Source organism: Janibacter sp. HTCC2649 (assembly GCF_000152705.1).
GTDB lineage: Bacteria > Actinomycetota > Actinomycetes > Actinomycetales > Dermatophilaceae > Knoellia.
The window spans coordinates 4,128,804-4,184,921 of the sequence record NZ_CH672413.1; the positions used below are offsets into that span (position 1 = coordinate 4,128,804).

Consider the following 56,118-nt stretch of genomic DNA (forward strand, 5'->3'; position numbering starts at 1 on the left):
GGTGGGTCGTGTCCGTGCGGGGCACGAAGACGGGGTGGGTGGTGTCCGTGTGGGGCACGAAGACGGGGGTAGTCAGTTGACCCAGCGCGGGGTCCACACCCGTCCGGTCGACGTGACCCTGGTGCTGGATGCACCGATGACGACGAGGCAGCTCATGTCGACCGACTCCGGGTCGAGCTCGCCGAGAGTCGTCACCGTGAGTGCCTCACCGTCGCGACCGACGTTGCGGGCGACGACGACCACGCGCTCGGGCGGCGCCACCTGACGCACCGCGTCGAGGGCCTCGCCGAGCTGGTGCGGGCGGCTGCGTGACCGCGGGTTGTAGAGCGCGACCGCAAGGTCCGACCGCACGGCCGAGGTGAGTCGGTCGAGCAGGACGTCCCACGGCTTGAGGCGGTCCGACAGGGAGATGAGGGCGTGGTCGGCGCCGAGCAGGGCGCCGGCGAGGGCACTGGCAGCGTGGGCGGCCGTGATGCCGGGCACGACGTGGATCGCGACTGATGCATAGCGCTCGTCATCAGCGACAGCAGTCTCACTCGCCTCGAACACAGCGGCAGCCATGCCGAAGACTCCAGCGTCGCCGCCCGACACGACGGCGACGTCGTCGCCCTTGAGCGCGAGATCGAGGGCATGGCGACCACGATCCACCTCGACGGTGTTGCCGGTGGCATGTCGGGTGAGGCCGGGCCGCTGGGGCACCCGGGCGACGTAGGGCGCGTAGCCGATGACGTGCTGAACCTGGGCAAGGACTTCGCTCGCCTCGGGGCTGAGCCACGCGTCGGGACCGGGTCCAAGGCCCACGACGTGGACGGTGCCCACGTGGAGTTCCGCTGTGGCAGACGCCTTTTCGAGTATGCCGTGTGCTTCAGCCCGTCCGGCCGCGTCGGCTCGCAGGTCCTCACCTGGGACGATGACGATCGACATGTAGGGCACGGTCTGGGGGTCGACGTCGCGCACTGGGACGACCCGCTGGCCCGAGCGACTCGCGTGCTCGACGTAGACGGCGCGGTCGAGCAGCCCGGCCTGGTGCAGGGCTTCGCGGACACCTTCGAAGGTGCGGCCGAGCTTCATGATCACGGCCGAGTCGGTGTCGGCGAGGCGACGGGCGAGTTCCGGCACGGGCAGGGTGCCGGGCAGGACGGTGACCGTGTCCTCGTGGCGGGAGAGGCCCGAGCCGACGGCTGCGGTGGCGGCGGCCATCGCGGTGATGCCGGGGACGACCTCGGTCGGGTAGTCGTCACGCAGGAGGTCGTGGACATACATGAACGACCCGTAGAAGAGGGGGTCGCCCTCGGCCAGGCAGACGATGCTGCGACCTGCCGCGAGGTGCGCGCGGAAGCGCTCGGCGCACTCGTCGTAGAAGTCGGCGAGGGCGCCGTAGTAGCCGCCCGGGTGGTCGGTGGTCCCCGTGGTCACGGGGTAGACGAGGGGTTCCTCGATGACGCCGTCGCGGAGGTGCTCGGCCGCGATCGAGCGCGCGGTCGACTCACGGTGGGCGGCCCGGTGATAGGCAATGACGTCAGCCGAGGCAATGAGCGAGGCGGCACGCAGGGTGATGAGGCCGGGGTCTCCGGGGCCGACACCGACCCCATAGAGGTGGCCCGGTTGTGCGCTGGCGATGTGGGCAGTCATGCGAGCTCGTCCTCGGTGGCGAGGGCGTTGAGGGCAGCGGCGGCCATGGCGGAGCCGCCGCGTCGACCGTGGACGACGAGCCACGGCACCTGACTGCCGTCCTCAAGCACGTGCTCGGCCAGAGCGGCCTTGGACTCGGCAGACCCGACGAAACCAACGGGCAGGCCAACGATCGCCGCGGGGCGAGGTCCGCCATCGAGGATGACCTCGAGCAGGTGGAAGAGCGCGGTGGGTGCGTTGCCGATGGCCACGACGGCGCCTTCGAGGCGATCGCCCCAGAGGGAGACGGCCGCTGCAGCCCGGGTCGTGTCCCAGGTGGCAGCGAGGTCGGGCACGCGCTCATCGCGCAGGGTGCAGATGACCTCGTTGTCGGCGGGAAGGCGTCGACGGGTCACTCCCGACGCGAGCATCTGCGAGTCGGTGATGATCGGCGCGCCACTCGTCAGGGCCGATCTCGCTGCACGGACGATGTCGTCGTGGGCGGCGATCTGGCTCGTGATGTCGACGTCGCCCGAAGCATGGATGATCCGGGTCGCCACGGTGTGGAGGTCGCTCGGCAGTGACGACAGGTCGCTCTCGGCGCGGATCATCGCGAACGACCGGCGATAGATCTCCTGGCCGTCGGTGACGTAGTCGTAGCGACGGGTGGGCGCTGCGTGCTCGCTCACTGCTCTCCTCGAGTGGCTGCGGGGGCTGGCGTGGTCAGAGCCGAGACCACGTCGTCGACGGTTGGCGGTGCAACAAGAACCCGGTCGGATACCCCTGTGCCACACCGCCGTTCGCACCCGACGACGTGGACGTCCTGTGTGGCCGTCAGTCGTCGGGACGCCACCGTCTCGGCTGCGGATCGCGCGAGGTCGAGGGTGGGGACCGTCGTGCGTCGGCACGACGGGGCGCCGACACAGGCAGAGAGTCTGGCCCACGGCCCTTCGGACTCCGTCACCAGCCCCGCCCGACGCAGCACCTCCACCTGTGCTGCACCACCTCGGACCACGACCGAACGCCACGGCGTGACGACCACGGTCTCGGCCACTTCGGCCAGTGCCTCGACATGCTCAGGCGTCAGCATCCCCAGTGGAACGCCAGCGACCACATCGTCCCCCACCGTGCCCGGCACCAAGGGTGGCGCAACCACAGGCCGACTTGTTGCGCCATCCGTCGTCACTCGCTCCGCTCGCTCCGACGGATGGCGCAACAAGTCGGAGGGGGTGGGGAGGTCGCGAACGTTCCACGCCCCGGCCGGCGCCGTCTCGACGAAGCGCAGGGCGACGTCGATCATGGCAGCCACAGCGTCAGCCGGAGCGACCGCGCGACCGAACTGGCCGGCATACAGGACTCCGGAAGTCGGCGATGTCCGCTGGTAGGCCACGTCCCAGCGCTCCGAGAGCACCGAACCGGTGGCGTCGGAGAAGGCGAAGAGGAATCGACCCGGCAGCGAGGCCAACCGCGGCTCGGCCATCAGGGCGGCGTCGAACGCCCCGACGAGCTCGTCGAGTCCACGTGACTGAGGGGCCGCGATGATGTTGCGCACCCGCTCGTGCGACGCCGAGGGCAGCAGCCCCGTCGCCTCGACCGCCACGATCAAGGACTCGGGCAACGGATCGGGCAGGGCCCGCAGCTGGAGGTTGCCGCGCGAGGTCAGCTGGAGCACCGGAGCGCCGTATTGGGCAGCGATCGCCGAGACCTGCGCCAGCACGGACACCGCAACCCGGCCACCCGGCATACGCAATCTCACGAGCGCACCATCGTCCGCGATGAAGGGGCGCAGCAGTCCGGGACACCGGTCCGGGGGCCTCAGCGCGTCAGTCATGGGGGTGAACTGTATCGATGTCAGAGGGCCGTCTCTGCCCGCGCACTGTTGGCCAACGGAGGACTAGTGTGCGAGTCGTGCGGCCGCGGGGTAGCCGTGATCATCGCTCTCTGGAGGGTTTCTCGTGCGTGTGCTGAACATGGTTGCCGTCGTTTCTGCTCTGTCGCTCGCGGCGGTCGGGCCAGGGGTGGCGGCTCACGCTGCCCCCGCTGCCGCATCACAGGCGGTGGCCGTGCAGGGTGAGGTGCCGCCGTACTTCGGCTCCGACCATGACAACCCGCGCACGGCGGACGCGCCAGTGGTTCGCCCCGACACCGCCAGCTGCTCCGTGCGGATCGTCGACCATGCGTTTGACGACTACGCGGTCCACACCAGTGACTACACGCCCCCCACGAACTGTCGTGGTGACTGGAGCAAGATCGTGCTGACCATGCACGGATCGGTGGCGGGTCGCCAGTACGACCGACTGGGCTGGCTCAAGATCGGCGGAGTCCCCGTCTTCAAGACCAGCACCCCCGAACCGTCTGCCGACGGCATCGAGTGGACGGTCGAGAAGGACGTCACGGGAGTCGCCGCACTGCTCCGCGATCCGCAGCAGGTGCAGATGTACCTCGGCAACACCGTCGACAGCACGTACACCGGGATCTTCGACATCGACGTCGACCTGACCTTCTACGCCACCTCCACGACGTGGCCCGCCGCGAAGGGTCCCGAGACCGTGCAGCCCCTGGCGTCGGCGACGACCGCGAACGGAGCCACCAGCGGCACCCTCACCCTTCCGACCAACACGGAGAGGCTGCTCGCCCAGGTGTATGCCACCGGCTCCGGCGGTGGGTGCGAGGAGTTCTGGTACAGCGCCGCGCCCACCACGTCGCCCGACGACTACTGGTGCAAGACCGGCAAGGGCCCGTGGCGTGAGCTCGAGGTGCTCGTCGACGGCAGGCTCGCTGGTATCGCCACGCCCTACCCCCACATCTACACGGGCGGCTGGTCGAACCCGTTCCTCTGGTACGTCCTCCCCGCACCGCGCACCTTCGACCTCCTGCCGCTGACGGTCGACCTCACTCCGTTCGTGGGCACCCTCACGGACGGGCGGGCGCACGACGTGTCCGTGCGTGTGGTGGGCGCTGAGGGCTCCGGCTGGGACGTGCCCACCGCCTTCTCCTCCTGGCAGGACGAAGGATCGGCGAAGGTGACCGGCGCTGTGCGCTCGATCGACGAGACGGCACCCGTCGTGACGAACACGGTCGGCACCGAGGGCGCGAACTTCACGGCCGACCTCCACGGCAGCCACGCCCTCACCACCCAGGGCTATGTCGACACCTCACACGGGCGGGTCAGCACGAGCGTGTCCCGCACGGTCGGCGCCCAGACCCACCACGTGTGGTCAGACGGGGAGACCAGCGACGGACAGGTCACGACCCTCACTGACACCGGCTACGTCCGGACCGAGGCCGGTCACGGGGTTCCGGCCTTTGATCGGTGGAACTACACCTTCTCCCTGGACGGGCAGATCGAGATCACCGACGCGGGCGACCTGACCACCACCATCACGGTGGGCGACACCGGGTCCGAGACCCGCAAGCAGGGTGCCGTTCGGGGCCCGTGGCGGTCCTGGGACCACGGGTACACCGGCGAGGCGACGTGGAACTACACGGTGCCTCGTGACGAGCGACGGGCCACCGGCTGGTCGAAGCAGGACTTCACCGACCGATCCTCGGTGGCACCGTGCTGGCACCGAGTGATCCACACGGTCAACGGCGTGGTCACCGCTGACGCCACGGGCTGCTGAGCCGGTTAGGCTGCCTACGGCTGCGAGTCGACGGAACCCGGTGCAACTCCGGGACGGTCCCGCCACTGTGAACCCCGCCGAGAGGTGTGGGTGAGTCAGGAACGTCGTCGCAGCTGACTCGACGGAACCGTCGGGTCCAGCCGTCACGGGGCGAGGAAACCCCGGAAGGAGCCTCACGGCCCATGCCCCGCATCGCCCTCCTGTCGACATCCGACACCGACCTCCTCTGCGCCCGTGCGAGTGGAGCCGACTACGTCTGGGCCAACCCTTCGCGGCCGGGTCACACCGACATGGCCGGCGCGATCGAGGGCGCCGACATCGTCGTGGCCCGCATCCTCGGCTCGCCGCAGGACCTCTGCTCGGGGTTCGCGCGCATCCGCGAAACGGGAGTCCCGCTCGTGGTCCTCGGTGGTGAGCAGGCGCCGAACGCCGCGCTCATGGCCGAGTCGACGGTCCCCTCCGGTGTCGTGCACGAGGCCCACCGCTACCTCGCGCAGGGCGGCTCCGACAACCTCCGGGAGCTCCACGCGTTCCTCTCGGACACGCTGCTCCTCAGTGGTGACCCGTTCGAGCCGCCGATCGAACTGCCGCGCTGGGGCACGCTCGAGCGCGAGACCACCACGACCGACCGCCCCCGCGTCGCCGTGCTCTTCTACCGAGCCCAGCAGGCTGCCGGGAACACCGACTTCGCGCACGCCCTCGCGGACGCCATCGACAACGCCGGGGGAGTGGGCGTGCCCGTCTACGCCACCTCGCTGCGCGACGCACCCGAAGACCTCCTCGAACACCTCGGCACCTACGACGCGATCGTCACGACGGTCCTCGCCGCCGGTGGCACCCGCCCCGCGACCGCCTCCGCCGGCGAGGACGACGACTCCTGGAACGTCGCCGCCCTTGCCGCTCTCGACGTCCCCATCCTGCAGGGCCTCTGCCTCACGTGGAGCCGCGAGGAGTGGGCCCAGTCCGACGACGGCATGTCGCCGCTCGACGTCGCGACCCAGGTTGCGGTGCCCGAGTTCGACGGCCGCATCATCACGGTTGCGTTCTCCTTCAAGGAGATTGACACCGACGGACTGCCGCACTACGTCGCCGATCCCGAGCGTTGCGCCCGGGTCGCCGGCATCGCCGTCGGTCACGCCCGCCTGCGCCACACACCCGCGGCCGAGCGCAAGATCGCGATCCTGCTCTCCGCCTACCCGACGAAGCACTCCCGCATCGGCAATGCCGTCGGCCTCGACACACCCGTCTCGACCATTCGACTGCTGCGCGCGATGCGCGAGGCGGGCTACGACCTGGGCGAGCGGGGCGGCATACCCGGTCTCGACGACGTGGAGCCGCGCGACGGAGAAGCCCTCGACACCACGGCAGGCAACGCCCTCGTCCACGCCCTCATCGCCGCCGGCGGTCAGGACCCCGAGTGGCTGACCGACGGTCAGCTCACCGAGCACCACGTGCGCATTCCGAGCAGCCGGTATGCCGGGTGGTTCGCTGCGCTTCCGGCGGACCTTCGCGACGGGATGACGCAGGCGTGGGGCGAGGCTCCGGGGGAGTTGTTCGTCGACTCCTCGGCGGTGGCTCAGGGTGGCGAGCCCGAAATCGTTTCTGCCGCACTGCAATCGGGCAACATCGTGCTGCTCGTGCAGCCGCCGCGCGGGTTCGGCGAGAACCCCATCGCGATCTATCACGACCCCGACCTCGCGCCTACGCACCACTACATCGCGACCTATCGGTGGATCGAGGAGGAGTTCGGCGCCCACGCCGTCGTCCACATGGGCAAGCACGGCAACCTCGAGTGGCTCCCGGGCAAGAACCTCGCCCTGTCCGACGGGTGCGGGAGCGATGCCGCGCTGGGTTCGGTGCCGCTCATCTACCCGTTCCTCGTCAACGACCCGGGCGAGGGCACGCAGGCCAAGCGCCGCGCGCACGCGACGATCGTCGACCACCTCGTGCCGCCCATGGCGCGCGCCGAGTCCTACGGCGACATCGCCCGGCTCGAGCAGCTGCTCGACGAGTACGGCAACGTCTCGGCCATGGACCCGGCCAAGGCGCCAGCGCTGCAGGGTGAGATCTGGACCCTGCTCCAGGCGGCGAAGCTCGACCAGGACCTTGGGCTGACCGAGCGGCCGGACGAGGGTGGGTTCGACGCACTCGTGGGCGAGATCGACTATCACCTGTGCGCCATCAAGGATGTCCAGATCCGGGATGGGCTCCACGTCCTCGGCGAGGCGCCCAGCGGTGAGGGCCTCGACAACCTCGTCCTCGCGATCCTGCGTGCCGGACAGGTCTTCGGAGGCCAGCAGGACGGCATACCCGGTCTGCGAACGGCCCTGGGACTCAGCGACACGGGAGCGTCCACGAGTGAAACCGACGCGGCCGAGGAGACGGCCGGACGCCTTGTCCGGGCGCTGTCGGCCCGCGACTGGGACGGCTCGGCCGTTCCCGAGATCGTCCTCGCCGAGCTCGGTGCGGGACACGCTGGCGTCGAGGCCTCGCTGCGGTTCGCCTGCGAAGAGGTCGTCCCGCGACTGGCCGGAACCACGGGCGAGATCCCGATGGTGCTGCACGCGCTCGACGGTGGCTACGTCCCGGCTGGGCCCTCGGGATCGCCGCTGCGTGGGCTCGTCAACGTGCTGCCCACGGGACGCAACTTCTACTCGGTCGACCCCAAGGCGATCCCGTCACGGCTCGCCTACGAGACCGGCTCGGCGATGGCGGACTCGCTGCTGCAGCGCTACCTCGACGACGAGGGCGAGCTGCCCCGCTCGGTCGGTCTCTCGGCGTGGGGCACGTCGGCGATGCGCACCTCCGGTGACGACATCGGCGAGATCCTCGCGTTCCTCGGCGTGATCCCGTTGTGGGACGAGCAGTCCCGCCGGGTGATCGGGCTCGACGTGATCCCGCTCGAGGAACTCGGGCGACCGCGCATCGACGTGACCGTGCGCATCTCGGGCTTCTTCCGTGATGCCTTCCCGCACGTCATCAACCTCATCGACGACGCGGTGGCTCTCGTCGTCGGGCTCGACGAGCCACTCGACCAGAACTACCCCAAGGCCCACGCCATGGCTGACGTCCACGAGCATGGGGACGAGCGTCGCTCTCGCACAAGGGTGTTCGGCTCCAAGCCCGGCTCCTACGGCGCCGGAATCCTCCAGGTCGTCGAGTCGGGCACCTGGCGTGACGACAAGGACCTCGCCGAGGTCTACACGGCTTGGGGCGGGTTCGCCTACGGCCGTGACCTCGACGGTGCGCCGGCTCGTGACGACATGGAGCGCAACTACACGCGCATCCAGGTCGCGGCCAAGAACATCGACAACACCGAGTCCGACATCCTCGACTCTGACGACTACTTCCAGTACCACGGCGGCATGGTCGCGACGGTGCGTGCGCTGACCGGCGCCGACCCCAAGGCCTACGTCGGCGACTCCACCACCCCGTCGAGTGTGCGCACTCGCACCCTCCAGGAGGAGACGAACCGCATCTTCCGCGCCAGGGTCGTCAACCCGCGCTGGATGGCGGCGATGCAGCGCCACGGCTACAAGGGCGCCTTTGAGCTCGCCGCGACCGTCGACTACCTCTTCGGGTTCGACGCGACCGCAGGCGTTGTCCCGGACTGGATGTACGACCGGATCGCGCACGACTACGTCCTCGACAAGACCAACCAGGACTTCATGCGCCACGCCAACCCGTGGGCCCTGCGAGGCATCGTCGAGAAGCTGTCCGAGGCCGCCGATCGTGGCCTCTGGGAGCAGCCGGACCCCGAGGTCATGGACCAGATGCGTCAGGTCTACCTCGACGTCGAGGGCGACCTCGAGGAGTGAGCGCCCACAGCAGCTGGCCGCGGCCCACGCCCCTCGTCGGTGACGCGTCCAGCGCCCGGGAGCGCAGTGCCGACCCGTCGGGCTGGGCCTTCGAGCCAGAGGTCATTGCCGGCCTCGACGAGGTCATCGGGGGCCGCCGCGACATCCGCCGGTTCCGCCCCGACGCGGTCCCGCAGCCTCTTCTCACCGAGGTCCTGACTGCTGGCCACCAGGCGCCGTCGGTCGGCCACTCCCAGCCGTGGCGGTTCATCGTCGTGCGCGACCCGGCGATCCGTGACCGAGCCGCTCACCTCGCCGACCGAGCCCGTCTCGACCAGGCCGCACTCCTCACCGACGACCGCGCCGCCCGGATGCTCGACCTCAAGCTCGAGGGCCTGCGCGAGGCACCCGTCGGCGTCGTCGTGGTCTGTGACCGACGCACCCCCGCGAGTGGAGTGCTCGGTCGTGCGACCTTCCCCGACGCCGACCTCTGGTCGTGTGCCTGCGCCATCGAGAACATGTGGCTCGCAGCCCGCGCACGCGGCCTGGGCATGGGCTGGGTGACGCTCTTCGACCCCGCCGAGCTGGCCGACCTGCTCGAACTCCCCGATGACGTCGTCCCCATGGGTTGGATGTGCCTCGGCTGGCCCGACGAGCGCCCGCCCGCGCCCGGCCTGGAGCGCGCCGCCTGGTCGAAGCGGATGCCCCTCGATGACGTCGTCATGCATGACCGGTGGGCCCATGAGGATGCAGCGCCGCCGGCCTCCCACCTCGACCGCCTGCCCCAGCAGTCCCTCGTCTCGGCCACCGACGATGCCGATGGCCTCCTCGCACCACCCGAGTCCCTGGGCGTGCTCGACCGCGTCGTGAGCCGCGTCGAAGCACTGGGACGAGGGCGTATGCCGCTCGGCGGCACCTTGGTCCTCGCTGGCGCCAGCCACCCGGTCGCCGCTCTCGGTGTGAGCGCCTATCCCGAGAGGGTCACCCGCGACGTTCTCGAGGCCGCTGTCTCGGGCATGGCTGCGGGTGCGGTCAGTGCCCGATCAGCAGGGCTCGACATCGTCGTGGTCGACGCCGGTGCCACCGCTGGCAGTCCTGTCGCGGGCGCCGTTGACGCCCACCCGCACCACCCCGTCGGTGACCTCGTCGACGCGGATGCGTTGTCTCGCAGCGATGTTGACCGCCTCGTCCTCCTGGGCGTGGAGATCGGTGAGAAGGCCGCTGCGACCGGTCTCATCGCACTCGGCGAGGTCGGCATCGGCAACACGACCGTCGCTGCAGCACTTGCCTGCGTCGTGACCGGGTTGTCGCCACGCGACGCGGTCGGTGTCGGAGCAGGGGCCGACACCGACATCGTCGAGCGCAAGCGTGCCGCCGTGGAGCAGTGCCTGGCCAGGGTCGGTTCCCGGGCGCACGCCTGGCGCGAGGACCCGGCCGACCTCCTTGCCGCGCTCGGTGGTGCGGAGATCGCGGTCCTCACCGGTGTGGTGCTCGGTGCTGCGGGCGCTGGTGCCCCGGTGGTTCTCGACGGCCTCGCCGGTTCGTTGCCGGGTGTTCTCGCTGTGGCCCTCGACCCGGGCGTGCAGGCGCACCTCATCGCCGGTCAGCAGAGCCGCGAACGCGCCCACGGTGAGGTCCTCAGGCTGCTCGGCCTCGAGCCGCTTCTCGCCCTGCGCCTGCGCTCCGGCGAAGGTGTCGGCGCGACCCTCGCGGCCTCCCTCATCCTGCAAGGGCTGCGCATCCGCCGCGAAGTCGCCCGCACGAGCCTCTGACCAGCCTGCGACTTCGTGCCGCGCACGGACACGTGACGGAGGCCTTCGGCCGAGGGAACGTGTCCGTGCGGGGCACGAAGTCGGTTACTGGCAGTGAATCGTCGCTAGGGTCCTCGACATGGACATGCTCAGGGGCGAGCAGATCGCCGAGGCAACACTGACCGACTGGCGCAAGCTGGCGCAGGGACTTCATGCGCGCTACCTCGTCGACGACTTCGGCACCGCCGCACGGTTCGTCGCCGCGGTGGGGGAGGCGGGCGACGCTGTCGGACACCATCCGCGCGTCTCGATCGGCGAGGGCTACGTCGACCTCAGGTTGGTCACCCACGACGCCATCTATCGCGATGACGACGGAACCGAATACGTCGTCGAATGGCCGACCCAACAGGACGTCGACCTGGCCCGACGGATCACCGAGGTCGCCGCCGAACACACGCTCACCGCCGACCCTGCCGCGGTCAGCGTCATCGAGCTCGGCCTCGACACAGCCGAATCCGCGACCATCGCCCCGGTGTGGGCCGCCCTGCTGACCGGGGACGCCGAGGCCCAAGGACGCGGGACCCCGGGCGACGAGATTCGGGACGCCACTGGACGCACGCCCAACCTCTGGTTCGGGGACTCGGTCGAGCAGGATTCCCCGCAACGGTTCCACGTCGAGGTCTACGTGGCGGCCGAGGTCGCCGAGCAACGCATCGCTGCCGCTGTCGCTGCGGGCGGCACCATCGTCGATGACAGCCAGTCGCCGTCACTCACGGTCATCGCCGACCAGGACGGCAACAGAGGGGTTCTCTGCGTCGCCGGGTGATGGGGCCGTGAGCGCGTAGGTGTCCATCACCCAGCCGTGTTGCTCGCGCAACTGAGCGCGCACGGCAACGATGTCCTCGATGACGTCGGCCAGCCGCCCGGCGCGCAGAACCTGTTGTGGCAGGCCGAGATACGCGCCCCAGTGGATCGTCAGATCCGGTGCCCGCTCGACCAGCTCGCGGCATTTCAACGCCCCATCCAGCATCACCACGACGGTCCCGAGGCGGGGTGACCACTCGTCGAGCAGCCGCCGTCCGGTCGTGATGTGCACGGGCTGGCCGATGCCGTTCAACACGATGCCGTGCTCGGCCGCGAGGACCTGGATCGCGGACAGCCCGGCGACCACCTGCGTCCGCAGGGGCAGCCGCCGAGCCACCGCGTCGACGATGCGAATGGTGCTGTCGTAGAACGCCGGATCGCCCCACACGAGGAACCCCACGGTCTCGCCAGGCGAGAGACTTTCGATGATCTCGGCGTAGCGGTCCGCGCGCGCTGCGTGCCACGCATCCACACCCGTTCGGTATGCCGCCTTGTCCCGTTCCGCGTCCGGCCCACGTTCCGGGTCGGTCACCGTGACGATGCGATAGGTCCCCCCCTCGAGGAACTCCGCGCAGATGAGGCGACGCACCGCGACGAGCTCGTCCTTGGCCTCGCCCTTGTCGGCGACAAGGAAGACGTCGCACTCACGCAGGGCTGCGATGGCCTGCCCGGTGACGTGGGTGGGGGATCCGGTGCCGATGCCGATGACGCGCACTTCACGAGGGGTGGTCATCGGGTGAGCTCCAGAAGCAGTTGGTGGTCAAGGTGTTCGTCGACGGCGTCGGCCAGGGCATCGATCATCGTTTCGCGTCGTTCCGCGAATCCGAGGGCGGTCGCATCGGGTCGCCAGGATGAACCGGCCGCCGCCGCAACCTCGGTGAGCCACGCGCGGCGGAAGTCGTCGCACTCGAGGGTGCCGTGCCAGATCGTTCCCCACACCGAGTCCGAGGCAGTGCCACCGGGGAAGGCTCGGTCGTCGGAGACCACGCCGTGGTGGATCTCGTAGCCCTCGACGGCGTGGCCACGCCACTCGTCGGTCGGGCGCGCCAGCACCTTCTCGGGCAGGAACGTCACCGTGGTCGGCAGCAGGGCCAAACCGGGCACGCGCCCACCCTGCTCACTCTCCACCGGGTCGTCGATCCACTGTGCCAACATCTCGTAGCCACCGCAGATCCCGAGCACCGGGCGTCCCTGCGACGCCCGCCAGGCAACGACGTCGGCCACACCGCTCGACCGCAGCCACTCCAGGTCGCTGACGGTCGCGCGCGAGCCGGGCAGGACGACAAGGTCAGCCTCACGGCATACGTCAAGGTCTGTCGTCACCCGCACGTCCACTCCCGGCTCGGCGGCCAGGGCGTCCACGTCGGTGGCGTTCGAGGTCCGCGGGAAGCGCACGACCGCCACGGACAGCCGGTTGCCCGACGTGTCAGACGAGGGCCGCCAGCGACCGATCGACAGGGCGTCCTCCGAGTCGAGCCACACGTCCTCGAGCCACGGGAGGACACCGGCACACGGCATACCCGTTCGCTCGGTCACCATGTCGAGACCGGGAGTCAGCACTGACTCGTCACCGCGGAACTTGTTGATGACATAGGCGCGCAGCAGAGCCCGATCGGAGTCGTCCACCAGGCCCCACGTGCCGAACAAGGCAGCCAGAGCGCCACCTCGGTCGATGTCGGCGACGATCAGCGCAGGCAAGGAAAAGCGCTGTGCCAGACCAAGATTCACATAGTCGCCAGAGCGCAGGTTGACCTCGGCGGGCGATCCGGCCCCCTCCGCCACCACGAGGTCGACCGAGGCCGACAGCTCTTCAAAGGCAGCAAACGCAGCCTCCGCCAGGTGTCGTCGACCCGTCGCATACTCACCCGCCACGAGCTGCCCAGCCGGCCGACCGCGCACCACGACAAAGGCCCGTCGATCACTTCCCGGCTTGAGCAGCACGGGGTTGTGGACCGACGTGGGCTCGACCCGAGCGGCCTGGGCCTGGAGGTACTGCGCCCGCCCGATCTCGGAGCCGTCGCGGCAGACCATCGAGTTGTTCGACATGTTCTGGGCCTTGAACGGCGCGACCCGGATGCCCTGGCGGGACCACAGGCGGCACAGGGCCGTGACGACGAGAGACTTCCCCGCATCGGAGCTCGTCCCCGTCACCAGTAGTCCCGACACCTCGCGGAGTTTACGCATCCGTACGATCAGCCGGTGCGCCCGTTCCAACTCCACCTCGTCCGCCACGGCCAGTCCGTCTGGAACGTTGAGGGTCGCCTCCAGGGCCAGATCGCCCATCCCGAACTCACCGACCTCGGCCGCGCCCAGGCACAAGAGGCCGCCGGCCTCCTCGCCGACCGCGTGAACGGCACTGTCGCCATCGTGTCGAGCGACCTCGTGCGAGCCCGGCAGACCGCCGACGTCATCGCGAGAACCCTTGGCGTCGAGGTCCTGAATGACCCCGACCTGCGCGAGCAGTCCGTCGGCCAGTTGGAGGGGGTGCTCACGACCGCCCTGAATGCGACGCCGACCGCCGAGGGAGACGCCCACGTCAGCGAAGTGCGGTGGGGCGGTGGCGAGAGCCTCGAGGACGTCCACCGACGGTTGGCCGCCCCGATCGCCCGCGCCCTCGCCGCGTCGCACGACCACATCGTCTGGGTCACCCACGGCATCACCACGTGCGTGGCCCTCGCCCGACTGGCCGGCCGATCGCACCGAGAGGTCGAGTGGGATCCGATCGCCAACGGTGCCGTCGTCTCCACGACGCTGCTCCGTTCCTGAACCGTTCCTGAGCGGCGCCCACGCACTCACCGGCTCCTCAGGACCGCTCCACAGCAACCACACAGGATCGCGCCCGACAGTCATCTCATGACGATGACCGCACCGCGCGTCCTCCACGCCGCGCAGAACGACCCGGCCCCGGCGCCCCGCCGGATTCCCGCTCCCGTGTCCCGCTGGTGGCGAGACGCGTCGGGCGTCGCCCTGTGGGCCCTGCTCGTCGGCGTGACCGCGCTCTGGGTCGCCCACGGCGGCATCCAGGACCTTGGTTCGCTCGGCGACGGACTCACCTCGCTCGGCCGCCTGACCGGCCTCATCGCCTCGGCTCTGCTCCTCGTCCAGGTGCTGCTGATGGCGCGCATCCCGTGGTTCGAACAGGCCTGGGGTCAGGACGAACTCGCGCGCACCCACCGACTCATCGGCTTCACGTCGTTCAACCTCATGGTCGGGCACATCGTCCTCATCGTTCTCGGCTACGCAGCGTCGTCGAGCCTCGGCCTGTGGGGCACGATCTGGGACCTCGTCGTCAACTACCCGGGGATGCTCCTCTCCGTGGCCGGGACCGCCGCCCTCGTCATGGTCGTCGTCACCTCGGTCAAGAAGGCCCGCGCCCGTCTGCGCTACGAGTCCTGGCACCTCATCCACCTGTACGGCTATCTCGGGGCCGGCCTCGCCCTGCCGCACCAGCTCTGGACGGGTCGCGATTTCACGGCGTCAACGGTCGCGACGTGGTTCTGGTGGACCCTGTATGCCGTTGCCACGGTTTCCGTTCTCGTCTTCCGGTTCGGCCTTCCCCTCGTGCGTTCGTGGCGAGCACCGCTGCGCGTCACCGACGTCCGACACGACGCTGCCGACATCACCACCGTGACGGTGGCTGGCCCGGGAGCGGCGCGCCTCGCCGCCCACGGCGGACAGTTCTTCCAGTGGCGCTTCCTCGACGGGCCCGGATGGACCCGAGCCCACCCCTATTCGCTCTCGGCGGCACCTGACGGGACAACGCTGCGCTTCACCGCTGCCCACGTGGGCGACGGCACGAATCGCCTGGCCACCCTGCGTCCGGGCACCCGCGTTCTCGTGGAAGGTCCCTACGGCCGACTCCACCAAGGCGTGAGGACCCGACGCAAGGTCCTGCTCATGGCCTCCGGAATCGGCATCACCCCGATGCGGGCGCTGCTCGAGGACCTCCAGCAGACCCCCGGGGACGTCACCGTCCTGCACCGCGTCCGTGACATCGAGTCGGCCGTCCTCTCCGACGAGCTGGCGGCCCTGGCCGCAGCCCGTGGAGCGCGCTACCTCGTCATCGACGGTCCCCGCATCCCCGATCGGGAGACCTGGCTTCCGGTGTCGGCGGCCCACCTCACCGACGCCGACGCACTGCGGCACCTCGTTCCGGACGTTCACCAGCACGACGTCTACGTCTGCGGCGGACCCGGCTGGATGGACGCCGCCCACAGCGCCCTCACCACCGCCGGAGTTCCCGCCGAGAACATCCACCTCGAACGCTTCACGTACTGAGTCCTGAGAGGACCACCCTCATGCGCCGCATCACCCTCTGGCTCGCGAGCACGGCGACCATGCTCGTCCTGCTCTTCAGCTACCACACGTCGACCTCCTCGGGCGCGACGACGAGCATCAGCTCACCCGCGAACGGCAGCGTCGCAGCCGCGGGGTCGACCTCGGGCGACTCGTCCAGCTCGAGTGGTTCCACCTCCTCCGGCTCGAGCGGCTCGAGCGGCTCCACGTCGTCGAGCTCGAAGACCTACACCGGTGACGCCGCCTCCACCCGCTATGGCGATGTGCAGGTGCAGATCACGGTGGCCAACGGCAAGGTCACGGCATCGACGGTCACCCAGGTCCCGTGGAATGATCACAAGGACCAGGAGATCAACTCCTACGCCGTCCCGATCCTCAACGAGGAGGCGGTGTCGGCCCAGAGCTCCACCATCGACATGGTGTCCGGAGCGACGTTCACGTCGCAGGGCTACACCGAGTCACTCCAGTCGGCACTCGACCAGGCGGGATTGTGAACACGTCCGAAATGCCCGTTCAGGCACCCAGTGAGCGACGCGTCTTCGTGCGCCAGATCATGGGTATGCCGGTGAGCATCCACGTGCGTGCCCTGGACCCGGGACGGCCCGAGATCGAGCAGGCGGCACAGCGCGTCTTCGCTCACCTCGAGCGCGTCGACCGGGTTCTCAGCACCTGGCGGGCGGACAGCGACCTGCTCCGGCTCCAGCACGGCGAGCTCGATGTGGACGCCGCTCATCCGTGGCTGGCCGAGACCGCCGAGCTGTGCCTCGAGGCCGAGGAGCGCACCGACGGCCTCTTCCGCGCGTGGCGTGCGCGCGATGGCGGCCGACCCACGTTCGACCCCACGGGCCTGGTCAAGGGTTGGGCGGTCGGCACGTCGGCAGCCCATCTCGAGACCGTGGACCACATCGCCTTCAGCATTGGCGCCGGAGGGGACATCGTCGTCGGGACCGGACGCGGCATGCTCGGCGCAGAGCCGGTGTGGCGCATCGGCATCGAGAACCCGCAGGACCGCACCGAGGTGGCAGAGGTGGTGACCCTCACCCGCGGAGCCATCGCGACCTCAGGCACGGCGGCCAGGGGTGCGCACATCGTCGATCCACGCACGGGACAGGGCATTTCACGACCCGGCTCCGCCACGGTGACAGGCCCCGAACTCCTCTGGGCCGACGTCTGGGCCACAGCCGCGTTTGTCGACCCGACGACAACGGAACGGCTGCTGGAAGCCCGCGACCCGGCATACCGGCTGCTCGTTCTCTGACGCACGGTGTGCTGGGATGGGCGCATGCTGCCCTTCCGTCAGGTCGATGTCTTCAGCTCTGAGCCGTGGCTCGGCAACCCACTCGCGGTGGTGCACGACGCCGACGGCCTGAGCGATGCGCAGATGGCGGACTTCGCCCGCTGGACCAACCTCTCCGAGACGACGTTCCTCAGCGCGCCGACGGACCCGGGCGCCGACTACAGGGTGCGCATCTGGACCATCGGTGGCGAGCTGCCCTTCGCCGGTCACCCCACGATCGGCAGCGCCCACGCCTGGCTCGAGGCCGGGGGAGTGCCGCGCGGCGAGGCCGTCATCCAGGAGTGCGGCGCGGGGCTCGTCACGGTCCGCCGCTCACCGCGACTGGGATTCGCGGCACCGCCGATGACCCGTTCGGGTGAGGTCGACGCAGAGCTGAGGGCTCGCATCGTCCGCGCCCTGGCGATCGACGAGTCCGCCGTCGTGGACATGGCCTGGGCCGACAACGGACCCGGCTGGGTGGGTGTGGATCTCGGCTCGGCGCAGGCCGTCCTCGACGTGGTCCCCGACATCGCTGCCTTCGCCGACCTCAAGGTCACCGTCATCGGTCGCCACAATGAAGCCCGGGCGACGGAGCTCGGTGCCGACGTCGAGGTCCGCGCGTTCTATGCCGACGGCCGCGACTTCGGCGAGGACCCCGTGACCGGCAGCGCGAATGCTGCCCTCGCGCAGTGGCTCATCGGCACCGGCGCCCTGCCCGACAGCTATGTCGCGCGGCAGGGTTCGGTCATCGGGCGCGAGGGCCGCGTGCACATCGAGGCCGCCGATGGCGAGGTCTGGGTCTCGGGCGATGCCGTGACCCGCGTCGAAGGATCCGTCGACCTCTAGGTCCGCGCCAACGTCTCGGTGAGGCCCTCGACGTCTGTGACCGGAGCGTCACAGACAAAACCACGGCACACGTATGCCGCAGGGTTGCCTTCCACGAGCGGGCGCGCCTCGAGCAGTGGCTGGCCCGGGGAGTCCGGGGCGCCGCGGGCGATGACGAGGCCGGGGGACGTGCTGGCTCGGGCGGTCGCGAACAGCGCCTCGGCAGTTGATCCGTGGCCGACGATGGCGACCTGCAGTGGGCCGGCCGCCGCGGCTTCGGCCACGGCGAGGGACCAGCCGGCGAATCGCGGATCGCGGGCAGCGAGGGCGCCGACGCTCGCCAGCGCGGCGTCCGCAGCCTCGCGGTGACGGGTGGAACCGGTCAGGGCGGCATAGGTCAGCCAGGCACCGGCGAGGGACGAAACGCCGGAAGGCTCGGCGTTGTCGGCCTGGCTGCGGGGGCGCGTGAAGAGCTGCTCGGCGTCGTCCGCGGTGTCGTGGACGACCCCTTCGGCGTCACGGAAGTGGGTGAGCGCGACGTCGAGGATCGTGCCGGCCTCCGCCAGCCAACGTGGGTCGCCCGTTGCCTGGTGCAGGGCGAGCAGACCCTCGGCGAGGTTGCCGTGGTCGTCCGCGACACCCGCTGCCGCGCCGACGACGCCGTCGCGTGATGCTCGGCGCAGGCGCCCATCGACGACGTGGCTGCCGACGACGAACTCGGCACACCTCACGGCTGCGTCGACGAAGTCGGGTCGGTCGAGGAGGGCGCCAGCGTCCGCGAGACCCGCGATGGCCAAGCCGTTCCAGGAGGTGACGACCTTGTCGTCGCGCGCCGGTTGCGCGCGCCCGAGACGGGCGTCGAGCAACCGGGTCCGGACCCCGGACCACCACTGCTCGTCCTCCGGGTCGGACCGCAGTTGGAGCGTCGAGGCGCCGTGCTCGAAGGTGCCCTCGGTGGTCACGGAGAGGAGCTCGGCGGCGCGCACTCCGTCCTGCGAACCGAGCACCTCGACGAGCTGCGCAGGAGTCCACGCGTAGGTGGCACCCTCGACGCTCGCACCGTCGATGACCGTGTCGGCGTCGAGGGCCGAAGCGAAGCAGCCCTCGGACGTGCCGAGGTCGCGAATGATGAAATCGGCTGTCTCACAGGCGATCCGGTGGGCCAAGGGGTCGCCCGTGGATCGCCACAGATGGGTGTGGACGCGCAGGAGCTGGGTGTTGTCGTAGAGCATCTTCTCGAAGTGCGGGACCACCCAGTCCGCGTCCACGGCATACCGGGCGAAGCCGCCGGCGAGCTGGTCGTAGATGCCACCGCGAGCCATGGCGTCGCAGGTGCGTCGCGCCATCGCCAAGGCGTCGGCATCGCCCGTTCGGGCATGGTGACGGATCAGGAACTCGAGGGCCATGGACGGTGGGAACTTCGGTGCTCCGCCGAATCCGCCCCGGGCCAGGTCATAGTTCTGCCGGAGGTTCGTCACCGCGCCAGCAAGGGTCTGCGGGGTGATCGACGAAGACGATGCGGGAGCTGTCATGTCGCGCAGCTGACCCGCGATGTGGGCGCCAGAGGCCACCACGTCGGCGCGCTGCTCGGTCCACACCTTCGTCACGTTTGCGAGCAGGGCGAGGAACTGCTGGCGCGGGAAGTACGTCCCGGCGAAGAACGGGTCGCCATCAGGCGTGAGCACGCAGGTCATCGGCCAGCCACCATGGCCGGTGAGAGCCGTCGTCGCATTCATGTAGACCGCGTCGACGTCGGGTCGCTCCTCGCGATCCACTTTCACCGCAACGAAATTCGCGTTGATCGCGTCAGCGACCCCCACGTCTTCGAACGACTCGTGAGCCATGACATGGCACCAGTGACACGCGGCATACCCGACGGACAACAGGACGGGCACGTCCCGGCGACGAGCCTCCGCGAAGGCGTCGGGACCCCACTCCCACCAGTCGACAGGGTTGTCGGCGTGTTGGAGGAGGTAGGGGGAGGTGGACTGTGCGAGCCGATTGGCCATTTCCCATGACTCCTGACGATCCGATCGTGTCGCCCAGCCTAGGAGGGGCTTCGAGGCTGCCCCTCAGGAGGTCCGAACCTCGCGAAGTTGGGGATACAGCGATTCGATCGGCGCAGACAAACCTGCCTTGACCTGGATCCTCGGACGCGGTTCAGTCAGCCAGGAACTCAGCAGCGACCGGGGCGAACGTGTGGTGGAACTGGAAGATCGCGCCGTGTCCGGAGTCGGGGTAGATGACCAGTTCGCTTCCCGTGATGCGACGGTGCAGGTCCTCAGAAAGCACTGACGGCACCATGCGGTCGTTGTCGCCGTTGGCGATCAGCGTCGGCTGGGTGAATGTCGACAGGTCCGAAGGGGCCGATCGGCCAAACCTCTGAATCGCCTTGAGTTGTGTCCGCAATGCCTTGAGGCCGATCTGCCGGTCGCGGTCGACGGTGCGTTCCCCGAGCCGCTTGATGAACGCCTTGCCGGCGGACTTGCCGGTTGCATCGCGGTTGAAGAAGAGAAACTCCTTGGGGTCCGATCGAGTCAGGGTCGCACGAAGAATGTCCCAGTAGGTGGTGCCCACGACCTTGTCCAAGTCCTTGCCGCCACGAGGGCCGGTCCCGGTGAGGACGAGTTTTCGAACGAGGTCAGGGTGCTTGACGATCAGATCCTGGGCGATCATTCCGCCCATGGAGAACGAGAAGATGTCGATCTTCTCGAAGCCGAGTGCCCTGATGAACTCGTAGGCGTGGTCGGCAGCGGCCTCGATGGTGTCGGGGACCTTCCCGGACGAGGCGCCGACACCGCGCTGGTCGAACGTGATGACGTGCCTGTTCTGCGCAATGGGGTCGACGATGCGGGGGTCCCAGTTGTCCAGGGTCGCGGCGAGGTGCACGAAGAAGACGACGGGTATGCCGCCCTTCGGGCCGAGTTCGCGGTAGGCGTAGGTCGTGCTGCCGACGGCGATGGTTCGGCTCGGGGCCAACGCGTACGACGTGATGACCGCGTCCTTGCCGAGCGCGGTCATGCGACGGTCCCGCGGGTGACGACGACCTTGCTGTTGGCCTTGCCCTGTTCGACGAAGGCCATCGCTTCGATGGTGTCCGCGAACGGGAACGTGCGATCGAGCACGGGTCGGATCGTCCCGTTGTCGTAGAGCTGCGCCAAGGTCTCCAGTTGCGCACAGCTGGCCCTCATGAAGAGGAACGAGTAGCGCACGCCCAACTTCTTGGCCCGACGGCGAATCTTGCGGCTCATGAAGGCAAGGACCGGCTTGAGCAGGGGCTGGCCCAGCTGAGTCGCGAAGGCCGGGTCGGGCGGGCCGACGACACTGATCGCCAGCCCCCCTGGTCTGAGCACGGTCATCGACTTCTCCAGGCTGGCCAGGCCAAGCGAATCGAGCACGACGTCGTAGCCGGAAAGCACGGATGCGAAGTCGGTGCTCGTGTAGTCGATGACCTCGTCGGCGCCGAGGGCGCGGACCTTGTCGGCGTCCTTGCCGTGGGCGGTCGTCGCGACGTGGGCGCCGAGGTGCTTGGCCACCTGGGTGACGGTTGAACCGAGTCCGCCAGCGCCGGCATGGACCAAGACCCTCTGACCCGCCCTGACGTCGGCAACGTCCACGAGCGCCTGCCAGGCCGCGAGTGCGACGAGCGGGACGGCGGCGGCTTCCTCGAAGGAGAGTGACGTCGGTTTGTGGGCGACATCGTCCGCGTCGATGGCGATCGTCTCGGCGAAGGCGCCTATGCGCAGGTCACGTGGCCGCGAATACACCTCGTCGCCGATCGAGAAGTTCTCGACGTCAGCCCCGACCTGGGTCACGACCCCGGCGAGGTCGTGACCCAGGACGAAGGGGGGTTTGTACTTGAGGAGCTGCTTGAACTCACCGTTGCGGACCATCTTGTCGAGCGGGTTGATGCTTGCTGCCCGCACGTCGACCAGGACGTCATGGGGGCCGAACGCGGGCGTGGGGATGTCGGCCGCCTCCAGACCGTTTGGGCTGTACTTGGTGACGGTGAACGCCTTCATTTCGAGTCCTGATCCTGGGAGCTTGAGGGAGGGAATGGGGCGGTGGCCAGGGTCATGGCGTTGGCATGGGAGGCCACCAGAATGCGGTCGGACAAGTCGCTGTCGGTCACGGCGCGCGCTGCTTGCAACGAAGCGACGAGTAGGGCGAACAGGCCGACCGCGCGCGCGTTCGCGTCTTGCTCGTCACCGAAATCCAGGAGGCGAGCCACTGCGGCGATGAGAGTGCGGGCGCCGTCCGTGTAGGCCTGGCGGGCTGCCTCGTCACAGCGGGTGATCTCGTCCAGAAGCGCGGCTGACGGACAGCCCCCGGCGACGTCGTCGCGATGCGCAGGAGAGAGGTACGCGCCCACGAACGCCTCGACGGACGCGAGTCCTGCGGGCAGTGCAGCGATGCGCGCTGTCTGCGCTGCGAGTTGCTCAGCCACGACGTTCGCGATCAAGTCATCTTTGGAGGCGAAGTGGCCGTAGAAAGCGCCGTTGGTCAATCCGGCATCGGCGACCAGGGTGGAGATGCCGGATCCATCGAAGCCGTCGCTCTTGAACCGGCGGCCGGCGGTCGCGATCAACCTGCGCCGGGTCGCCTCCTTGTGGTCTGTGCCGTACCTCGCCATGTCACACATCTCCTTCTCTGACGCTTGATGACGTCATAATAGTACGATCGTAATTCATTCTTCCGACGCAGACCCCCGGAGAGTGACAAGGGCCGTCGACCAGTCGGTGTCCGCGCGAGCGTATGGAGCGTGGAGCCAGCCGGTCAGGGACTCTTCGCTGGTCCCTCGCGCACCATGGCTCGCACCGTGTCGAGCCGCAGAGTCGCCGGGTCGAGATCGGTGAGGACCCACGTGGCGCCGGCGGCCACCCACGGCGCGGGATCGACGCCGGGGGCAAGGTCGATGGCGACCTCGAACGGCCGCGTCGGGTCCGCGCGCAGTCCCTGGACCCGGTCCACCGCCTCGGCCAGCTGGTCGGAGGACGTGAGGTTCACCGGGAAGAAGCCGTCGAAACGCGCCGCCCGACGCAGTGGACGCAGGTTCCCCGGGAAGGCCGCGACCCAGACGGGGATCGTGCCGCGCACCGGCCTCGGCTCGAACGTCAGGTCGTCGACGAGGTGGTGGGTTCCGTGGTGGTGGACGGGCTCTCCGGTCCACGCGGCCTGCAGGATCTCCAGCGTCTCGTCGAGCCGTTCGGCGCGGGTCCGGTCCTCGACGGGTTCGCCGGTGCGCGAGTACTCTTGGGCGAAGCGGTCGCTGCCGAGCCCGACGCCGAGGACGAGCCGCCCGTTGCTGAGCCGATCGAGCGACACGGTCTCTCGAGCCACCTTGGTCGGGCGACGTCGAGCGAGTGGGCTGACCATTGGCCCGAGGGCGATCCGTGACGTGACCGTGGCCGCTGCCACGAGACTCACCCACGGGTCGCCAACGGCCACAACCGGTGCGCGCCAGGCGATCTGGTCCCAGACGAAAAACCCGTCCCACCCGGCATCCTCGGCGTCGACCGCGAGGTCGGCGATGACGCGCGGCTCGGCCAGCTCGTCAAAGAGCGGCAACCAGACGCCGGCCTTCATCGCGCGCTCCGAGCGGTGTGGGAGACCAGTGCAGCGACGAACTCGTCCCACCGCTCCGACGGCAACTCGTGCCCGGTCTGCTCGAGGACGAGGAGCTCGGCCGACGGGAGTGAGTCGCGCAGCGCCAGCGCGTGGGGGAGGGGGAACACGGGATCGATGTCTCCGTGGACGACCAGAGCAGGTGCCACGACATCGTCGTACCCACCGCCGCGCGGCCCGGGGGTCTCGATGGCGAAGTGGTTGTTCGTGCTGGCCAGGTCGCGGGTGCGGGTCGCGTCGAGGGTGGCGAGGGCGCGCACCTGCTTCTCGTCGAAGAACGGAGAGTCACCCCAGAAGGTCCGAATCACCCGGACCGTGTAGTCGATCCAGGCGTCGCGGTCATCCGGGCCCGGCGCCTCCTCCTCGAATGCCGCCATGAACTCCGGAGTGGGTGGAGGCAGGTCAGGATCGCCCGGCGTCGTCGCCATGAAGGTCACCGTTTCGACGCGGTCGGGGTGGTCCACCGCCAGGATGAGCGCTGTTCCGCCCGACATGGACCGCCCCACGATGTGTGCCCTCTCGACGCCGAGCGCGTCGAGGATGCCGATGGCGTCCTCCGCCAGGTTGTTCATGTCGTATGCCGGGTGGCCGGCCGGGTCGTTCGTCGAACGTCCTGTGTCGCGCTGGTCGTAGCGGATGACGAACCTTCCGCGGGTGGCCAGCCGTTCGCACAGCTCGTCCTCCCACCAGATCATCGAGGCGGCGGCGCCGTGGATGAGGAGGATCGCCGGGTCGCGGGTGTGGCCGAAGGTCTGCATGCAGAGCTCGACGTCGCCGACGGGAATCATCGTTTCGGGGTTCATCAGCTGGTTCATGAGGTTGACGCTAGAGCGATCTCAAGGTCGTGAAAAGCGATGGTTCTTGATGGTGATGATCGTCTAGGGCGATACTGCTGCGATGTTGGATCTTCGACTCCTGGCCGCCCTCGATGCTGTCGCCCGCCTCGGGACCTTCGGCCGCGCTGCCGCAGAGCTCGGCTACACGCAGTCCTCGTTGAGCCAGCAGATCGCCACGCTGGAGCGTCGAGTCGGCGGCGCCGTCTTCGACCGACCCGGTGGAGCCCGGAGGCCGCTCATCACCCCGCTCGGCCGTTTGGTCCTGTCGCAGGCGGAACCGTTGCTTGCGGGGGAGCAGGCGGCCCGCGATGTCATCGATCGCTTCCACGCCGGCGGTGGGCGCGTCGACGTCGGGACGTTCCAGACGGTCACCAACGTGATCCTGCCCGACGTCGTGGAGCGGCTGCGAGCAGAGCACCCGGATGCGGACATCCGCCTGTTCGAGGACGAGACCGAGCAGCCACCGCTCGACGCTCTTGACCTCGTCTTCCTCGACAGCGGGGGGCCCGATGACGCAGACCGGGTCGAGGTCTTCAGGGACGAGCACGTCGTGCTGGCACCGCGCGGCCTCCTGGGCCAGGGTCCGGTGGCGCTCGCGGACCTCGACGGTCGGGCGATGGTCGCCCTGCCGGCGATCTGTGACCAGGCCGTGGTGGAAGGCGCCCTCGACGCCGCCGGGGTGGTCCCCGACATCGTGTTCCGTACGGCCGACAACCAGGGCATCACGTCAATGGTCCGCGCGGGACTCGGCGTCGCCGTCATGCCGGTGCTCGCGGTGTGGGGTCAGCGCAACGACCCAGCCCTGACCTTCCACCCGCTGGAGCACGCTGTGCCCGACCGCGTCGTGAACCTGCTCTCTCGCGGGACGCTCTCGCCCGTGGCCCTCCGATTCCGCGAGCTCGCCGTCGACGCGGGGGCGCAACTCGTCGCCGAGCTCACCCTCTCCCGGAGCGCTTCTCCGCCTCTGCCTTGAGGGCGAAGAGGCGGTCGTCCCAGGAGTCCGCGCGATCCGCCAACCACGATGCCGTGTGCCGCAAGGGTTCGGGTCGCACTCGAAAGCGCACCTCCCGTCCGGTCCGGGAGGACTCCACCAGGCCCGCGTCCGCCAGCACGGTGAGGTGCTTGAGGACGGCCTGCCGCGAGATCGTCAGCCCCCCTGCCACGGCGGTTGCCGTCGCGAACCCGCGTCCCGACACGGACTCGAGCACGGTGCGTCGAGTCGGGTCGGCGAGGGCCGCGAACACCCGGGTCGCGGTGTCCTCGAGCTGTGGCGCAGGAGTCATCGCCCCTCGAGGTGCGTCTTGAGGGCGCCGAGCTCGGTCTCCCAACCGGACTCGTTGTCGCGGTAGTTCTCGGCGACCTTCTCTGGTGCGAGGTCGATCGAGGCGAAGCCGCTCTCGAGGACGCGCACGGTGACGGGCCCGTCGTCGGGTCCCTCGAGGAAGAACTCGACGAGCGTGTTGCCGGTCTCCACTGCGCGCTCGTCCCACGGTGCCCAGCGGAACGCGACGTAACTCTGCTCGCGTGTGTCGTCGACGAGGAGGGGGAATCGGCCGTGCGTGGCGTTGGTGACGTGCCAGACGCCGTCCTTCTCCTCGACGGTGTTGTCGGTGATCGCCCCGTCGTTGATCCACCAGCCCGGCTGGGAGACGAGCTCCCACACGATGGCGCGGGGTGCGTCGATCTGGATCTCGCGGGAGATGGTGTCCTGGATCTGGTCGGTGTTCATGAGGTCCTCCGGTCGGTGACTGATGTGCAACTTCAGAGTTGCACAGAGACGTTCAAGGTGCAACCGTGCAGTTGCATCAGGGTGTGATCGAACAGTCCTCGGGATGCCGACGCGACGAAGTCGACCTAGGGTTACTGACGGTTACCTAGTTGATCGCTTGATCTCTTGGTGACCCCGCTGCGACAACGCCGTCGCCGTGCACCCGTCAGGAGCAGTACATGGCCGATCGCCCCGAGTTCGCCGAAAACCCTGCCACGACCGACCCCGAGGACACCCCGAGACGAGGGTTGAGCCGCCGTCATTTCGGCTACGTCATCGCCGGATCGACCCTCATGGTCGCGGTCGAGCTGTCCCGCGCAGAGACGAGTGAGGCCGCGGTTCCGTCGCCGCCGCAGATCGCCTCGCTGTTCGACCTGCTCGACGCGCAGAACCTCGCGGCCGTGCCGACATCGGGCCTCATCGCCATCGTCGTGAACGAGGACGGCACCGCGACCTTCGCCATCCCGCGCACCGAGGTCGGGCAAGGCATCACGACCTCGACGGCGATGATCATCGCCGAGGAGCTCGACCTCCCGGTGGAACGGGTCAACGTCACCCTGGCGCCGGCTCGCCAGGAGCTGGTCTTCAACCAGCTCACGGGTGGCTCGAGCACGACGTTCACGACCTTCACCCCCATTCGCGTCGCAGCAGCGACGGCACGCACGCGGCTCGTCAACACGGCCGCGGCCCATTGGGGTGTCAGCCCGTCGACGCTGACGACCAAGGCCGGTGTCATCAGCGCGGCAGACGGCCGCACGGTGACCTATGGCGCGATCGCCAAGGCCGCCGCCAGCGCCGTCACCCTCACCATCCCGGTGACCCTCAAGGCGCGCAGCTCCTTCGGTGTCATCGGCACGAGCAGAGGTCGCACGGACGCGCGCGACATCGTCACCGGCAAGAAGGACTTCGCCCTCGACCTCCACGTCCCTGACGCGCTGCCGACCATGGTCGCGCGCCCCCCGACGCACAAGGGAGTGCCGATCTCGGTCGCCAACCTGGCCGCCCTGCGAGCGATGCCCGGAGTGACGGACGTCGTCATCGTGTCCTCCGGGGTCGCGATCCGGGCCAAGACCTTCGGTCAGTGCATCGACGCCGTTCGCGCGGTGGACGCGCAGTGGTCGGGCGGGGCAGTCGCGGGAGCCAGCGACGCAACGGTGCTGGCCGGCATACGCAAGGCCGAGATTCCCATGGTCGTGCCCACGGTGCCGATCCTGACGAAAACCGTCGACGCCAATTTCACGTTCATGTTCCGCAGCAGCGCTGCCCTCGAACCCAATGCCGCCATCGCGGACGTTCGGGCCGACTCGGCCACGGTCTGGGCCGGCGTCAAGGCCCCGATCGTCGCGCAGGCGGAGATCGCCCAAGCCGTCGGCCTGCCGATCTCGGCGGTCAAGGTCAACGTCATCACCGGCGGTGGGTCGTTCGGCCACAAGCTGTTCGCCGACGCCGCGGTCGAGTCCGCGCGGATCTCCAAGGCCATGGGCAAGCCGGTCAAGCTGCTCTGGCACCGCGCCGACGAGCCGCGACAGGGTCGCCTCCACCCCATGTGCACCTCGCGAGTGCGGGCCACGGTCCTCGCCGGCCAGGTGCTGTCCTTCGAGCAGCGCCACACGAGCGTCAAGACCGACTTCGGCCACGGCTTCGGTGACCTCTTCTCGTCCATCGCGGCCAAGCTGCCCACCGGTCTGGGCAACCTCTCGGTGGCCGAGACGGTCTTCCAGCTGACCCAGGAGATCCCCTACAACTTCGGCGTCGTCACCCAGCTGCTCAACGAGACTGACCAGCGCTTCTCGACGGGGGCGATGCGCAACATCTACTCACCCGACGTGCGCACCGCCAACGAGCTCGTCATCGACCGACTGGCCGCGATGTCGGGCCAGGACCCGCTGGCGTTCCGCCTCGCCCACCTCAAGGACGAGGAGGTCAAGGCGGTGCTGCGCAAGGTCGCCGCAGAGGGGCAGTGGGGTCGCAAGATGCCGGCCGGCATGGCCCAGGGCATCGCCATCCACAAGGAGTACAAGGGCGCCACCGCGGTGCTCGTCGAGATCGACTGCAGACCGGAGACGGTGAACCGACGCATCCGCGACGGTGTCGGTGGACCGCGCTTGACCAAGGCGGTCGTGGGCATCGACGCAGGACTCGTCGTCAACCCGACCGGTGTCGAGGCCCAGATGATCGGCGGCTTCAACGACGGTCTCGCCATGGCGCTCACCGCGAGCTGCCACCTCAAGGACGGTCACTTCCTCGAGGCGAGCTGGGACAACTACTTCTACACACGCCAGTGGAACACCCCACCAGACCTGCGCGTCGTGATCATGGACTCCACCTCGGACACCCCCGGTGGCGTGGGCGAGGCCGGCGTCGCGGCGTCCTTCGCAGCGGTGGCCTGTGCCTACGCGCGAGCGACCGGCACGATGCCCACGACGTTCCCGATCAACCACAACGACCCGATCGCCTTCGAGGTCAAGACCTTCATCCCCTCCGTCCCCGAGTCGCCGACCGACGGCCTCTCCTACACCTACTGAGGATCGACATGCCTGAGCAAACCTTCATCCTCAACGGAGAACGCGTCACCGTTGACATCGAGGACAACGTCCGACTTCTCTGGGTCCTTCGCGACGTCCTCGGCGTCACCGGCCCCAAGTACGGCTGTGGCATCAACGTCTGCAAGGCGTGCACGAGCCACATCAACGGCAAGGCCTTCAACCCGTGCTCGGTCAAGGTGTCCGACATCAAGGACACCGACGAGGTGACGACGATCGAGGGCCTGGCCGACACGACGCCCGGCGACGACCTGCACCCCATGCAGGAAGCCTGGCTCGACCGTGACGTCGCGCAGTGCGGCTACTGCCAGCCCGGCCAGATCATGGCAGCCGTCGCGCTCGTGAAAAAGGTTGCGGCAGAAGGTCGTTCGATCAACGACAACGACCTGGACGGCATACGTAACATCTGCCGTTGTGGCACCTACTCCCGCATCCGTGAAGCCATCAAGGACGGCGCCTCACGCATGTAGCCGGACGCCCACAGACAGCGAACTGCCCGCCGCCTCGTCCCCAGGGACGAAGCGGCGGGCAGTTGTCTGCTCAGTGACCGACGGTCTGCGAGTCCGGGTCGCCGACGAGGTCTTGTTCCTCGCGGTCGTCGACCATGGTGGCCTCGTCGAACGGATCCTGTCCGGAGAGCACCCGGTCGAGCTTGGGCCGGTCGAGCTCGCCGACCCAGTGGCCGATGAGGACGGTGGCGATCGAGTTCCCGGCGAAGTTCGTCAGGGCTCGCGCCTCGCTCATCATCCGGTCGATGCCGACGATGAAGCCGACGCCGTCGACGAGGTCCGGGCGGTGCGACTGCAGGCCACCCGCCAAGGTCGCCAGACCGGCGCCAGTGACCCCGGCCGCACCCTTGGACGCGATGATCATGAAGACGAGCAGCGAGATCTGCTGGCCGAGGCCGAACGGCTTGTCGAGAGCCTCGGCGATGAACAGCGAGGCCATCGTGAGATAGATCGCCGTGCCGTCGAGGTTGAACGAGTAGCCCGTCGGGACAGTGATGCCCACGACCGGACGTGAGACACCGAGGTGCTCCATCTTGGCGATGAGGCGGGGGAGTGCGGACTCCGAGGAGGACGTCGACAGGATGAGGAGGAACTCACGGCTGAGGTAGCGCAGCAGCGAGAAGACGTTGATGCCGGTGACGACCTTGAGGATCGTGCCGAGGATGAAGAACACGAAGATCGCGCAGGTGATGTAGAAGGCGATCATGATGAGCGCCAGCGACTTCAGGGCTTCCCATCCGGTGGCTCCTACAACGGCCGCCATCGCTCCGAACGCGCCGATGGGGGCTGCATACATGATCATCGACATGAGGCGGAAGACGAGACGCTCCATGTGCTTGATCCCGTTGAGGATCGGCTCACCGGCGCGACCCATCTTCTGCAGAGCGAAGCCCGCGAGCAGGGCGACGAGCAGGGCCTGGAGCACGGACCCGGAGGTCAGCGCGGAGACGAGCGTGTCGGGGATGAGCCCGAGGATGAAGTCGACGGTGGAGGTGTGCTCCTCGCCCACGGCCTTCTGGCCGCTCGACGCGAGCTCGTCGGTGAGGTGCAGACCGGCGCCGGGCTTGACGATGTTGCCGACGACGAGGCCGATCGCGAGGGCCACTGTCGACATGGTGAGGAAGTAGCCGAGGGCGAGGCCGCCGACCTTGCCGACCTGGGCGGCCTTTCGCACCGATCCGATGCCGAGCACGATGGTGCAGAAGATGATCGGGCTGATCATCATCTTGATGAGGTTGACGAACGCCGTCCCCATCCACTTGAGCTTGACCCCGAACTCGGGGGCGATGATCCCGACGGCGATGCCGGCGACCATGGCGATGATGACGGCGATGTAGAGCCAATGGGTTCGGTCCCGGCGTGCGGGCCGTACGACGACGTTGTCGGTCACGGGTGTCTCCTGGGTCGGGACCCGGTGGTTCCGGATCGGTGAGCGACCCTGAGTCTGCTGGCGGGAGTGACTAGGGTCACCGTTGTGTTCATTGAGTGCCGGGATTCCCTCACGCAGGTGACCCGCCGACCGCATGCGTGGGTATGCCGGTGAGATCGCCTCGCGCGGGCGCCTCACCTTCGCGGTGGAGCGTCGCCACGCAGACGTTCGTGCTGCAGGTGGGTGTGGCGCTGCTCGTGGTCGCCGTCGGGTTGGTCGCGGCCTATGTGCAGGCGCGTCGGGCACAGACGCAGGAGGCGACCTCGCGGGCGATGTCGGTGGCGCGCACGGTCGCGTCGACCCCGGAGGTGGTCGACGCGTTGACTGCGGCTCCGGTTGCTCCGTCGTCGACGTCACCCGTGCAGGAGTTCGCCGAAGAGGTGCGCAAGGCGACGCAGACCGACTTCGTCGTCGTCATGACGCCGAGCGCCGTCCGCCTCTCCCATCCCGACCCGCGCCAGGTGGGCCAACGCTTCCTGGGCCACATCGATGACGCCCTGCACGGGGGTGAGGTCGTCGAGGACTACACCGGCACCCTCGGCCCCTCCCGTCGGGTCGTCGTGCCGGTCGACTCCGATGCCGGACAGGTCGTCGGCCTCGTCTCCGTCGGGATCAAGCGCACCGAGCTGTCCAAGGCGGTGCAGGCGCAGCTCCCGGCCCTCCTCGTCGCCGGGGGCGCGGCGGCCCTGCTCTCCGGGATCGGCACCGGACTCGTCTCCCGGCGCACCCGGCGTCAGACGTTGGGGCTGGGGGAGGCGCAGCTGCGCGAGATGTACGAGTACTACGACGCCGTCCTCCACGCCGTCACCGAGGGCCTGCTCCTCGTCGACGACAAGGGTCGCCTCCAGCTCGCCAACGACGAAGCGGTCCGACTGCTCGGCCTTCCGGAGGGTGCGACCGGACGCCCGCTCGCCGAGCTCGGGCTGGCACCCGCCCTCACCGCAGCACTGTCGGACGGTGAGCGTCGCGAGGACGAGCTCCACGTCACGGAGGCGCGCGTCCTCGTCCTCGGGACGGCGCCGGCAATGTGGGAGGGGCGTCGACTGGGAACCGTGGCCACCCTGCGTGACCGCACCGACCTCGAACACCTCACTGGCGAGCTCGACTCGGCGCGGGGCATCACGGAGGCATTGCGGTCGCAGGCCCACGAGTCGGCCAACCGGATCCACACGATCGTCTCGCTCATCGAGCTCGGGCACACCGACCGCGCCCTCGAGTTCGCGACCGACGAGCTCGCGGTCACCCAGCAGCTCGCCGACGACGTCGTCGCGGCTGTCACGGAGCCTGCGCTCGCGGCGCTGCTCGTCGGCAAGAGCGCGCAAGCGAGCGAGCGTGGCATCGACCTGCGGATCGCGCCGGGTGCCGAGTGGCCCTCCGGTGCCGTGCCGGTCCGGGACGTCGTCACCATCGTCGGCAACCTCATCGACAACGCTTTCGACGCGGTGACGACCGGCGTCTCCGGCGCCGAGCGACGGGTCGACGTGGATGCCCGGGTCGAGCGGAGCTCCGACCCGGGCTCCGACTCACTCATCCTCGAGGTCGCGGACTCGGGTCCGGGACTGCCCGAGGACACGGTCGACCTGGTCTTCCGTCGCGGCTTCAGCACCAAGGGCGAGGGCAGCGCCGGCCGCCGGGGGATCGGGCTCGCGCTCGTCGCCCAGACGATCGACCGGTTGGGTGGCTCCCTCGAGGTGACGGGACCTCCCGGTGCGCGGTTCGCCGTCCGCCTCCCGCTCACCGCGGCCCGCCCCGACAGCCCCGATCTGGGGAGGGTCGATGCCTGAGCCCCTGCGTGTCCTCGTCGTGGAGGACGAACCCGTGGCCGCCGAAGCCCACGCAACCTGCGTCGCGCGGGTGCCGGGATTCGTCGTCGTCGCCATCGCCGCGACCGGCCAGGAAGCCATGAGAGCGTTGCAGGAGAACAAGATCGACGTCGTCCTGCTCGACATGAACCTGCCCGACCGTCACGGCCTCGAGGTCGTGCGAGCCATGCGCGCGGCAGGTCACCACGCCGACGTCATCGCGGTCAGCTCGGCACGCGACCTCGACATCATGCGTTCGGCCGTCTCGCTCGGCGTGGTGCAGTACGTCCTCAAGCCGTTCGCCTTCGCCACCCTGCGCGACCGGCTCCAGGCCTACCTCGACTACCGCGCGACCCACGTGGCGTCGTCCGAGGTCGGCAGTCAGGCGGAGGTCGACGAGGTCTTTGCCGCCGTGCGCCCGGCTCGCGCCGCGACCCTGCCCAAGGGCATGTCCGAGGAGCTGCTCGGCCGGGTGGTGTCTGCCCTGCGTGACTCGGCGCAGCCACAGTCGGCCAGTGAGCTCGCGGCCACGCTCGGCGTGAGTCGGGTGACGGCACGCCGCTATCTCGAGCACCTCCATGACACCGGGGTCGCCACTCGTCGTTCGCGCTACGCCGGCGCGGGTCGTCCCGAGGTCGAGTACGCCTGGCGCACCTGACTCGCCCTGACTCGCACCTGACTTGCACCAGGCAGCACGTCAGTCGTCGAGAGCCTTGAGCAGGGTGAGGTTCTTGGACAGCTCGGCCTCGTCACCGTCGACCGCGGCCCAGAGGACCTCGACGCCGCAGCGCACGATGCACCACAGTCGCCCGACCTCCTCGTCGAGACCCGCGGCGTCACAGGTCACCTCGAGCCGGTGACGCACTGACCAGCGCATCGACGCGCCGGTGCCGAGCTCGTCAAACCTGTTGCGCAACAGCGGATGCAGCTCATAGCCGGCCGCACCTGCGAGCGGCTTGGGGTCGATGGCCAGCCACGGCGCCCGGCGGGCGGCCAGCACGTTCTGGAAGTGCAGGTCCGTGTGGAGCAGCACCCTCGGACCGGGTTCGGCGAGCAGCTCCCTGGCCAGACCCGTGACCCGGGTGACGACGCGTCGGGGGATGTCCGTGCGCTGGCGCAGCCGGGTGAGATACGGATCGAGGTAGGCCGCGAGCGTGCGGATCGTCGGGGGCGCGGCCACGTGCAGCTCGCGATACAGACCACCGATGGCCGTGCACGCCTCATCGATGTCGACGGTCTCCAGGTCCCGGCTCGAGTCGAGTCTCTCGAGCAGCAGCGCACCTCGCGACGGATCTGCGGCCGCGAGCCGGACCGAGCCCCGCCCGTCCCAGGCGCGCAGGGCGAGGTGCTCCTGCGCGGACTCGACGTGCGGCCACCCGACCTTGAGGACGAGCGGCTCGCTGTCGGGGTTGTCACGGCGCACCACGGGATGGACGACGGCGGTCCACCCGGTCATCGGTTCCCCGGCGAGGGCGAGATCCCACTCCTCGAGGCACTCGGCGGTGAGTCGGTCAACGCTCCGCACCCAGTCCGCGCCCGTCGGTCCACCCTCCGCTGGGAGGCGGCTCATCCAGGTGAGCCACTCCGGCGGCGCGTGGGGGCTGGACCGGCTTTCGCTCACGCGAGTCCGGGAAAGGCAGAGAGGGGTATGCCGTGTCGCTGGGCCAGCGCTGCCACGGTGCCGAGCCAGCTGGGAACCGTCGCAAACACGGTGGCCGCGTCGGCATCGGCGGCGCTGAGCATCGGGAGCGCGGCGCCGAACGCGCCGAGCAGGGTGGCCATCGCTTCGGTGGCCAGAGTCGCGGATGCTGCGGGTGTCGTCACGGGATGTGGGAGTGGCAGACCGAGCTCGGGCGCCGGGGCTGCGTCACCAGCTGCCTCGACCAGCTCGGCGGTGAGGGAGTGGAGCTCGGCCAGGTGCGCGGTCCAGACCTTGCGGACGGCCACGTCTGAGCGGGCGGCCGCGATCTCGAGGAAGTAGCTCGCCGTGCGCACCGCGGTGATGACGGGCGCGAGAACCGCTGGAGTCGACCAGGCCGCCGCGGCAGAAGGTGAAGCCGAAGGGGCCACCGTTGACGCGGTGCCGGTGGGTGTCGCAAGGCCGAGGGCGGCGTGGGCCTGCGCCAACACGGCGAGGAGAGTCGGACGCAGCTCAGCCTCGGCGGCCTCACACCCCTTGCCCGCGGCGACGATCGTGCCCTCGACCGTGGCCAGGGGTGCGGGGGCGACCGGGACGGAGGGCGAGGGGGACACCGCGGCCGACGGGGACGGCGACCCGCTCGCCGACGACGTCGGTGACGGCGTGGCAGCAGGGAGCTCGCCCTCGGGGACGCCCCTCTGGCGCAAGGCGTCGTGCAACACGGTGGCCTGCCGCCCGTGCAGGGGTGCGAGCAGGGCCGAGATCGTCACCTTCGGATCCACCGGTGCCAAGGCCGCCGACTGCAGTGCGGCCAGGAGCCGAAGCAGCGCGTCCTCGCCGTCGATGGGCGAACGGGTGGGCACGAGCGGAACGTGTGGGGCATCGTCCTCAAGTCGGATGCCGCACCCCGAGAGAGCGGCGACGACTGCTCCGAGGGCCCCCGCCGTCACGAGGCGCCGGGACGGGGCCGGGCCCGTCGAGGTGACGTCACGCATGGCGGCATCCTCGCACGCGTGGAAGCGCATGGCCGTCCCCGGCTAGAGTGGGCGTCGCTGCGGCGGCCACGCCAACGGTCACCGCGGCTCGAGAACTACAGAGAGGGAGACCGATGAGCCGGGACACCGGAGTGCAAGAGCTGATCGACGGTGCACTGCACGGTTCGGGAGTTGTCCTCGAAGAGGTGGTCGTGACTCCCGCTGGACGCCGTCGCGTCGTCAGGGTCGTCGTGGACCGTGCCCTCGAGGTCACCGGTGACGTCACCGAGACACTTCCCTCCCTCTCGCTCGACGAGATCGCCAGTGCCACGCACACCGTGAGCGATGCCCTCGACGAATCCGACGTGCTCGGGGAGCAGCCCTACACGCTCGAGGTCACCTCGCCCGGCGTCTCGCGTCCGCTGACCGCGGCCTCGCACTTCCGTCGCAATGTTGGCCGCCTCGTCGTCCTCACCCCGCAGGACGGTGAGCCCGTCACCGGCCGCATCGTCCGCGCCGGCGACGACGACCTCACCCTGCTGGTCCCGGCCGTCAAGAAGGCGCCCGAACGTGACGAGATCTTTGCGTATGCCGCGATCGACCGTGCCGATGTGCAGGTCGAGTTCTCGCGCAAGGACGACACAGACACCACCACCCCCGAGGATGACCTGAACGCGTCGTCCGACAAGGAGAACTGACCATGGACATCGATCTCGCCGTCCTCCGGGGAGTCGAGCGCGAGCGCGACATCTCGCTCGACGTGCTCATCCCCGCGATCGAGCAGGCCCTCCTCCTCGCGTACCAGCGCACCGACGGGGCCTACCGCAACTCGCGCGCCGAGCTCGACCGCAAGACGGGGCACGTGACGATCTGGGCCCGGGAGGAGTTCGAGGTTCCCGTCGAGGAGGAGCCCGAAGCCCCCGCCGAAACCCCCACCCCCGACACTGCGTCTGCGGATGTGGCTGCTCCAGCGACCGAATCCGCAGGCGCAACGGAGGAGCGGGTGGAGCGTCCGGCTCCGCGCATGCGCCGCGAGTACGGCCCCGAGTTCGACGACACCCCGACCGACTTCGGTCGCGTTGCCGCCGCGACCGCCCGCCAGGTCATCGTCCAGCGTCTGCGCGACATCGAGGACGACGCGATCATGGGCGACTTCAAGGGTCGTGAGGGTGACATCGTCGCCGGCGTCATCCAGCAGAGCCCGGACCCGCGCCACGTCACGGTCGACTTCGGCACGGTCGAGGGCATCCTGCCGGTCGCCGAGCAGGTCCCCGGCGAGAAGTACGTCCACGGCCAGCGCCTGCGCGTCTACGTCGTGAGCGTCAAGCGTGGACTGCGCGGACCCCAGATCGGCCTGTCACGCACGCACCCCAACCTCGTGCGCAAGCTCTTCGCCCTCGAGGTCCCCGAGATCGCCGACGGCAGCGTCGAGATCGCCGCCCTGGCCCGCGAGTCCGGCCACCGCACCAAGATCGCGGTGCACACCAAGGTCGCGGGACTCAACGCCAAGGGCGCCTGCATCGGCCCGATGGGTGCGCGCGTGCGCGCCGTCATGGCCGAGCTGCATGGCGAGAAGATCGACATCGTCGACTTCAGCGAGGACCCGGCGTCCTTCATCGCCTCCGCGCTCAGCCCGTCACGGGTGCAGTCGGTCGAGATCGTCGACTGGCAGCTGCGTGCGGCCCGGGTCATCGTGCCCGACTACCAGCTCTCCCTCGCCATCGGTCGCGAGGGGCAGAACGCCCGCCTGGCTGCCAAGCTCACCGGCTGGCGCATCGACATCCGCTCCGACAACCCCACTGCAGGGGCCGGTCAGGGTGGCGCCGAGCCGTCCGGTGACGCGCCGGACGCTCGCTAGGCGCTAGAGTGGACGGGACCGACCGGACTGGACCCCGAGCTCGGGCGTCGCACGCTGAGGCGAGCACACGGCATACATCGTCAAAGATGGAGCCAGTGCGCACCTGCGTGGGATGTCGAGTCTCGGATAGCCGGTCGGCACTCCTGCGAGTGGTCGTCGGAGGTCCAGGGGCTCTCGTTCCTGATCTTCGACGGTGTCTTCCGGGGCGCGGCGCATGGCTGCATCCCACCGGAGACTGTTTCGACCTCGCCGTCCGACGACGGGCGTTCGGGCGTGCGCTGCGTGTCAGCGTGCCTCTGGACACCGCAGCCGTGGCGGAGTGGATCGCCACCCACGAGCAGACAACCAACCAACCCTCCCCAGGGAACCGACCGTAGCTCTGAACAAGAGAGTGGTTTGACGCTGATGAGCATCCGATGAGAACTCAGTAATGAGCTCCCCCCCAAGTTAGCGGTCCGCGATTTCTGCTTCGTCAGGTCGCAGGGACCAGAAGAAGGAGAAAACGTGGCAAAGGTTCGAGTCAGTGCACTCGCCAAAGAACAAGGAGTGACCAGCAAGGTCCTCCTCGAGCGCCTCAATGAGATGGGCGAATACGTCAAGTCGGCCTCTTCGACCGTCGAGGCGCCCGTCGTGCGTCGCTACACGGAGAAGTTCCCGTCTGCCGCGCCCGCAGCAGCCCCCGACGCGGCCAAGCCGGCCGCCGCGAAGGCACCCGCCCCGGCCGCACCGGCCCCGGCAGCGCCTGCGTCTGCTGCATCCCCCGAGTCCGGCTCCGCGCCGGCCTCCCCGGGCCCGAAGGCTCCGTCGGCGGCTCCCGCTCCCGCAGCCAGCCGGCCCGCCCCCGGCCCGGCGGCACCCGCCCCGGCCGCTCCTGCTGCCGCGGCTCCGGCTCCGGCTGCGCCCGCGCCGGCAGCACCGGTGCCTGCAGCACCTGCCCCGGCAGCGCCTGCTCCCGCAGCACCTGCCCCCTCGGCCCCCGCCGCGAGGGCTCCCGAGTCCGGTGCACGTCCGGCTCCTCGCCCGGGTGCGGGTTCCCCTCGCCCCGGCAACAACCCGTTCGCGCCCAGCCAGGGCATGCGTCAGGGCCGCGATGGCGGTCGTGACGCCAGCCGCGAGGCTCCCCGTGAGGGCGCCCGCGAGGGTGGTCGTGACGGTGGCCGCGAAGGTGGTCGCGAAGGTGGCGGCTCAGCCCGCCCCGGCAACAACCCGTTCGCACCGAGCCAGGGCATGCCGCGTCCGCGCAGCGCTCCCCGTCCCGGTGGCGCCGCAGGTGCTGGAGCCGGCGCAGCCGGCCCGCGCCCCGGTGGTGCACGTCCCAGCCCCGGCATGATGCCGTCCTCCAGTGCGGTCGCCCGTCCGGGCGAGCGTCCCGGCGGCGCTGCACGCGGTGGCCGACCTGGCGCCGGTGGCGCTGGTCGTCCCGGCGGCGGTGGCCCCGGCGCAGGTGGCGGCGGCTTCGCCGGTCGTCCCGGTGGCGGTGGCTTCCGTGGTGGAGCCGGTCGCGGTTCCACTGCTGGTGCCTTCGGTCGTGGAGGTGGCCGTCCCGGTCGCGCCCGCAAGTCCAAGCGTGCGAAGCGCGCTGAGTTCGAGGAGATGCAGGGTCCGTCCATCGGTGGCGTGAGCGTGCCCCGTGGTGATGGCAAGACCGTCATCCAGGTGCGCCAGGGTGCATCCCTGACTGACTTCGCCGACCGGATCAACGCCAGCCCGGGCTCGCTCGTCACGGTCATGTTCCACCTCGGTGAGATGGCGACCGCGACCCAGAGCCTCGACGAGGACACGTTCCGTCTGCTCGGTGCCGAGCTCGGCTACGACATCCGCATGGTCTCCCCGGAGGAGGAGGAGAAGGAGTTGTTCGACTCCTTCGACATCAACCTCGAGATCGGTGTCGACTCCGAGGACGAGGACGACCTCGCGGCCCGCCCGCCGGTCGTCACCGTCATGGGTCACGTCGACCACGGAAAGACGCGCCTGCTCGACGCGATCCGCAACGAGAACGTCGCTGGTGGCGAGTCCGGTGGCATCACCCAGCACATCGGTGCCTACCAGATCCACAAGGAGCACGAGGGCGTCGACCGTCCGATCACCTTCATCGACACCCCGGGTCACGAGGCGTTCACCGCCATGCGTGCTCGTGGTGCGAAGGTCACGGACATCGCGATCCTCGTCGTCGCAGCCGATGACGGCGTCATGCCGCAGACCATTGAGGCGCTCAACCACGCCCAGGCTGCGGATGTCCCGATCGTCGTCGCGGTCAACAAGATCGATGTCGAGGGCGCCAACCCGTCCAAGATCCGTCAGCAGCTCACCGAGTACAACCTCGTTGCCGAGGAGTACGGCGGCGAGACGATGTTCGTCGACGTCTCGGCCAAGCAGGGCGAGAACATCGACGCACTGCTCGAGGCTGTCCTGCTCACCGCGGACGCCGCTCTCGACCTGCGGGCCAACCCCGAGCGCGACGCCCGTGGTGTCGCGATCGAGGCCAACCTCGACAAGGGTCGCGGTGCGACGGCAACGGTCCTCATCCAGTCCGGAACCCTCCACGTCGGTGACGCCATCGTCACGGGCAGCTCCTACGGCCGCGTTCGCGCCATGCTCGATGAGCACGGCAACAACCTCACCGAGGCGGGCCCGTCCCGTCCGGTCCAGGTTCTCGGTCTGTCCTCGGTCCCGCGTGCAGGCGACACGTTCGTCGTCGCTCCCGATGACCGCACCGCCCGCCAGATCGCGGAGCGTCGCGAGTCGGCCGACCGTCAGGCCAGCCTGGCCAAGGCCCGCAAGCGCATCTCGCTCGAGGACCTCAACGAGGCGATCGCGCAGGGCAAGGTCGACACCCTCAACCTCATCCTCAAGGGTGACGTGTCGGGTTCTGTCGAAGCCCTCGAGGACGCGCTCCTCCAGATCGATGTGGGTGAGGACGTCGACCTGCGGATCATTGACCGCGGCGTCGGTGCCATCACGATGAACAACATCAACCTGGCCGTGGCCTCCAACGCCATCATCATCGGCTTCAACGTTCGGGCCGAGGGCCTCAACGCTGACTACGCCGACCGTGAGGGCGTCGAGATCCGCTACTACTCGGTGATCTACCAGGCCATCGAGGAGATCGAGCAGTCCCTCAAGGGCATGCTCAAGCCCGAGTACGAAGAGGTCGAGCTCGGCACCGCCGAGATCCGCGAGATCTTCCGCTCGAGCAAGTTCGGCAACATCGCCGGCTCGATCGTCCGCAGTGGCGAGATCAAGCGCGGCACCAGGTCCCGCATCACGCGTGCCGGTGTCGTCGTGTCCGAGAACGTCGAGATCGCTGGCCTGCGCCGGTTCAAGGATGACGTCACCGAGGTCCGCGACGGCTTCGAGTGCGGCATCAACCTGGGGTCCTACAACGACCTCCAGATCGGCGACCTCATCGCCACGTACGAAATGCGTGAAAAGCCCCGGGCCTGATCGCCCGAGGCTCCACGCCTGACGTGACCGGCCGGCATACCGATTCGGTATGCCGGCCGGTCACGTTCCACACTTTTCCCGCGCCTAAGGTGTCGGGAGAGATCACCAGCAGGACTGAAGAAGGAGTTGTCGTGGCTGACGCCGCTCGCGCCCGCAAGGTCGCCGACCGCATCAAGACGCTGATCGCCGCAGGACTGGGCTCGATCATCAAGGACCCGGACCTTGGGTTCGTGACGATCACGGACGTCCGCGTGACCAACGACCTCCAGCACGCGTCGGTGTTCTACACCGTCTTCGGTGACGACGCCCAGCGTGCCAAGACCACGTACCTCCTCGAGGAGAACCGCGGCAAGCTCCGCAGCCACGTCGGCAAGAACCTCGGCATCCGCCTCACGCCGTCGCTCGAGTTCATCGCCGACGCCATCCCGGAGACGGCCGCCCACCTCGAGGACCTCCTGCGTGAGGCTCGTGAGCGCGACGCCGCCGTGGCGGCTGCTGCAGCTGGAGCCACGCACGCCGGCGACGCCGACCCCTACCGTCACGACGACGAGCCGACGGACGACGACGATGACGATGACGACGTCGACGACGACGACGCCGAGACCAAGGACACCCACGCCAGCGGCACCGACCGCGCGTGAGCGTGGGCCCTCCTCACACAGACGGGCTCCTCGTCGTCGACAAGCCGAGCGAGTGGACGAGTCATGACGTCGTCGCGCGCGCCCGGCGGTTGTGCAACACCCGCAAGGTGGGGCACGCCGGCACGCTCGACCCCATGGCGACGGGCGTGCTCGTCCTCGGTGTCGGTCGAGCCACCAAGCTGCTGACCTTCCTCGTCGGCGTCGACAAGGACTACACCGCGACGATCCGTCTCGGGCAGGCCACGCTCACCGATGACGCCGAGGGTGAGGTGACCAGCGCCCCCGGTGCCGCCGAGGTCGACGACGACGCCATCGCGGCGGCTGTCGCCACTCTCACCGGTGCCATCGAGCAGGTCCCGAGCTCGGTCAGCGCGATCAAGATCAAGGGCCAGCGGTCCTACCACCGCGCCCGAGCGGGGGAGTCCGTCGACCTGCCTGCGCGGCCAGTGACGGTGTCCCGCTTCGAGATCGGTGAGACCCGCCGCTCGACGACGCAGGGCGAGGACGGCAGCGACCTGGCGATCGTCGACGTGGACGTCGAGGTCACTGTGTCCTCCGGAACCTACGTCCGAGCCCTCGCCCGCGACCTCGGCACGGCCCTCGGCTCGGCCGGTCACCTCACTGCCCTGCGACGGACGAGAGTCGGAGGATTCGGTCTCGACACGGCATACCCGCTCTCTGATCTGGAGGCGCGCCAGGGCGAGCCGATGCCGGTCATCCCACTCGCCGACGCGGCCCGCGCCGGGTTCACGGCACGCGAGCTCAGCGACGACGAGGCCCGGACCATCGGTTATGGGCAGAAGCTCCCGTCCGCCGAGCCCGGGCGTCTCGAGGTCGTTGCAGCCTTCGCTCCCGACGGCTCTCTTGTCGCGATGCTCGACGAGTCGAAGGCCACAGCGCGGAGCCACGTCGTGTTCGCTCCGGCGAGTTCGTAGAGTGTCCACCGTGCACCGCTTCACCGACCCCGCCGAGACGCCCGACGAGCTGGCGCCCTGTGTCGTCACGCTCGGCAACTTCGACGGCGTCCACCGCGGGCACAAGGCGGTGCTGTCGCGCCTCGTCGAGATCGGGCGCGAGCGTGGGCTGCCCTCCGTCGCCGTGACGTTCGACCCGCACCCTCTCGCCGTGCTGCACCCCGACCGCGCTCCCGAGATCATCACGCCGAGCTCCGTGCGCGACGACCTGCTCGAGGCGACCGGCCTCGACGGTCTCCTCGTCCTGGGGTTCACCAAGGAGTTCGCGCAGCAGTCGCCGGAGGAGTTCGTCAAGGGCACCTTCGTCGACGGCCTCCAGGCCAAGGTCGTCGTCGTCGGCGTGGACACCCGGTTCGGCTACAAGAACTCCGGCGACGTCGCGACCCTGCGTGAGCTCGGCGAGACCTACGGCTTCGAGGTCATCGCGCTCGAGGACGTGGGTGACGGCGAGCGCTGGTCCTCGACCTCCGTGCGCAACGCCCTCACCGAGGGCGATGTCGCGGCCGCCGCACGGGTGCTCGGCCGACCCCACCGCGTCGTCGGCACGGTCGTGCACGGTCACCACCGCGGTCGCGAGCTCGGCTTCCCCACGGCCAACCTCTCACCCGACTCCGCTGGCCTCGTCCCGGCCGAGGGCGTCTATGCCGGCTGGTTGACCCGCCTCGACCTCGACGCAGGCGAACCCGACCGCACCATGCCGGCCGCGATCTCCATCGGGACGAACCCGACCTTCGACACCAAGGACCGCCGCACGGTCGAGGCCTATGTCCTCGACCGCGACGACCTCGACCTCTATGACGAGCGCGTCGTCGTCGAGTTCGTCGAGCACATCCGCCCGACCCTGCGGTTCGACAGCATCGACGACCTCCTCGTCGCCATGGCCAAGGACGTCGAGCAGTGCCGCGCGGTGCTCACCCAGATCGTCCACTCCTGAGCCTTCGGGGCAGCTGGCTCCGCCAGGACCTCGGCCTCCTCGTCGGGGCCGCCGGCACGTCGCTCGTGGGTGCCCTGCTCGTGTGGTCCGCGACCCACGAGACTGCCGGCACGGCATACCTGTTCCGTCATCTGCTCAACACCGCCATCGGCATCGGGTTGGCCGTCGGCGTGACCCGGCTCGGGCACCAGGGGCTGCGGGTCGTGGCCCCGTGGCTCTACGGCATCTCCCTGCTGGGGCTCATCGCGGTCCTCACCCCGCTGGGGGCGACGATCAACGGGTCGCGCTCCTGGATCCCGGTCGTCGCCGGGTTCACGGTGCAGCCGTCGGAGTTCGCCAAGGTCGGGTTGGCCCTCATGCTGGCGTTCGTCTTCGCCGACCGGTGGGAGCGGCGGGTCGCGCCGAGCAACCGGGACGTCGCCCTCGGCTGGGTGCTCGCCGTCGTGCCGGTGGCGCTCATCATGCTGCAGCCGGACCTCGGCTCGGCCGTGGTCCTCGGAGCGCTGGCCTTCGTCGTCATCGCCATCGCCGGTGCGCCACGCCGATGGATCGTGGGGGTGGGGCTCGCCGCGGTCGGCCTCGTCGCAGCGGCCCTGACGACCCCGCTGCTCAGCGACTACCAGCGGGACCGGCTGCTGTCCTTCGCGAACCCGAGCGCTGACCCGCAGGGCATCGGCTACCAGACCCGTCAGGTGCGGCTCGCGATCGGCTCCGGCGGCTGGAACGGCCAGGGCTTCATGGAGGGCCGTCAGACCCAGGGCGGCTTCATCCCCTACCAGCTCAACGACTTCATCTTCTCGGTCGCGGGGGAGGAGCTCGGCTTCATCGGCGCCGCGGGGTTGCTGTTCCTGCTGTCGTTCATCGTCATCCGAATCTTCGTCGTCGCCGGGCGTTCGGGGGACGCGTTCGGGCGCTTCGTCGGGGTCGGCGTGGGCACGTGGCTGGCGTTCCAGGTCTTCCAGAATGTCGGGATGAACCTCGGTGTCATGCCCGTGACCGGGCTGCCGCTGCCGTTCGTGTCCTACGGCGGGTCGTCGATGTTTGCGTCCTGGCTCGCCATTGGTGTCGTCAACGCGGCGTATGCCGCGGGCCACCGGGACCGCGTCTAGCTGTACTGACCCGACAGGTTGGTTGAGTGATTGCGATCCGCTGATCTGATCAGTGGCGCGGGAAGGGCCTCCCGCGGTGGAGTGGAACTGCCAAGTCACCACTGCCACACACAGGAGGCCCTCATGTCCCACGCTAACGCCGCTCTGACGGTTCGTCACCGGCTCAAGGTCGCTCAGCTCGTCGTCGATCAGCGAGTCCCGATCAGCGAGGTCGCGGCACGATTCCAATGTTCCTGGCCGACGGTGAAGCGATGGGCCGATCGGTACGCCGCTGGTGAACCGATGAGCGACCGCTCGAGCCGTCCACACGCGATGCCCGCCAAGACGTCTCCCTCGACGACGAAGCGGATCGTGTCGTTGCGGCTGCGCAAACGGTTGGGCCCGGTCCAGCTCGCCGCACACGTGGGGGTTGCACCCTCCACAGTGCACCGGGTGCTCACCAGGTGCCACCTCAACCGGTTGGCGCACGTCGACCGTGCCACCGGGGAGCCGGTGCGCCGTTACGAGCACGAGCGCCCCGGGGACATGCTGCACGTGGACGTCAAGAAGTTCGGAAACATCCCCGACGGTGGCGGGTGGCGCTTCGTGGGCCGAGCCCAAGGCGGGAAGAACCGGGCAGGCACCCCGGGCAAACCGAGGAACAAGCATTACCAGCCGAAGATGGGCCACGCGTTCGTGCACACCGTCATCGATGACCACTCTCGTGTGGCCTACGCCGAGGTCCACGACAACGAAACCGCCGTGACCGCCACTGGTGTCCTACGCCGCGCCGTCGCCTGGTTCGCTGTCCGTGGCATCACCACACGCAGAGTCCTGTCCGACAACGGATCCGCCTACATCTCGCACCTGTGGCGCGACGTGTGCGCCGAGCTCGGGATCAAGCACTCCCGCACCCGACCCCGCCGTCCGCAGACCAACGGCAAGATCGAACGCTTCCACCGCACCATGGCCGACGGGTGGGGATACGCCCGCTGCTACACCTCAGAAACCGAACGACGCCAAGCTCTGCCAGCATGGCTCCACGAGTACAACCACCACCGACCCCACACCGCCTGCGGGAACAAGCCACCCATCACCCGCTTAACCAACCTGTCGGGTCAGTACATCTAGCTCGCCTTTGCGCTGTCGTGGGCGAGCGATCGGGTTCCGGTGCATCCGGCCGGGTCGAGGATTCACATCCGGCTCCGTCGAGATAGTACGAAATGCCGAGCGCCGAGCCTCAGCTCGGCGATTCGTACTACCTCGAGTGGGCGAGGAGGGCGTCCACGACAGCAAGGAAGGACGCCTCGGCGCGTTCGGGGGACCCGAGCAGGCCGGCGAGCTCGAGGCTGACGAAGCCGTGGCCCACCGCCCACAGGCGGCGCGCGTGCTCCCACTGGTGGCTCTCCTCCGGCAGCAGACCAGCCGCCACCGCGCGCTTCGTGGCCTCGAGGAGCTTGGTGAGGGAGTTCTCGCCGACCCGGCGGTCCTCGGGAGTGAGAGGAGAAGTGTCGTCCGCGATCCCACCGAACATCACGGCATACAACTGCGGGTTCTCGAGTCCGTTCGCGCGGTAGGCGCGGGCGACGGCCACGAGGTCGGCACGTGGGTCGTTCGTGATGGGGAGGTCCTCGAGGTGCAGGTCGAGCTGGTGGAAGCCCTCGGCGACGACCGCCCGCACGAGGTCGGTCATGCTGCCGAAGTGGGTGTAGACCGTCATCGTCGACGTGCCGAGCTCGGTCGCAACTCGACGTGCGCTGAGGGCGGAGGGTCCCTGCGTCGCGAGCAGGGTGGCGGCAGCGCGCACGACCTCGTCGGCGGTGGTGCGTGGCGTGCGCATCGGCTTCCTCTTCCTCCATCACGGTGTTATGCTCGGCGTTCTATAACAGTGTGATGTTAACTCAGGTGGAAGGTCTTGTCATGGTTGCGCTCCCGAGCTGGCAGTCGATCGGAGGCAACTCTTCCCTGTTGCGCCACGGCCTCAACGTCTGGCCACCTTTCGCGTTCGCCGGGATCCGGGTGGCGCAGCTGAGCACGGACTTCCGCCGGGCCCGCGTCGAGCTGGCGAGCAACCCGCTCACGCGCAACTACGTCGGGACCCAGTTCGGCGGCTCGATCTTCGCGATGACTGACCCGTTCTGGATGTTCCTCACGATGCGCTCGCTGGGGGAGGACTACATCGTCTGGGACCAGGCCGCCGAGGTGCGCTTCGTCAAGCCGGGGCGAGGGCGGCTGCACGCAGAGTTCGAGGTCACCGACGAGCTCATCAACGAGCTGCGCGAGGCAGCCAGCGGCGGCGGCAAGGTGTTGCGCTGGTGCGAGACCGACGTCCGCGACGACTCCGGCGAGATCGTCGCCCAGGTGCGCAAGCAGCTCTATGTCCGCCTCAAGCGCAGGGCCACCAGCGAGCTGGAGAGGTCCAGTTGACGGGCGGGTGAGGTCTACCTAACGCGCGGGGCATTACCCACGGGTCACGTTTGTCCTGAGTGAGCCCGGGGGGCCGGGAACTTGTGGGAGTATCCGGCCACGACTTCCCCAATGACGAGGATGCCTGTGATGCCCACTGCCACGCCCCAGATCCACACTGCCGCCGACGAGGCGATCGATGAGCACATCTTCAATGACCGCTCGCTGAGCGTTGCCCATCTCTTCCGTGAACGTGTCGCCCTCAGCCCCGACAAGGCCGCCTTCATGTACGCGAAGGTCGGCGCGGGAGCAGACGGAGCGGACGAGTGGGTCAACGTCCCCTGGACCGAGCTGCAGACCAGGGTCAACGCCATCGGAGCCGGTCTCGTCGCCCTCGGCGTCGGACCCGAGGAGCGCGTCGGCATCGCGTCCGGCACCTGCTACGAGTGGGCCATCGCCGACCTCGGCATCATGGTGTGCGGTGGCGTCACGACGACGATCTACCCCACGACGATCGACGATGACGTCGCCTTCATCATCAGTGACTCCCTGAGCAAGGTCATCTTCGCCGAGAACGCCGACCAGGTCGCCAAGCTCCGCCGGATCCAGAACCTGATCCCCGGCGTGAGCAAGGTCGTGACCTTTGACCCCGAAGCCGCCACCGGCGAGGACGACTGGGTCATCTCGCTCGACAGCCTCGAGGGTCTCGGTCGCACCGGCCTCCAGCGCGACCCCGGCCTCATCGACGAGCGCATCGACGCGATCACCCCCGACCGTCTCGCCACGATCATCTACACCTCGGGAACGACGGGCCGTCCCAAGGGGGTCCGGCTCAAGCACAAGAGCTTCGTCTACGAGGCTGCGGCGATGCACGCGGCGGGCCTGCTGAGGGAGGACGACCTCCAGTACCTCTGGCTGCCCCTGGCGCACATCTTCGGCAAGGTCCTGCTCACGGTTCCCCTCCAGACAGGTCTGACGACGGCCATCGACGGCCGGATCGACAAGATCGTCGACAACCTCGCCGTCGTGCACCCGACCCTGATGGGTGCGGCCCCGCGCATCTTCGAGAAGGCCTACGGCCGGATCAGCCTGATGATGGAGCAGGAGGGCGGCGCCAAGCTCAAGCTCTTCACCTGGGCCGGTGGCGTCGGCCGCGAGGTCAGCGAGCTGCGCGAGCAGGGCAAGGAGCCGAGTGGCCTGCTCGCCATCAAGCATGGCCTCGCCGACAAGATCATCATGAGCAAGATCCGCGAGCGCTTCGGCGGCAAGATCCGCTACTTCATCTCCGGCTCGGCGGCGCTGAACCAGGACATCGCTCGCTGGTTCGACTCCATGGGCCTGCCCATCCTCGAGGGCTACGGCCTGACCGAGTCGACTGCTGGCGCATTCATCGTCCGGCCGGGAGCCCTGAGGTACGGCTCGGTCGGCTGGCCCTTCCCGGGTTCGGAGGCCAAGATCGCCGAGGACGGCGAGGTGCTGCTCAAGGGCGACCACATCATGGACGGCTACCACAACAACCCCGAGGCCACGGCCGAGGTGCTCGAGGCCGACGGCTGGTTCCACACGGGCGACATCGGTGAGATCGACGAACGCGGCTTCCTCAAGATCACCGACCGCAAGAAGGACCTCTTCAAGACCTCCGGTGGCAAGTACGTCGCGCCGTCGGTCATCGAGTCGACCTTCAAGGGACTCTGCCCCTACGTGAGCCAGTTCCTCGTCTATGGCGCGGATCGCAACTTCGTCTCCGCGCTCGTCACCCTCGACCCGGACGCCATCCAGGGCTGGGCCGCGGCCAACGGGCTGGGCGACCGGACCTACGCCGAGATCGTGACCTCCGACAAGGCGCACGAGATGGTCCAGGGCTACGTCGACGAGCTCAACTCCGGGCTCAACCGCTGGGAGACGATCAAGAAGTTCTCGATCCTCGACTCCGACCTCACCGTCGACAGCGGCGAGCTCACCCCGAGCCTGAAGCTCAAGCGCAAGGTCGTCACCGAGCGCTACCAGGACACCTTGGACGCCCACTACGCCGGCAGCTGACCCCTTCCACTTCGTGCCCCAAACGGACGCTGCGAGCGCAGCGAGCGTGTCCGTTTGGGGCACGAACTGGATCAGTCCTCGATGAGGGGGACGAAACGGTAGGCCCCGTGGATCTCGACCCGAGCGTCATCCAGCCGTCCTGCTGGGTATGCCGCCCGCTCACCTTCGCTGCCCGCGTCCCGGTCGCGCGTCACCTTGTGCATCCACCTGAGCACCGGAATCACCATGACGCCACCGGGCACGAGCTGGTCGACGAGAACCCGGGGGAGGGTCCGCGCCTGCGCCGACACGAGGATCCGGTCGAAGGGGCCGTCGCTGGGTGAGCCCAGGACTCCCGGAGCGGCCAGCGTGAGGTGAGCCCACGGCATACCCGCTCGGTCGAGGTTGACCGCGCCGGTCTTGCGGAGCTCGGGCACCCGTTCGACGCCGATCACTGAGCCCGACGGGCCGGTGAGGTGGGCAAGCAACGCGGTCGTCCAACCGGAGCCGGCGCCGACGTCGAGGACGCGATCGCCGGGTCGCACGCCGAGCAACTCGAGCATGGCGGACACCGTGCGGGGCTGGGAGTTCGTCTGGCCGTGCCCGATCGGCAAGGGCCCGTCACGTCCCGCGTGCCGGCGCTCGCGCAGCGGTAGGTAGTCCCGACGCGGCCGCGCGACCATCGCTTCCGCGACCTTCTCCCGTGCGTCCATGACCCCAGTGTGCCCGTGACTTTGGGGCCTGCCCCGCAGCGAACGTACCCTTGGCCCATGGACACCCGTACTCCTGGCGACTCCCTGTTCCCCGCGCTCGAGCCCCTGCTCGAGCAGGTGAGCAAGCCGATCCAGTACGTCGGCGGTGAGCTCAACTCGACCGTCAAGGACTGGGACTGCGGCGGGGCCAACACCGTGCGCTGGGCGCTCATGTACCCCGACGCCTACGAGGTCGGTGTCCCCAACCAGGGCTCGATGATCCTGTACGAAGTCCTCAACGAGCGCGACGGCGTCCTCTGCGAGCGCACGTATGCCGTGTGGCCCGACATGGAGGCCCTCATGCGTGCCGAGGGGGTTCCGCAGTTCACTGTCGACGCACACCGCGCGATCGGTGACTTCGACGTCCTCGGCGTCTCGTTCTCGACCGAGCTCGGCTACACCAACCTCCTCACCGCGCTCGACCTCGGCGGCATCCCGCTGCACGCGCGTGACCGCGTCGACGGCGACCCGATCGTCATTGCTGGCGGGCACGCGGCGTTCAACCCCGAGACGCTCGCCGACTTCATCGACGCCGCCATCATCGGCGACGGTGAGGAAGCCGTCCTCATGGTCACCGGCCTCATCAATGCGTGGAAACGCGAGGGTATGCCGGGGGGCCGGCGTGAGCTGCTGCTGCGCCTTGCGAAGACCGGCGGGGTCTACGTGCCCGGGTTCTATGACGTGACCTACCTGGCCGATGGCCGCATCCAGCGCATCGCGCCGACCGAGCCCGGTGTCCCGTGGCGCGTGTCGAAGCACACCGTCATGGACCTCGATGCGTGGCCGTACCCGAAGCAGCCGCTCGTGCCGCTCGCTGAGTCGGTGCACGAGCGCATGTCGGTCGAGATCTTCCGCGGTTGCACCCGTGGCTGCCGCTTCTGCCAGGCCGGCATGATCACCCGCCCGGTGCGTGAGCGCTCCATCACCGGCATCGGCGAGATGGTCGAAAAGGGGCTCGCCGCAACGGGATTCGAAGAGGTGGGCCTGCTGTCGCTGTCGAGCGCCGACCACTCCGAGATCGCCGAGCTGACCAAGGGGCTCGCCGATCGCTACGAAGGCACCCAGACCGGACTGTCGCTTCCGTCAACTCGCGTCGACGCCTTCAACATCGACCTCGCCAACGAGCTGACCCGCAACGGGCGCCGCTCCGGGCTGACGTTCGCCCCCGAGGGTGGCAGCGAGCGGATCCGCAAGGTGATCAACAAGATGGTCACCGAGGAGGACCTCATCAAGACCGTCTCGGCGGCCTACGGAGCAGGCTGGCGCAACGTCAAGCTCTACTTCATGTGCGGCCTCCCGACCGAGACCGACGAGGACGTCCTCCAGATCGCCGAGCTCGCCAAGAAGGTCATCGAGACCGGGCGTCAGGTCAGTGGCCGCAAGGACATCCGCTGCACCGTGTCGATCGGTGGCTTCGTGCCCAAGCCGCACACCCCGTTCCAGTGGGTCGCGCAGCTCTCGGCCGATGAGACCGACGCCCGACTCACGAAGTTGCGCGACGCCATCCGCGCCGACAAGCGGTTCGGGTCATCGATCGGCTTCCGCTACCACGACGGCAAGCCCGGCATCGTCGAGGGACTCCTGTCCCGCGGTGACCGCCGCGTGGGCGCCGTCATCGAGCAGGTGTGGCGCGACGGCGGACGCTTCGACGGGTGGAGCGAGCACTTCTCCTACGAGAAGTGGATGACCGCTGCCGACAAGGCGTTCGCCGCGAGCGAGTGGCCGATCGACGTCGACTGGTACACGACGCGCGAGCGTGAGGAGTCCGAGGTCCTGCCCTGGGACGTCGTCGACTCCGGCCTCGACAAGGAATGGCTCTGGCAGGACTGGCTCGACTCTCTCGACGAGACCGAGGTCGACGACTGCCGCTGGACTCCCTGCTTCGACTGTGGCGTCTGCCCGCAGATGGGCACCGAGATCGAGATCGGCCCGACTGGCAAGGTGCTCCTACCCCTCACGATCCTCGGTGCAGGCAAGGCCGGCATGGCCGAACACACCCACGCCTGACCGATGTCAGGGCGACCGGTCGGGACCTCTGTGACGAGTCGGGGGTCCCTGAGGCCCCGACTCGTCACAGATTGGGCGACTCGTGGCGGCACCATCCGCCCGGTCGGCAACAGCAGCGACCTGGACGACCTCATCGCGCTGCGACTTGCATGGAAGCCTGCGTCCGATGACACCCAGGCCGATGCCCTGGCCGACGACATGCGTTCCTGGTGGGAACGCAACGGCGCTGGAAGGCGAGCGTGGATCGCGAGGGGAGCAGGCGGCATACCCGTCGGCATGGCCAACGCGGCCATCTTCGAACGCATGCCGGTCCCGGGAACGGGGTCAGCGCGGTGGATCTACGTCGCCAATGTCTTCGTCCTGCCGGAGCACCGCAGGCAGGGCATTGCCGCCGACCTCATGAACGCGCTTGTCGAATGGGCTCGCGCCGAGGGCATGGTGCGCATCGTCCTCGCACCGAGCGAGATGTCGATCCCGTTCTATGCCTCACTCGGGTTCCGGCCTGCTGACGACCTCATGCGCCTGGACCTGTGACGTGCGTCTGAAGCTCCTATGTCTGTCAAGCGGTGTTGAGCCACTCGCGGTAGCGGTTAACGACTTCTGGAGTGATGTGCAGCCCTCGCTCGGTTCGGCTGATGGTTATCGTTGCTAGGCCAAGTGCGTGGGCTGCTGCTGCGAGGGTGATGTTCTTGGCCTGCCTGGTGGGGCGCAGGTCGTGGACGCCGAGGTCCTCGTGTGGCCGCGTGAGTTGCTTAAACATTTCCCGGGCGATGGCGCGTTTGAGGAGCCGCAGGATCTCTGGCGTGGACCGGCCGCGGTCACGCTGTCGCTGTACGAAGGCCTTGGTGGGCGGGTGGTTCCTGAGCCGTGCCATCGCGATGGTGTGCAATGCGTTGTTTGCGCGTCGGTCACCCCCGCGTGACAACCGGTGGCGTGTGGTCTTGCCTGACGAGGCCGGGACGGGCGCGGTGCCACAGAGCGCGGCGAACGAAGCCTCACTGCGCAGCCTGTCGGGGTTGCCGCCGGCGGTGATGAGCAGTTGTGCCGCGGTGGTGTTCCCAACGCCGTGGAGGTGCAGTAGATGGGGCGCGGCCTTTTCGATCATTGTGGTCCAGTTCGGTGTCGAGTTCGCTGATCTCTCGGGTCAGGCTCTGGTGGCGGCGCGCGAGGGACTTCAATGCGGTCAGGACCAGACGTTCTTCGAGATCTGGGTGCACGCTGGGGCGGCAGGCTGCGAGCGTCTGGATCAGGCGTGCCGCGGTGAGGTTGCGATATTTTTCCCGCAGGTCGGCCGGGGACGTCACCAGTTGGTGGCGAATCTGGACCTGTGCTGCTGCTCTGGCTTTGACAGCTGAGCGCCGAGCATTGTGTAGAGCGCGAAGCGCGGTGATGTCCGCTGACTTCGCTGCCGCGGTTGCCCTACCGCTCAACATGGCCTGGGCCGCCTGGTAGGCATCCAACGGATCCGACTTGCCCTCGCGCCGGCGTACCGCCCGCTCAGGCCGCACCACCTCGAAGACCGCGATGCCCGCCTCACCGGCCGCTCGAGTGATACCCACTCCATACGAACTGGTGCCCTCAATCCCGATCCCCACCACCTCACCTCGACCGGTCAGGAACGCCAGGGCCTGCCGATACCCCGAAGGTGTCGTGGGGAACTCCTGGTCACCCAACTGCCTCCCCCACGAGTCAACAGCCGCGACGTGGATGGTGTCGGCGTGGGTGTCAACGCCTCCCACAAGCGTTCCGGGCTCGAGATTTGTCACTGTCATGATGGAAAGTGCCTTCCGTGTCGATTCGGTTGGTCGACGCCGGTCGGGCGAGCAGACAGGACACTGATGAGGCTTCGCCAGGCTCTTATGAGGTCATGTCCGCCCGGCCGGCGCGCGGGACCCCGAGAGTCAGGCGGTCCAGTTGATGGTCAAGCCAGCAGGCCGACAGTCAGTGCCAGAGTCATGACCCTCGGGGCAACAAACATCATCAGTGTCGGTGCCCGGTGTCACTGTGAAGGCATGAGCCGCACCATCCAGGTCACCTTTGATGCCCACGACCCAGCCGCACTGTCGCGGTTCTGGGCCGAAGCGCTCGGCTACCTCATCCCTGGCCCACCCGGCGTGGAGCTGCCCGAGGGCGCCGATCCGTTCGAGGCATGGGCAGAGTTCCTCACGAACCTCGGCGTACCCGAGTCCCAGCACAACTCCCGGTCCGCCATCGAGGACCCCGAGGGGGGCGGGCCTCGGGTCTTCTTCCAGCAGGTGCCGGAGGACAAGACCGCCAAGAACCGCGTGCACCTCGACGTCCGGGCAGCGCCAGGACTCCAGGGCGACGAACGCATGGCGGCGCTCGAGGCCGAGTGCGAGCGCCTCGTTGCCCTTGGCGCCCAGCGGACCCGCCGGATCGAACCCCAACCGCCCATGGAGGCGGGCTTCATCGTCATGCAGGACCCCGAGGACAACGAGTTCTGCCTCGACTGAGGGGGGGCGACTGAGGGTTCGGTCAGGGCTCACTCGGGGACGCTCCTGATTCCCGTGACGCGCCCCGGTCGCGAGGCTGGCTCCATGCCCTGGTTCGCCCTCCTGCTCACCGTCTGGCTCGTCTGCGCCGGCCGGGCGCGTCGCCCTCGCGGTGATCGCTGGCGGATTCGTCTGTATGCCGTGACGCTGGTCCCCGTGTCAGTCCTGGTCCTTGTGGGGGTCCTGCTCGCCATCCAGTCGGTCGTCGGGGGGCCGTCCGAAGGCGCTCTTCCTGCGACGCTGCCCTATGCGCAATGGCTCGGACTGGTGACCAACCTCGTCGTGGCCGACATCGTCCTCCAGCGTCGCGCGCCCGCCCACAGGTTCACGAGGCATTCACTTTCGGATCGGCCTCCGGCCCTCGTCCGTGACTAGGTTGAGGGCACCCTGGATCCCTGACGAAGGAACACCCATGTCTTTCGCTCGAGCCGTCATCATCGGCGCCGCAGCCCTGCTCGCCATCGCTCCGCTGGCCGCTGCCAGCTCCGCCTCCGGCGCGCCCGCCCAGCCCGGCAACGGTCAGGACCTGCGCGTCGCGACCTACAACCTCTCGCTCAACCGCAACACCGCGGGGCAGATCGTCACCGACCTGTCCACCCCCGACAACGCCCAGGCCAAGGCCGTCGCCGAAGTCATCCAGCGCGCCAACCCCGACGTCGTCCTGCTCAACGAGTTCGACTACGTCGAGGGCGGCACCGCAGTCGACCTCTTCCGCGACAACTACCTCGGCGTTGCCCACAACGGCGCAGCCGCCGTCGACTACCCCTACGCCTACACCGCCCCGGTCAACACCGGTGTCCCGAGCGGCTTCGACCTCAACAACGACGGCACGGTCGGCGGCGGCGACGACGCCTACGGCTTCGGACTCTTCCCGGGTCAGTACGGCATGGTCGTCCTGTCCAAGTACCCCATCCAGACCGACGGCATCCGCACCTTCCAGCACTTCCGCTGGAAGGACATGCCCGGCAACGTCCTCCCGACCGACTGGTACTCGCCGGAGGAGCAGGACATCTTCCGCCTCTCGAGCAAGTCGCACTGGGACATCCCGGTCACGGTGGGCAAGCGCACGGTCCACGTCCTCGCCGCACACCCGACACCGCCGAGCTTCGATGGTCCCGAGGACCGCAACGGTCGCCGCAACCACGACGAGATCCGGTTCTGGGCGGACTACATCACGCCCGGCAAGGGTGGCTACATCTACGACGACCAGGGCGCTCGCGGTGGGCTCAACCCGAGTTCGAGCTTCGTCGTCCTCGGCGACTACAACGCGGACCCGCTCGACGGTGACTCCTACGGCGCCGCGATCAACCAGCTCCTGACGAGCAAACGGATCACCGACCCGCAGGCCACGTCCGAGGGCGCCGTCGAGGCGTCGCAGCTCCAGGGCGGCGCGAACCTCACCCACAAGGGAGACCCGAAGTTCGACACGGCCGACTTCTCGGACAGCGCCCCCGGCAACCTCCGTGTCGACTACACGCTGCTGTCGAAGTCGTTCGCGGTGCGTGACGCCGGTGTCTTCTGGCCGGTCCAGGCCGACCCGCTGTCCCGCCTCACCGGCGTCTTCCCGTTCCCGACGAGCGATCACCGTCTCGTCTGGGCGGATGTCACCTTGCGCTGAACCGTCCCGCAGGACAGGCGTTCAGGTATGCCGTGGCACCCGACGGGTGCCACGGAATACCTGTGTTCGTGGCCCTGCCACGGGGAGTGCTCCCCATGGTGAGGCGGGCCGCCACGCCCTAATCTCAGGGCAGAGGTTCGGCGGGGGACGCCGAACCCATGCGAGAGGACGACGCTGTCATGGGGAACGAGACCTTCCATGTGGTTCCGGCTGACATGGATGCCGATGCCGCCAAGTGGGGTTCGGCTGCGGACTCCCTGGGCAAGGCCCACCGCGCCGTTCCCGCTCTCGGCGTGAGCTTCGGCGGGTTCCAGACGGTCGTCGGGACGAAGTACTCGGAAGCGGACCTCGCCGTCCAGAACATGATCGAGCTCGGAGAGGGCCGGCTGCGGGCGACGTCGACCAACGTCACCCACAACATCGGCCGCACCAAGAAGAACGACGATGACGCGGGCAAGAGCGTGAGCCACGCCGGCGCGGGTGGTGGGGGCGGTGACCGGGGGCCGGGTACGGGTACGGGTACGGGTCCGGGCTCCGGCGAGAACGGTGGCGAGCCGTCCGGCGGCAAGGGCAAGGACCACTACGCGCAGCTGCTCAACGACAACCCGATGCCGACCGACCCCAAGGACCCGGAGATCACCTTCGACCGCCACGTCGACGAGAAGACGGGCGAGGTGTCCTGGACGCCTCGCGAGA

At 68.8% G+C, this 56,118-nt stretch carries 51 protein-coding genes, 1 pseudogene and 1 riboswitch (1 of these 53 cut by a window edge); of the genes and pseudogenes, 31 read left to right on the top strand and 21 right to left on the bottom strand.

Translation table 11 applies throughout. The annotated features are described in order from the left end of the window. Window positions 1–72 precede the first annotated feature (72 nt). The 3 genes from JNB_RS19725 to JNB_RS19735 are packed head-to-tail and all read right to left on the bottom strand — an operon-like array spanning window position 73 to window position 3,442. A complete protein-coding gene (locus JNB_RS19725; RefSeq protein WP_009778309.1) occupies window positions 73–1,632 on the bottom strand; it encodes a precorrin-2 C(20)-methyltransferase in 1,560 nt (519 codons plus the stop codon). Beyond that, window positions 1,629–2,300 (bottom strand): precorrin-8X methylmutase, encoded by a 672-nt coding sequence (locus JNB_RS19730; protein WP_009778310.1) that lies wholly within the window; start codon window positions 2,298–2,300, stop codon window positions 1,629–1,631. Before JNB_RS19730 ends, JNB_RS19725 begins: the two co-directional genes overlap by 4 nt. Beyond that, window positions 2,297–3,442 carry a cobalamin biosynthesis protein CobG gene (locus JNB_RS19735; protein WP_050766655.1) on the bottom strand — a complete coding sequence of 382 codons (1,146 nt, stop codon included), beginning with the start codon at window positions 3,440–3,442 and terminating at the stop codon, window positions 2,297–2,299. The genes JNB_RS19730 and JNB_RS19735 overlap by 4 nt, the downstream gene beginning before the upstream one ends. A gap of 124 nt (window positions 3,443–3,566) precedes the next feature. Between JNB_RS19735 and JNB_RS19740 the strand changes: the two genes are divergently transcribed. From JNB_RS19740 to JNB_RS19755, 4 genes are all read left to right on the top strand, one after another. After that, a complete protein-coding gene (locus JNB_RS19740) occupies window positions 3,567–5,234 on the top strand; it encodes a peptide-N4-asparagine amidase (RefSeq protein ID WP_085942705.1) in 1,668 nt (555 codons plus the stop codon). 32 nt (window positions 5,235–5,266) lie between these two features. Beyond that, window positions 5,267–5,337, top strand: a riboswitch (cobalamin riboswitch). Between the two features lie 79 nt (window positions 5,338–5,416). Then, window positions 5,417–9,052: a cobaltochelatase subunit CobN gene (gene cobN / locus JNB_RS19745; protein ID WP_009778313.1), complete on the top strand. Its 3,636-nt coding sequence runs from the start codon at window positions 5,417–5,419 to the stop codon at window positions 9,050–9,052. Further along, the gene (bluB, locus tag JNB_RS19750; protein WP_009778314.1) at window positions 9,049–10,803 is read left to right on the top strand and encodes a 5,6-dimethylbenzimidazole synthase; all 1,755 of its coding nucleotides are present in this window, start codon (window positions 9,049–9,051) and stop codon (window positions 10,801–10,803) included. Before cobN ends, bluB begins: the two co-directional genes overlap by 4 nt. A 118-nt stretch (window positions 10,804–10,921) precedes the next feature. Further along, a complete protein-coding gene (locus tag JNB_RS19755) occupies window positions 10,922–11,608 on the top strand; it encodes a 4a-hydroxytetrahydrobiopterin dehydratase (RefSeq protein ID WP_009778315.1) in 687 nt (228 codons plus the stop codon). On the opposite strand, the gene cobF is transcribed toward JNB_RS19755, so the two are convergent. Both cobF and JNB_RS19765 read right to left on the bottom strand, forming a co-directional pair. Next, window positions 11,549–12,379, bottom strand: a complete 831-nt coding sequence (cobF, locus tag JNB_RS19760) for a precorrin-6A synthase (deacetylating) (RefSeq protein WP_009778316.1) — start codon at window positions 12,377–12,379, stop codon at window positions 11,549–11,551. The genes JNB_RS19755 and cobF overlap by 60 nt on opposite strands. Then, window positions 12,376–13,812, bottom strand: a complete 1,437-nt coding sequence (locus tag JNB_RS19765; RefSeq protein WP_040885311.1) for a cobyric acid synthase — start codon at window positions 13,810–13,812, stop codon at window positions 12,376–12,378. Before JNB_RS19765 ends, cobF begins: the two co-directional genes overlap by 4 nt. 33 nt (window positions 13,813–13,845) lie before the next feature. On the opposite strand from JNB_RS19765, the gene JNB_RS19770 reads away from it, so the two are divergent. The 5 genes from JNB_RS19770 (at window position 13,846) to JNB_RS19790 (ending at window position 18,064) form a co-directional block, all read left to right on the top strand. Beyond that, window positions 13,846–14,412 carry a histidine phosphatase family protein gene (locus JNB_RS19770; RefSeq protein ID WP_009778318.1) on the top strand — a complete coding sequence of 189 codons (567 nt, stop codon included), beginning with the start codon at window positions 13,846–13,848 and terminating at the stop codon, window positions 14,410–14,412. 87 nt (window positions 14,413–14,499) lie between these two features. Further along, a complete protein-coding gene (locus JNB_RS19775; protein WP_009778319.1) occupies window positions 14,500–15,924 on the top strand; it encodes a ferric reductase-like transmembrane domain-containing protein in 1,425 nt (474 codons plus the stop codon). 20 nt (window positions 15,925–15,944) lie between these two features. Further along, the gene (locus tag JNB_RS19780) at window positions 15,945–16,436 is read left to right on the top strand and encodes an FMN-binding protein (protein WP_009778320.1); all 492 of its coding nucleotides are present in this window, start codon (window positions 15,945–15,947) and stop codon (window positions 16,434–16,436) included. Window positions 16,437–16,447: 11 nt separating this feature from the next. Next, window positions 16,448–17,200, top strand: coding sequence for an FAD:protein FMN transferase (locus tag JNB_RS19785; protein ID WP_050766656.1), 753 nt, complete (start codon window positions 16,448–16,450; stop codon window positions 17,198–17,200). A 24-nt stretch (window positions 17,201–17,224) separates the two neighbouring features. Next, window positions 17,225–18,064 (top strand): PhzF family phenazine biosynthesis protein, encoded by an 840-nt coding sequence (locus JNB_RS19790; RefSeq protein ID WP_009778322.1) that lies wholly within the window; start codon window positions 17,225–17,227, stop codon window positions 18,062–18,064. On the opposite strand, the gene JNB_RS19795 is transcribed toward JNB_RS19790, so the two are convergent. The 6 genes from JNB_RS19795 to JNB_RS19820 form a co-directional block, all read right to left on the bottom strand. Next, window positions 18,061–20,052, bottom strand: coding sequence for a thioredoxin domain-containing protein (locus tag JNB_RS19795; protein WP_009778323.1), 1,992 nt, complete (start codon window positions 20,050–20,052; stop codon window positions 18,061–18,063). The two genes, JNB_RS19790 and JNB_RS19795, sit on opposite strands and share 4 nt — an antisense overlap. A 151-nt stretch (window positions 20,053–20,203) precedes the next feature. Next, the gene (locus JNB_RS19800) at window positions 20,204–21,064 is read right to left on the bottom strand and encodes an alpha/beta fold hydrolase (RefSeq protein WP_009778324.1); all 861 of its coding nucleotides are present in this window, start codon (window positions 21,062–21,064) and stop codon (window positions 20,204–20,206) included. After that, window positions 21,061–22,065 carry an NADP-dependent oxidoreductase gene (locus JNB_RS19805; protein ID WP_009778325.1) on the bottom strand — a complete coding sequence of 335 codons (1,005 nt, stop codon included), beginning with the start codon at window positions 22,063–22,065 and terminating at the stop codon, window positions 21,061–21,063. The genes JNB_RS19800 and JNB_RS19805 overlap by 4 nt, the downstream gene beginning before the upstream one ends. Further along, window positions 22,062–22,676, bottom strand: coding sequence for a TetR/AcrR family transcriptional regulator (locus JNB_RS19810; RefSeq protein WP_009778326.1), 615 nt, complete (start codon window positions 22,674–22,676; stop codon window positions 22,062–22,064). The genes JNB_RS19805 and JNB_RS19810 overlap by 4 nt, the downstream gene beginning before the upstream one ends. A gap of 143 nt (window positions 22,677–22,819) precedes the next feature. Further along, window positions 22,820–23,629 (bottom strand): LLM class flavin-dependent oxidoreductase, encoded by an 810-nt coding sequence (locus JNB_RS19815; protein ID WP_009778327.1) that lies wholly within the window; start codon window positions 23,627–23,629, stop codon window positions 22,820–22,822. After that, entirely contained in the window at window positions 23,626–24,483 is an 858-nt protein-coding gene (locus tag JNB_RS19820) for an alpha/beta fold hydrolase (RefSeq protein WP_009778328.1), read from the bottom strand. The genes JNB_RS19815 and JNB_RS19820 overlap by 4 nt, the downstream gene beginning before the upstream one ends. Window positions 24,484–24,565: 82 nt before the next feature. Here JNB_RS19820 and JNB_RS19825 point away from each other — a divergent pair, with 82 nt between their 5' ends. Further along, window positions 24,566–25,477 (top strand): LysR family transcriptional regulator, encoded by a 912-nt coding sequence (locus JNB_RS19825; protein ID WP_009778329.1) that lies wholly within the window; start codon window positions 24,566–24,568, stop codon window positions 25,475–25,477. Here JNB_RS19825 and JNB_RS19830 read toward each other — a convergent pair. Continuing rightward, window positions 25,440–25,787 carry a helix-turn-helix transcriptional regulator gene (locus tag JNB_RS19830; RefSeq protein ID WP_009778330.1) on the bottom strand — a complete coding sequence of 116 codons (348 nt, stop codon included), beginning with the start codon at window positions 25,785–25,787 and terminating at the stop codon, window positions 25,440–25,442. The genes JNB_RS19825 and JNB_RS19830 overlap by 38 nt on opposite strands. Then, window positions 25,784–26,233, bottom strand: coding sequence for a hypothetical protein (locus JNB_RS19835; RefSeq protein WP_009778331.1), 450 nt, complete (start codon window positions 26,231–26,233; stop codon window positions 25,784–25,786). Before JNB_RS19835 ends, JNB_RS19830 begins: the two co-directional genes overlap by 4 nt. Before the next feature lie 218 nt (window positions 26,234–26,451). On the opposite strand from JNB_RS19835, the gene JNB_RS19840 reads away from it, so the two are divergent. Beyond that, window positions 26,452–28,797 carry a molybdopterin cofactor-binding domain-containing protein gene (locus JNB_RS19840; RefSeq protein WP_009778332.1) on the top strand — a complete coding sequence of 782 codons (2,346 nt, stop codon included), beginning with the start codon at window positions 26,452–26,454 and terminating at the stop codon, window positions 28,795–28,797. Between the two features lie 8 nt (window positions 28,798–28,805). Next, the gene (locus JNB_RS19845; RefSeq protein WP_009778333.1) at window positions 28,806–29,285 is read left to right on the top strand and encodes a (2Fe-2S)-binding protein; all 480 of its coding nucleotides are present in this window, start codon (window positions 28,806–28,808) and stop codon (window positions 29,283–29,285) included. A 70-nt stretch (window positions 29,286–29,355) separates the two neighbouring features. On the opposite strand, the gene JNB_RS19850 is transcribed toward JNB_RS19845, so the two are convergent. Further along, on the bottom strand, window positions 29,356–30,714 hold the full coding sequence (locus JNB_RS19850) for a C4-dicarboxylate transporter DctA (RefSeq protein WP_009778334.1): 1,359 nt from the start codon (window positions 30,712–30,714) through the stop codon (window positions 29,356–29,358). Window positions 30,715–30,857: 143 nt separating this feature from the next. Between JNB_RS19850 and JNB_RS19855 the strand changes: the two genes are divergently transcribed. Together JNB_RS19855 and JNB_RS19860 are read left to right on the top strand one after the other, a co-directional pair. Then, window positions 30,858–32,537: a sensor histidine kinase gene (locus tag JNB_RS19855; protein WP_009778335.1), complete on the top strand. Its 1,680-nt coding sequence runs from the start codon at window positions 30,858–30,860 to the stop codon at window positions 32,535–32,537. Continuing rightward, window positions 32,530–33,213 (top strand): response regulator, encoded by a 684-nt coding sequence (locus tag JNB_RS19860; protein WP_009778336.1) that lies wholly within the window; start codon window positions 32,530–32,532, stop codon window positions 33,211–33,213. Before JNB_RS19855 ends, JNB_RS19860 begins: the two co-directional genes overlap by 8 nt. A 39-nt stretch (window positions 33,214–33,252) precedes the next feature. Here JNB_RS19860 and JNB_RS19865 read toward each other — a convergent pair whose 3' ends face one another. Continuing rightward, complete coding sequence (locus JNB_RS19865) at window positions 33,253–34,125, bottom strand: aminoglycoside phosphotransferase family protein (protein ID WP_009778337.1); 873 nt, start codon at window positions 34,123–34,125, stop codon at window positions 33,253–33,255. Window positions 34,126–34,172: 47 nt separating this feature from the next. Then, on the bottom strand, window positions 34,173–35,189 hold the full coding sequence (locus JNB_RS19870; RefSeq protein WP_148232526.1) for a hypothetical protein: 1,017 nt from the start codon (window positions 35,187–35,189) through the stop codon (window positions 34,173–34,175). 113 nt (window positions 35,190–35,302) lie between these two features. On the opposite strand from JNB_RS19870, the gene rimP reads away from it, so the two are divergent. The 9 genes from rimP to JNB_RS19910 all read left to right on the top strand — a co-directional run bounded on the left by rimP (window position 35,303) and on the right by JNB_RS19910 (window position 45,238). Beyond that, window positions 35,303–35,866, top strand: coding sequence for a ribosome maturation factor RimP (rimP, locus tag JNB_RS19875; protein ID WP_009778339.1), 564 nt, complete (start codon window positions 35,303–35,305; stop codon window positions 35,864–35,866). Between the two features lie 2 nt (window positions 35,867–35,868). Beyond that, complete coding sequence (gene nusA / locus JNB_RS19880; protein ID WP_009778340.1) at window positions 35,869–37,026, top strand: transcription termination factor NusA; 1,158 nt, start codon at window positions 35,869–35,871, stop codon at window positions 37,024–37,026. A gap of 86 nt (window positions 37,027–37,112) precedes the next feature. Further along, complete coding sequence (locus JNB_RS21095; RefSeq protein WP_083784548.1) at window positions 37,113–37,403, top strand: YlxR family protein; 291 nt, start codon at window positions 37,113–37,115, stop codon at window positions 37,401–37,403. Window positions 37,404–37,530: 127 nt separating this feature from the next. Then, window positions 37,531–40,470 carry a translation initiation factor IF-2 gene (gene infB / locus JNB_RS19885; protein WP_040884014.1) on the top strand — a complete coding sequence of 980 codons (2,940 nt, stop codon included), beginning with the start codon at window positions 37,531–37,533 and terminating at the stop codon, window positions 40,468–40,470. Between the two features lie 131 nt (window positions 40,471–40,601). Continuing rightward, the gene (gene rbfA, locus JNB_RS19890) at window positions 40,602–41,111 is read left to right on the top strand and encodes a 30S ribosome-binding factor RbfA (RefSeq protein ID WP_009778343.1); all 510 of its coding nucleotides are present in this window, start codon (window positions 40,602–40,604) and stop codon (window positions 41,109–41,111) included. Further along, window positions 41,108–42,046, top strand: coding sequence for a tRNA pseudouridine(55) synthase TruB (truB, locus tag JNB_RS19895; protein ID WP_009778344.1), 939 nt, complete (start codon window positions 41,108–41,110; stop codon window positions 42,044–42,046). Before rbfA ends, truB begins: the two co-directional genes overlap by 4 nt. A gap of 10 nt (window positions 42,047–42,056) precedes the next feature. Further along, window positions 42,057–43,019: a bifunctional riboflavin kinase/FAD synthetase gene (locus tag JNB_RS19900; RefSeq protein WP_040885319.1), complete on the top strand. Its 963-nt coding sequence runs from the start codon at window positions 42,057–42,059 to the stop codon at window positions 43,017–43,019. Further along, a complete protein-coding gene (gene rodA / locus JNB_RS19905) occupies window positions 42,983–44,128 on the top strand; it encodes a rod shape-determining protein RodA (protein WP_009778346.1) in 1,146 nt (381 codons plus the stop codon). The genes JNB_RS19900 and rodA overlap by 37 nt, the downstream gene beginning before the upstream one ends. Before the next feature lie 123 nt (window positions 44,129–44,251). Continuing rightward, window positions 44,252–45,238: an IS481-like element ISJs1 family transposase gene (locus tag JNB_RS19910; protein WP_009778347.1), complete on the top strand. Its 987-nt coding sequence runs from the start codon at window positions 44,252–44,254 to the stop codon at window positions 45,236–45,238. Between the two features lie 127 nt (window positions 45,239–45,365). Here JNB_RS19910 and JNB_RS19915 read toward each other — a convergent pair whose 3' ends face one another. Then, entirely contained in the window at window positions 45,366–45,947 is a 582-nt protein-coding gene (locus JNB_RS19915) for a TetR/AcrR family transcriptional regulator (protein ID WP_009778348.1), read from the bottom strand. A gap of 80 nt (window positions 45,948–46,027) precedes the next feature. Here JNB_RS19915 and JNB_RS19920 point away from each other — a divergent pair, with 80 nt between their 5' ends. Further along, window positions 46,028–46,534, top strand: a complete 507-nt coding sequence (locus JNB_RS19920) for a DUF4442 domain-containing protein (RefSeq protein WP_009778349.1) — start codon at window positions 46,028–46,030, stop codon at window positions 46,532–46,534. A gap of 129 nt (window positions 46,535–46,663) precedes the next feature. Then, window positions 46,664–48,553: a long-chain fatty acid--CoA ligase gene (locus tag JNB_RS19925; RefSeq protein ID WP_009778350.1), complete on the top strand. Its 1,890-nt coding sequence runs from the start codon at window positions 46,664–46,666 to the stop codon at window positions 48,551–48,553. Between the two features lie 71 nt (window positions 48,554–48,624). On the opposite strand, the gene JNB_RS19930 is transcribed toward JNB_RS19925, so the two are convergent. Next, the gene (locus JNB_RS19930; protein WP_009778351.1) at window positions 48,625–49,245 is read right to left on the bottom strand and encodes a protein-L-isoaspartate O-methyltransferase; all 621 of its coding nucleotides are present in this window, start codon (window positions 49,243–49,245) and stop codon (window positions 48,625–48,627) included. 57 nt (window positions 49,246–49,302) lie between these two features. On the opposite strand from JNB_RS19930, the gene JNB_RS19935 reads away from it, so the two are divergent. After that, entirely contained in the window at window positions 49,303–51,291 is a 1,989-nt protein-coding gene (locus JNB_RS19935) for a TIGR03960 family B12-binding radical SAM protein (RefSeq protein ID WP_009778352.1), read from the top strand. A gap of 3 nt (window positions 51,292–51,294) precedes the next feature. Further along, complete coding sequence (locus tag JNB_RS19940) at window positions 51,295–51,825, top strand: GNAT family N-acetyltransferase (protein ID WP_148232527.1); 531 nt, start codon at window positions 51,295–51,297, stop codon at window positions 51,823–51,825. A gap of 25 nt (window positions 51,826–51,850) precedes the next feature. Here JNB_RS19940 and JNB_RS22115 read toward each other — a convergent pair whose 3' ends face one another. The 3 genes and pseudogenes from JNB_RS22115 to JNB_RS22125 form a co-directional block, all read right to left on the bottom strand. Continuing rightward, the gene (locus tag JNB_RS22115; protein ID WP_009778354.1) at window positions 51,851–52,165 is read right to left on the bottom strand and encodes a hypothetical protein; all 315 of its coding nucleotides are present in this window, start codon (window positions 52,163–52,165) and stop codon (window positions 51,851–51,853) included. 15 nt (window positions 52,166–52,180) lie between these two features. After that, window positions 52,181–52,369, bottom strand: a pseudogene (locus tag JNB_RS22120) (transposase); the annotation flags it as partial. Then, window positions 52,287–52,964, bottom strand: coding sequence for a transposase (locus tag JNB_RS22125; protein WP_237700724.1), 678 nt, complete (start codon window positions 52,962–52,964; stop codon window positions 52,287–52,289). The pseudogene JNB_RS22120 and the gene JNB_RS22125, both read right to left, overlap by 83 nt. Window positions 52,965–53,303: 339 nt before the next feature. Here JNB_RS22125 and JNB_RS19950 point away from each other — a divergent pair, with 339 nt between their 5' ends. From JNB_RS19950 to JNB_RS19965, 4 genes are all read left to right on the top strand, one after another. Next, window positions 53,304–53,765, top strand: a complete 462-nt coding sequence (locus tag JNB_RS19950; RefSeq protein WP_009778356.1) for a VOC family protein — start codon at window positions 53,304–53,306, stop codon at window positions 53,763–53,765. 84 nt (window positions 53,766–53,849) lie between these two features. Next, window positions 53,850–54,179, top strand: a complete 330-nt coding sequence (locus JNB_RS19955; protein ID WP_148232528.1) for a hypothetical protein — start codon at window positions 53,850–53,852, stop codon at window positions 54,177–54,179. A 37-nt stretch (window positions 54,180–54,216) separates the two neighbouring features. After that, entirely contained in the window at window positions 54,217–55,422 is a 1,206-nt protein-coding gene (locus JNB_RS19960) for an endonuclease/exonuclease/phosphatase family protein (protein WP_009778358.1), read from the top strand. Window positions 55,423–55,601: 179 nt separating this feature from the next. After that, window positions 55,602–56,118 carry the 5' portion of a hypothetical protein gene (locus JNB_RS19965; protein WP_148232529.1) on the top strand. It continues 455 nt past the right edge of the window, so 517 of the gene's 972 nt are visible here — the first part of the coding sequence; its start codon is at window positions 55,602–55,604; its stop codon lies beyond the right edge, outside the window.

What these genes read in the sequence shown, in the direction of transcription:
- JNB_RS19725 (WP_009778309.1), bottom strand. Translation starts at nt 1,632, where the DNA reads ATGACTGCCCACATCGCCAGCGCACAACCGGGCCACCTCTATGGGGTC.
- JNB_RS19735 (WP_050766655.1), bottom strand. Translation starts at nt 3,442, where the DNA reads ATGACTGACGCGCTGAGGCCCCCGGACCGGTGTCCCGGACTGCTGCGC.
- cobN (WP_009778313.1), top strand. Translation starts at nt 5,417, where the DNA reads ATGCCCCGCATCGCCCTCCTGTCGACATCCGACACCGACCTCCTCTGC.
- JNB_RS19755 (WP_009778315.1), top strand. Translation starts at nt 10,922, where the DNA reads ATGGACATGCTCAGGGGCGAGCAGATCGCCGAGGCAACACTGACCGAC.
- cobF (WP_009778316.1), bottom strand. Translation starts at nt 12,379, where the DNA reads ATGACCACCCCTCGTGAAGTGCGCGTCATCGGCATCGGCACCGGATCC.
- JNB_RS19775 (WP_009778319.1), top strand. Translation starts at nt 14,500, where the DNA reads ATGACGATGACCGCACCGCGCGTCCTCCACGCCGCGCAGAACGACCCG.
- JNB_RS19780 (WP_009778320.1), top strand. Translation starts at nt 15,945, where the DNA reads ATGCGCCGCATCACCCTCTGGCTCGCGAGCACGGCGACCATGCTCGTC.
- JNB_RS19785 (WP_050766656.1), top strand. Translation starts at nt 16,448, where the DNA reads ATGCCCGTTCAGGCACCCAGTGAGCGACGCGTCTTCGTGCGCCAGATC.
- JNB_RS19790 (WP_009778322.1), top strand. Translation starts at nt 17,225, where the DNA reads ATGCTGCCCTTCCGTCAGGTCGATGTCTTCAGCTCTGAGCCGTGGCTC.
- JNB_RS19795 (WP_009778323.1), bottom strand. Translation starts at nt 20,052, where the DNA reads ATGGCCAATCGGCTCGCACAGTCCACCTCCCCCTACCTCCTCCAACAC.
- JNB_RS19800 (WP_009778324.1), bottom strand. Translation starts at nt 21,064, where the DNA reads ATGACCGCGCTCGGCAAGGACGCGGTCATCACGTCGTACGCGTTGGCC.
- JNB_RS19805 (WP_009778325.1), bottom strand. Translation starts at nt 22,065, where the DNA reads ATGAAGGCGTTCACCGTCACCAAGTACAGCCCAAACGGTCTGGAGGCG.
- JNB_RS19810 (WP_009778326.1), bottom strand. Translation starts at nt 22,676, where the DNA reads ATGGCGAGGTACGGCACAGACCACAAGGAGGCGACCCGGCGCAGGTTG.
- JNB_RS19815 (WP_009778327.1), bottom strand. Translation starts at nt 23,629, where the DNA reads ATGAAGGCCGGCGTCTGGTTGCCGCTCTTTGACGAGCTGGCCGAGCCG.
- JNB_RS19820 (WP_009778328.1), bottom strand. Translation starts at nt 24,483, where the DNA reads ATGAACCAGCTGATGAACCCCGAAACGATGATTCCCGTCGGCGACGTC.
- JNB_RS19825 (WP_009778329.1), top strand. Translation starts at nt 24,566, where the DNA reads ATGTTGGATCTTCGACTCCTGGCCGCCCTCGATGCTGTCGCCCGCCTC.
- JNB_RS19830 (WP_009778330.1), bottom strand. Translation starts at nt 25,787, where the DNA reads ATGACTCCTGCGCCACAGCTCGAGGACACCGCGACCCGGGTGTTCGCG.
- JNB_RS19835 (WP_009778331.1), bottom strand. Translation starts at nt 26,233, where the DNA reads ATGAACACCGACCAGATCCAGGACACCATCTCCCGCGAGATCCAGATC.
- JNB_RS19840 (WP_009778332.1), top strand. Translation starts at nt 26,452, where the DNA reads ATGGCCGATCGCCCCGAGTTCGCCGAAAACCCTGCCACGACCGACCCC.
- JNB_RS19845 (WP_009778333.1), top strand. Translation starts at nt 28,806, where the DNA reads ATGCCTGAGCAAACCTTCATCCTCAACGGAGAACGCGTCACCGTTGAC.
- JNB_RS19855 (WP_009778335.1), top strand. Translation starts at nt 30,858, where the DNA reads ATGCCGGTGAGATCGCCTCGCGCGGGCGCCTCACCTTCGCGGTGGAGC.
- JNB_RS19860 (WP_009778336.1), top strand. Translation starts at nt 32,530, where the DNA reads ATGCCTGAGCCCCTGCGTGTCCTCGTCGTGGAGGACGAACCCGTGGCC.
- JNB_RS19865 (WP_009778337.1), bottom strand. Translation starts at nt 34,125, where the DNA reads ATGAGCCGCCTCCCAGCGGAGGGTGGACCGACGGGCGCGGACTGGGTG.
- JNB_RS19870 (WP_148232526.1), bottom strand. Translation starts at nt 35,189, where the DNA reads ATGCGTGACGTCACCTCGACGGGCCCGGCCCCGTCCCGGCGCCTCGTG.
- rimP (WP_009778339.1), top strand. Translation starts at nt 35,303, where the DNA reads ATGAGCCGGGACACCGGAGTGCAAGAGCTGATCGACGGTGCACTGCAC.
- nusA (WP_009778340.1), top strand. Translation starts at nt 35,869, where the DNA reads ATGGACATCGATCTCGCCGTCCTCCGGGGAGTCGAGCGCGAGCGCGAC.
- JNB_RS21095 (WP_083784548.1), top strand. Translation starts at nt 37,113, where the DNA reads ATGGAGCCAGTGCGCACCTGCGTGGGATGTCGAGTCTCGGATAGCCGG.
- JNB_RS19910 (WP_009778347.1), top strand. Translation starts at nt 44,252, where the DNA reads ATGTCCCACGCTAACGCCGCTCTGACGGTTCGTCACCGGCTCAAGGTC.
- JNB_RS19915 (WP_009778348.1), bottom strand. Translation starts at nt 45,947, where the DNA reads ATGCGCACGCCACGCACCACCGCCGACGAGGTCGTGCGCGCTGCCGCC.
- JNB_RS19920 (WP_009778349.1), top strand. Translation starts at nt 46,028, where the DNA reads ATGGTTGCGCTCCCGAGCTGGCAGTCGATCGGAGGCAACTCTTCCCTG.
- JNB_RS19925 (WP_009778350.1), top strand. Translation starts at nt 46,664, where the DNA reads ATGCCCACTGCCACGCCCCAGATCCACACTGCCGCCGACGAGGCGATC.
- JNB_RS19930 (WP_009778351.1), bottom strand. Translation starts at nt 49,245, where the DNA reads ATGGACGCACGGGAGAAGGTCGCGGAAGCGATGGTCGCGCGGCCGCGT.
- JNB_RS19935 (WP_009778352.1), top strand. Translation starts at nt 49,303, where the DNA reads ATGGACACCCGTACTCCTGGCGACTCCCTGTTCCCCGCGCTCGAGCCC.
- JNB_RS19940 (WP_148232527.1), top strand. Translation starts at nt 51,295, where the DNA reads ATGTCAGGGCGACCGGTCGGGACCTCTGTGACGAGTCGGGGGTCCCTG.
- JNB_RS22115 (WP_009778354.1), bottom strand. Translation starts at nt 52,165, where the DNA reads ATGGCACGGCTCAGGAACCACCCGCCCACCAAGGCCTTCGTACAGCGA.
- JNB_RS19950 (WP_009778356.1), top strand. Translation starts at nt 53,304, where the DNA reads ATGAGCCGCACCATCCAGGTCACCTTTGATGCCCACGACCCAGCCGCA.
- JNB_RS19955 (WP_148232528.1), top strand. Translation starts at nt 53,850, where the DNA reads ATGCCCTGGTTCGCCCTCCTGCTCACCGTCTGGCTCGTCTGCGCCGGC.
- JNB_RS19960 (WP_009778358.1), top strand. Translation starts at nt 54,217, where the DNA reads ATGTCTTTCGCTCGAGCCGTCATCATCGGCGCCGCAGCCCTGCTCGCC.